This window comes from Pseudoalteromonas neustonica (genome assembly GCF_001653135.1).
Taxonomy (GTDB): domain Bacteria; phylum Pseudomonadota; class Gammaproteobacteria; order Enterobacterales; family Alteromonadaceae; genus Pseudoalteromonas; species Pseudoalteromonas neustonica.
In genome coordinates, this window is record NZ_BDDS01000007.1 from 57,672 (window position 1) to 115,342 (window position 57,671).

Annotated in this window: 56 protein-coding genes, 1 tRNA gene and 1 pseudogene (2 of these 58 cut by a window edge); 36 read left to right on the forward strand and 22 right to left on the reverse strand. The window is 40.1% G+C overall.

Annotation, left to right across the window (positions count from 1 at the left end):
* The 7 genes from A7967_RS11905 to A7967_RS11935 form a co-directional block, all read left to right on the forward strand.
* Window positions 1–267, forward strand: the final stretch of a protein-coding gene (locus A7967_RS11905; RefSeq protein ID WP_054204543.1) for an aspartate aminotransferase family protein. The gene continues 939 nt to the left of window position 1, outside the view; the window shows 267 of its 1,206 coding nt (coding positions 940–1,206); its start codon lies off the left edge, out of view; its stop codon occupies window positions 265–267.
* Between the two features lie 86 nt (window positions 268–353).
* Window positions 354–1,370 (forward strand): arginine N-succinyltransferase, encoded by a 1,017-nt coding sequence (astA, locus tag A7967_RS11910; protein ID WP_054204542.1) that lies wholly within the window; start codon window positions 354–356, stop codon window positions 1,368–1,370.
* 15 nt (window positions 1,371–1,385) lie between these two features.
* Window positions 1,386–2,855 carry a succinylglutamate-semialdehyde dehydrogenase gene (gene astD / locus A7967_RS11915; RefSeq protein WP_054204541.1) on the forward strand — a complete coding sequence of 490 codons (1,470 nt, stop codon included), beginning with the start codon at window positions 1,386–1,388 and terminating at the stop codon, window positions 2,853–2,855.
* 142 nt (window positions 2,856–2,997) lie between these two features.
* Entirely contained in the window at window positions 2,998–3,345 is a 348-nt protein-coding gene (locus A7967_RS11920; protein ID WP_054204540.1) for a DUF3802 family protein, read from the forward strand.
* Between the two features lie 82 nt (window positions 3,346–3,427).
* Window positions 3,428–3,841, forward strand: a complete 414-nt coding sequence (locus A7967_RS11925; RefSeq protein WP_054204539.1) for an OsmC family protein — start codon at window positions 3,428–3,430, stop codon at window positions 3,839–3,841.
* An 87-nt stretch (window positions 3,842–3,928) separates the two neighbouring features.
* Window positions 3,929–4,741 (forward strand): adenosylmethionine decarboxylase, encoded by an 813-nt coding sequence (speD, locus tag A7967_RS11930; RefSeq protein WP_054204538.1) that lies wholly within the window; start codon window positions 3,929–3,931, stop codon window positions 4,739–4,741.
* 263 nt (window positions 4,742–5,004) lie between these two features.
* Window positions 5,005–6,300 (forward strand): FAD-dependent oxidoreductase, encoded by a 1,296-nt coding sequence (locus A7967_RS11935; protein WP_054204537.1) that lies wholly within the window; start codon window positions 5,005–5,007, stop codon window positions 6,298–6,300.
* A 4-nt stretch (window positions 6,301–6,304) separates the two neighbouring features.
* Here the strand turns inward: A7967_RS11935 and A7967_RS23365 are convergent, their stop codons facing one another.
* Entirely contained in the window at window positions 6,305–7,126 is an 822-nt protein-coding gene (locus tag A7967_RS23365; RefSeq protein WP_064435719.1) for a DUF7674 family protein, read from the reverse strand.
* Window positions 7,127–7,571: 445 nt separating this feature from the next.
* On the opposite strand from A7967_RS23365, the gene A7967_RS11945 reads away from it, so the two are divergent.
* Window positions 7,572–7,994, forward strand: a complete 423-nt coding sequence (locus A7967_RS11945; RefSeq protein ID WP_054204536.1) for a hypothetical protein — start codon at window positions 7,572–7,574, stop codon at window positions 7,992–7,994.
* A gap of 34 nt (window positions 7,995–8,028) precedes the next feature.
* Here A7967_RS11945 and A7967_RS11950 read toward each other — a convergent pair whose 3' ends face one another.
* From A7967_RS11950 to A7967_RS11965, 4 genes are all read right to left on the reverse strand, one after another.
* A complete protein-coding gene (locus tag A7967_RS11950) occupies window positions 8,029–8,430 on the reverse strand; it encodes a VOC family protein (protein WP_054204535.1) in 402 nt (133 codons plus the stop codon).
* 253 nt (window positions 8,431–8,683) lie between these two features.
* A complete protein-coding gene (gene groL / locus A7967_RS11955; protein ID WP_054204534.1) occupies window positions 8,684–10,330 on the reverse strand; it encodes a chaperonin GroEL in 1,647 nt (548 codons plus the stop codon).
* A 47-nt stretch (window positions 10,331–10,377) separates the two neighbouring features.
* Entirely contained in the window at window positions 10,378–10,665 is a 288-nt protein-coding gene (locus A7967_RS11960; protein ID WP_054204533.1) for a co-chaperone GroES, read from the reverse strand.
* 149 nt (window positions 10,666–10,814) lie between these two features.
* Window positions 10,815–11,291, reverse strand: coding sequence for an FxsA family protein (locus A7967_RS11965; RefSeq protein ID WP_054204532.1), 477 nt, complete (start codon window positions 11,289–11,291; stop codon window positions 10,815–10,817).
* A 163-nt stretch (window positions 11,292–11,454) separates the two neighbouring features.
* Here A7967_RS11965 and cutA point away from each other — a divergent pair, with 163 nt between their 5' ends.
* The 15 genes from cutA (at window position 11,455) to A7967_RS12040 (ending at window position 27,071) form a co-directional block, all read left to right on the forward strand.
* The gene (gene cutA, locus A7967_RS11970; protein WP_054204531.1) at window positions 11,455–11,775 is read left to right on the forward strand and encodes a divalent-cation tolerance protein CutA; all 321 of its coding nucleotides are present in this window, start codon (window positions 11,455–11,457) and stop codon (window positions 11,773–11,775) included.
* Entirely contained in the window at window positions 11,775–13,616 is a 1,842-nt protein-coding gene (locus A7967_RS11975) for a protein-disulfide reductase DsbD (protein ID WP_054204530.1), read from the forward strand. Before cutA ends, A7967_RS11975 begins: the two co-directional genes overlap by 1 nt.
* 226 nt (window positions 13,617–13,842) lie before the next feature.
* Window positions 13,843–14,295: a type II 3-dehydroquinate dehydratase gene (gene aroQ, locus A7967_RS11980; protein WP_054204529.1), complete on the forward strand. Its 453-nt coding sequence runs from the start codon at window positions 13,843–13,845 to the stop codon at window positions 14,293–14,295.
* A gap of 33 nt (window positions 14,296–14,328) precedes the next feature.
* Complete coding sequence (accB, locus tag A7967_RS11985; protein WP_054204528.1) at window positions 14,329–14,787, forward strand: acetyl-CoA carboxylase biotin carboxyl carrier protein; 459 nt, start codon at window positions 14,329–14,331, stop codon at window positions 14,785–14,787.
* Window positions 14,788–14,813: 26 nt separating this feature from the next.
* Complete coding sequence (gene accC / locus A7967_RS11990; protein ID WP_054204527.1) at window positions 14,814–16,154, forward strand: acetyl-CoA carboxylase biotin carboxylase subunit; 1,341 nt, start codon at window positions 14,814–14,816, stop codon at window positions 16,152–16,154.
* A gap of 136 nt (window positions 16,155–16,290) precedes the next feature.
* Complete coding sequence (gene tsaE, locus A7967_RS11995; protein ID WP_054204526.1) at window positions 16,291–16,764, forward strand: tRNA (adenosine(37)-N6)-threonylcarbamoyltransferase complex ATPase subunit type 1 TsaE; 474 nt, start codon at window positions 16,291–16,293, stop codon at window positions 16,762–16,764.
* A 38-nt stretch (window positions 16,765–16,802) separates the two neighbouring features.
* Window positions 16,803–18,146, forward strand: a complete 1,344-nt coding sequence (locus tag A7967_RS12000) for an N-acetylmuramoyl-L-alanine amidase (RefSeq protein ID WP_054204525.1) — start codon at window positions 16,803–16,805, stop codon at window positions 18,144–18,146.
* Window positions 18,147–18,185: 39 nt separating this feature from the next.
* Window positions 18,186–20,039 carry a DNA mismatch repair endonuclease MutL gene (mutL, locus tag A7967_RS12005; RefSeq protein ID WP_054204524.1) on the forward strand — a complete coding sequence of 618 codons (1,854 nt, stop codon included), beginning with the start codon at window positions 18,186–18,188 and terminating at the stop codon, window positions 20,037–20,039.
* Between the two features lie 37 nt (window positions 20,040–20,076).
* On the forward strand, window positions 20,077–20,967 hold the full coding sequence (miaA, locus tag A7967_RS12010; protein ID WP_054204560.1) for a tRNA (adenosine(37)-N6)-dimethylallyltransferase MiaA: 891 nt from the start codon (window positions 20,077–20,079) through the stop codon (window positions 20,965–20,967).
* A gap of 80 nt (window positions 20,968–21,047) precedes the next feature.
* Window positions 21,048–21,311 (forward strand): RNA chaperone Hfq, encoded by a 264-nt coding sequence (hfq, locus tag A7967_RS12015; protein WP_054204523.1) that lies wholly within the window; start codon window positions 21,048–21,050, stop codon window positions 21,309–21,311.
* Window positions 21,312–21,327: 16 nt separating this feature from the next.
* Window positions 21,328–22,617, forward strand: coding sequence for a ribosome rescue GTPase HflX (gene hflX, locus A7967_RS12020; protein ID WP_054204522.1), 1,290 nt, complete (start codon window positions 21,328–21,330; stop codon window positions 22,615–22,617).
* Window positions 22,618–22,717: 100 nt separating this feature from the next.
* Window positions 22,718–23,884 (forward strand): FtsH protease activity modulator HflK, encoded by a 1,167-nt coding sequence (gene hflK, locus A7967_RS12025; protein WP_054204521.1) that lies wholly within the window; start codon window positions 22,718–22,720, stop codon window positions 23,882–23,884.
* A 5-nt stretch (window positions 23,885–23,889) separates the two neighbouring features.
* Window positions 23,890–24,768 (forward strand): protease modulator HflC, encoded by an 879-nt coding sequence (gene hflC, locus A7967_RS12030; protein ID WP_054204520.1) that lies wholly within the window; start codon window positions 23,890–23,892, stop codon window positions 24,766–24,768.
* Window positions 24,769–24,986: 218 nt separating this feature from the next.
* A complete protein-coding gene (locus A7967_RS12035; RefSeq protein ID WP_054204519.1) occupies window positions 24,987–26,300 on the forward strand; it encodes an adenylosuccinate synthase in 1,314 nt (437 codons plus the stop codon).
* A 147-nt stretch (window positions 26,301–26,447) separates the two neighbouring features.
* Window positions 26,448–27,071, forward strand: a complete 624-nt coding sequence (locus tag A7967_RS12040; protein WP_054204518.1) for a tetratricopeptide repeat protein — start codon at window positions 26,448–26,450, stop codon at window positions 27,069–27,071.
* A gap of 137 nt (window positions 27,072–27,208) precedes the next feature.
* On the opposite strand, the gene A7967_RS12045 is transcribed toward A7967_RS12040, so the two are convergent.
* Window positions 27,209–29,071 carry a cation:proton antiporter gene (locus A7967_RS12045; protein WP_054204517.1) on the reverse strand — a complete coding sequence of 621 codons (1,863 nt, stop codon included), beginning with the start codon at window positions 29,069–29,071 and terminating at the stop codon, window positions 27,209–27,211.
* 1,165 nt (window positions 29,072–30,236) lie between these two features.
* Between A7967_RS12045 and proB the strand changes: the two genes are divergently transcribed.
* Together proB and A7967_RS12055 are read left to right on the forward strand one after the other, a co-directional pair.
* Complete coding sequence (gene proB / locus A7967_RS12050; protein ID WP_054204516.1) at window positions 30,237–31,343, forward strand: glutamate 5-kinase; 1,107 nt, start codon at window positions 30,237–30,239, stop codon at window positions 31,341–31,343.
* Window positions 31,340–32,587: a glutamate-5-semialdehyde dehydrogenase gene (locus A7967_RS12055; protein WP_054204515.1), complete on the forward strand. Its 1,248-nt coding sequence runs from the start codon at window positions 31,340–31,342 to the stop codon at window positions 32,585–32,587. The genes proB and A7967_RS12055 overlap by 4 nt, the downstream gene beginning before the upstream one ends.
* A 143-nt stretch (window positions 32,588–32,730) precedes the next feature.
* Here A7967_RS12055 and A7967_RS12060 read toward each other — a convergent pair whose 3' ends face one another.
* The 4 genes from A7967_RS12060 to A7967_RS12075 all read right to left on the reverse strand — a co-directional run bounded on the left by A7967_RS12060 (window position 32,731) and on the right by A7967_RS12075 (window position 39,010).
* A complete protein-coding gene (locus tag A7967_RS12060) occupies window positions 32,731–34,917 on the reverse strand; it encodes a two-component system response regulator (RefSeq protein WP_099458987.1) in 2,187 nt (728 codons plus the stop codon).
* Between the two features lie 96 nt (window positions 34,918–35,013).
* Entirely contained in the window at window positions 35,014–37,506 is a 2,493-nt protein-coding gene (locus tag A7967_RS12065; RefSeq protein WP_054204513.1) for a sensor histidine kinase, read from the reverse strand.
* 5 nt (window positions 37,507–37,511) lie between these two features.
* Complete coding sequence (locus tag A7967_RS12070) at window positions 37,512–38,774, reverse strand: ABC transporter substrate-binding protein (protein ID WP_054204512.1); 1,263 nt, start codon at window positions 38,772–38,774, stop codon at window positions 37,512–37,514.
* A 160-nt stretch (window positions 38,775–38,934) separates the two neighbouring features.
* A tRNA-Ala gene (locus A7967_RS12075) sits at window positions 38,935–39,010 on the reverse strand.
* 174 nt (window positions 39,011–39,184) lie between these two features.
* Here A7967_RS12075 and A7967_RS12080 point away from each other — a divergent pair.
* Together A7967_RS12080 and A7967_RS12085 are read left to right on the forward strand one after the other, a co-directional pair.
* On the forward strand, window positions 39,185–39,574 hold the full coding sequence (locus A7967_RS12080; protein WP_054204559.1) for a hypothetical protein: 390 nt from the start codon (window positions 39,185–39,187) through the stop codon (window positions 39,572–39,574).
* Window positions 39,575–39,989, forward strand: a pseudogene (locus A7967_RS12085) (YbaK/EbsC family protein).
* Here A7967_RS12085 and A7967_RS12090 read toward each other — a convergent pair.
* Complete coding sequence (locus A7967_RS12090; protein WP_054204511.1) at window positions 39,956–41,098, reverse strand: MFS transporter; 1,143 nt, start codon at window positions 41,096–41,098, stop codon at window positions 39,956–39,958. The pseudogene A7967_RS12085 and the gene A7967_RS12090 overlap by 34 nt on opposite strands.
* Window positions 41,099–41,305: 207 nt before the next feature.
* On the opposite strand from A7967_RS12090, the gene A7967_RS12095 reads away from it, so the two are divergent.
* The 4 genes from A7967_RS12095 to A7967_RS12110 all read left to right on the forward strand — a co-directional run bounded on the left by A7967_RS12095 (window position 41,306) and on the right by A7967_RS12110 (window position 44,433).
* A complete protein-coding gene (locus tag A7967_RS12095; protein ID WP_054204510.1) occupies window positions 41,306–41,845 on the forward strand; it encodes a DUF2058 domain-containing protein in 540 nt (179 codons plus the stop codon).
* A 137-nt stretch (window positions 41,846–41,982) separates the two neighbouring features.
* Entirely contained in the window at window positions 41,983–42,306 is a 324-nt protein-coding gene (locus A7967_RS12100; protein ID WP_054204509.1) for a c-type cytochrome, read from the forward strand.
* 156 nt (window positions 42,307–42,462) lie between these two features.
* On the forward strand, window positions 42,463–43,230 hold the full coding sequence (locus A7967_RS12105; protein ID WP_054204508.1) for a class II aldolase/adducin family protein: 768 nt from the start codon (window positions 42,463–42,465) through the stop codon (window positions 43,228–43,230).
* A gap of 27 nt (window positions 43,231–43,257) precedes the next feature.
* Entirely contained in the window at window positions 43,258–44,433 is a 1,176-nt protein-coding gene (locus A7967_RS12110; protein WP_054204507.1) for a mandelate racemase/muconate lactonizing enzyme family protein, read from the forward strand.
* Between the two features lie 50 nt (window positions 44,434–44,483).
* Here the strand turns inward: A7967_RS12110 and A7967_RS12115 are convergent, their stop codons facing one another.
* The 9 genes from A7967_RS12115 to zapB all read right to left on the reverse strand — a co-directional run bounded on the left by A7967_RS12115 (window position 44,484) and on the right by zapB (window position 51,878).
* A complete protein-coding gene (locus tag A7967_RS12115; RefSeq protein ID WP_054204506.1) occupies window positions 44,484–44,876 on the reverse strand; it encodes a hypothetical protein in 393 nt (130 codons plus the stop codon).
* A gap of 33 nt (window positions 44,877–44,909) precedes the next feature.
* Window positions 44,910–46,469, reverse strand: a complete 1,560-nt coding sequence (locus A7967_RS12120; protein WP_054204505.1) for a S41 family peptidase — start codon at window positions 46,467–46,469, stop codon at window positions 44,910–44,912.
* Between the two features lie 50 nt (window positions 46,470–46,519).
* On the reverse strand, window positions 46,520–47,362 hold the full coding sequence (locus A7967_RS12125) for an amidohydrolase family protein (protein WP_054204504.1): 843 nt from the start codon (window positions 47,360–47,362) through the stop codon (window positions 46,520–46,522).
* Window positions 47,359–48,087: an SDR family NAD(P)-dependent oxidoreductase gene (locus A7967_RS12130; RefSeq protein WP_054204503.1), complete on the reverse strand. Its 729-nt coding sequence runs from the start codon at window positions 48,085–48,087 to the stop codon at window positions 47,359–47,361. The genes A7967_RS12125 and A7967_RS12130 overlap by 4 nt, the downstream gene beginning before the upstream one ends.
* 9 nt (window positions 48,088–48,096) lie before the next feature.
* On the reverse strand, window positions 48,097–48,585 hold the full coding sequence (locus A7967_RS12135; protein WP_054204502.1) for an FKBP-type peptidyl-prolyl cis-trans isomerase: 489 nt from the start codon (window positions 48,583–48,585) through the stop codon (window positions 48,097–48,099).
* Between the two features lie 71 nt (window positions 48,586–48,656).
* On the reverse strand, window positions 48,657–50,192 hold the full coding sequence (locus A7967_RS12140; protein WP_054204501.1) for a transglycosylase SLT domain-containing protein: 1,536 nt from the start codon (window positions 50,190–50,192) through the stop codon (window positions 48,657–48,659).
* Window positions 50,193–50,246: 54 nt separating this feature from the next.
* Window positions 50,247–51,266 (reverse strand): MBL fold metallo-hydrolase, encoded by a 1,020-nt coding sequence (locus A7967_RS12145; RefSeq protein WP_054204500.1) that lies wholly within the window; start codon window positions 51,264–51,266, stop codon window positions 50,247–50,249.
* 82 nt (window positions 51,267–51,348) lie between these two features.
* On the reverse strand, window positions 51,349–51,648 hold the full coding sequence (locus A7967_RS12150; protein WP_054204499.1) for a cell division protein ZapA: 300 nt from the start codon (window positions 51,646–51,648) through the stop codon (window positions 51,349–51,351).
* The gene (gene zapB, locus A7967_RS12155; protein ID WP_054204498.1) at window positions 51,648–51,878 is read right to left on the reverse strand and encodes a cell division protein ZapB; all 231 of its coding nucleotides are present in this window, start codon (window positions 51,876–51,878) and stop codon (window positions 51,648–51,650) included. The genes A7967_RS12150 and zapB overlap by 1 nt, the downstream gene beginning before the upstream one ends.
* 218 nt (window positions 51,879–52,096) lie before the next feature.
* On the opposite strand from zapB, the gene A7967_RS12160 reads away from it, so the two are divergent.
* Window positions 52,097–52,936, forward strand: coding sequence for a 23S rRNA (adenine(2030)-N(6))-methyltransferase RlmJ (locus tag A7967_RS12160; RefSeq protein ID WP_054204497.1), 840 nt, complete (start codon window positions 52,097–52,099; stop codon window positions 52,934–52,936).
* Window positions 52,937–52,985: 49 nt separating this feature from the next.
* Here A7967_RS12160 and A7967_RS12165 read toward each other — a convergent pair whose 3' ends face one another.
* Window positions 52,986–53,804 (reverse strand): META domain-containing protein, encoded by an 819-nt coding sequence (locus A7967_RS12165; protein ID WP_054204496.1) that lies wholly within the window; start codon window positions 53,802–53,804, stop codon window positions 52,986–52,988.
* A 129-nt stretch (window positions 53,805–53,933) separates the two neighbouring features.
* Window positions 53,934–54,500: a PhnA domain-containing protein gene (locus A7967_RS12170; RefSeq protein ID WP_054204495.1), complete on the reverse strand. Its 567-nt coding sequence runs from the start codon at window positions 54,498–54,500 to the stop codon at window positions 53,934–53,936.
* 264 nt (window positions 54,501–54,764) lie between these two features.
* Here A7967_RS12170 and A7967_RS12175 point away from each other — a divergent pair, with 264 nt between their 5' ends.
* The 4 genes from A7967_RS12175 to A7967_RS12190 all read left to right on the forward strand — a co-directional run.
* Window positions 54,765–56,039: an EAL and HDOD domain-containing protein gene (locus tag A7967_RS12175; protein ID WP_054204558.1), complete on the forward strand. Its 1,275-nt coding sequence runs from the start codon at window positions 54,765–54,767 to the stop codon at window positions 56,037–56,039.
* Between the two features lie 48 nt (window positions 56,040–56,087).
* Entirely contained in the window at window positions 56,088–56,696 is a 609-nt protein-coding gene (locus A7967_RS12180; protein ID WP_054204494.1) for a paraquat-inducible protein A, read from the forward strand.
* Between the two features lie 104 nt (window positions 56,697–56,800).
* Window positions 56,801–57,169 carry a hypothetical protein gene (locus A7967_RS12185; RefSeq protein ID WP_054204493.1) on the forward strand — a complete coding sequence of 123 codons (369 nt, stop codon included), beginning with the start codon at window positions 56,801–56,803 and terminating at the stop codon, window positions 57,167–57,169.
* An 86-nt stretch (window positions 57,170–57,255) separates the two neighbouring features.
* On the forward strand, window positions 57,256–57,671 hold the 5' end (the start) of the coding sequence (locus A7967_RS12190) for a TolC family protein (protein ID WP_054204492.1). It continues 910 nt past the right edge of the window; 416 of the gene's 1,326 nt are visible here — the first part of the coding sequence; it begins with the start codon at window positions 57,256–57,258; its stop codon lies off the right edge, out of view.

Here is a 57,671-nt window from a genome sequence, read left to right on the forward strand (position 1 = left end):
CGTGAATTACTAACGGCAATCAACGATAAATACAACGTATTCTCTGAAATTCGTGGTAAAGGTTTGCTTATTGGTGCTGTTGTTAACGAACAATTTAAAGGTCGCGCTAAAGAATTTTTAGTCGCGGGCACAAGTGAAGGCGTAATGTCGTTAGTTGCGGGTGCTGATGTTGTACGTTTTACCCCATCATTAGTAATTCCTGAAGCGGATATTCGCGAAGGTATGGCACGCTTTGAAAAAGCAGTAGCTAAAGTTGTGAACGGTTAATCTAGCGTTCTCATTATTTAAGGGCAAGTAGCAAGCTTGCCCTGATCTTCTATTTTACCGTTATTTATAAGGGAGCAAGCGGACTCATGATGATTCTTCGCCCAATCCAGCAATGTGATTACCCAGCTTTATTGAAAATTGCCCATGAATCAGGGCATGGTTTTACCTCTTTGCCTAATAACGAAGCGTTATTACAAAAGAAAATTGACCATTCAGTAAGCTCATTTGCAAAAAGTGCATCTCAACCGGGTGACGAAGGTTACTTGTTTGTTCTTGAAGATAGCGAAACAGGTGAAGTGGTCGGTACCTCAGCCATTGAAGCCGCAGTTGGTTTAGATGATGCGTTTTATCATTACCATTTAAGCAAAGCAATTCATTCATCGCGTACGCTTAATGTGTATAAAGCGGTTGATATTTTAACGCTATGTAATGATTACACAGGCGCTACAGAGCTTTGCACTTTATTTTTAAAAGATGGCTACCGTAAAAACAACAACGGCAAGCTACTTTCAAAAGCCCGTTTTATGTTTATTAAACAGCATAGAGAGCGCTTTGCTGAAACCGTGATTGCAGAAATGCGCGGTGTATCAAATGAAAATGGCGACAGCCCTTTTTGGCAATGGTTAGAAGAGCATTTTTTCTCTATGGACTTCCCAACTGCCGATTATCTAACCGGTATAGGCCAAAAAGTATTTATTGCTGAGTTAATGCCAAAATACCCAATTTACGTCAATCTTTTAAGTAAAGATGCACAGGCGGTTATTGGTCAAGTACATGATAATACACGCCCCGCAATTTCATTACTTAAAAGTGAAGGCTTTACCTTTAACGGTTACGTTGACATCTTTGATGCAGGTCCGACCGTTGAAGCAAAAGTAGATAATATAGCGACAGTACGTAACGCCAAAAACTTTACCGTTAAAATTGGTGAAAATAGTGGCGAGACATCGGTAATGCTAGCAAACGAAAAACTCAATGATTTTAGAGCAACCGTAGCAGAGCTAACGTTTGATGCGAAAAACCCAGAGATTATCTTGTCACAAGAAATCGCTGACGCATTGCACCTTCAAGCTGGCGATACTGTCACAGCAACAAGTTTATAATTTAGGAGAAAGTATATGACTCATCCTGCACAATTTATTAATGGTCAATGGTCACAAGGCCAAGGCGAAGCATTTAGTTCAGTAAACCCAGCAAATAACACCGTTATTTGGCAAGCAAATTCAGCAACAGCTGAACAAGTTGATACAGCTGTTAATGCTGCACGCGACGCTTTTTACAGCTGGGCTGATAAGACATTCGCAGAGCGCTTAGCCATTGTAAAAACGTTTGCTGAAACACTTAAAGCACACAGTGAAGAATTAGCTGTCGCAATCGCACAAGAAACGGGTAAACCATTATGGGAAACTCGCACTGAAGCGGGTGCTATGGTTGGTAAAATTGCAATTTCTGAAAAAGCCCTTCTAGAACGCACTGGTGATGTTGAAAACCCAATGCCGCAAGGCCGTGCGATGATCCGTCATAAGCCACATGGCGTTGTTGCTGTATTTGGCCCGTATAACTTTCCAGGTCATTTGCCTAATGGTCACATTGTGCCTGCACTTTTAGCTGGTAATACAGTGGTATTTAAGCCATCAGAGCTAACGCCCGCTGTTGCAGAGCTAACACTTAAGCTTTGGGAAAAAGCAGGTTTACCAGCCGGTGTTATTAACCTTGTTCAAGGTGAAGTAGAAACAGGTAAAGCATTAGCCGCGCACAAAGGCATTGATGGCTTATTCTTTACAGGCTCATCACGCACGGGTCATATTTTACATGAGCAGTTTGCAGGTCAGCCAGGTAAGATCCTAGCATTAGAGATGGGGGGTAATAATCCGCTTATCATTACTGATGTTGCAGATACTAAAGCAGTGATCCACGATATTATTCAATCAGCATTTATTTCAAGTGGTCAACGTTGTACATGTGCACGTAAACTGTTTTTACCTGCAGGTGAGCAAGGCGATATAATTTTAGCCGGTTTAATTACTGCCACTAAAGCGATTAAAGTCGGTAACTACGATGACGCAGACCAGCCATTTATGGGGTCGATGATTTCATCAGTGGCAGCCGCAGGAATGGTTACAGCACAACAGCAGTTAGTTGAACTTGGTGCAAAGATATTAGTTGAGCTTACTCACACTGCCAACACGGGTTTTGTTACTCCAGGCATTATTGAATGTACTGATGTTGCTAACTTCCCAGATGAAGAGCATTTTGGGCCACTGTTAAAAGTATTCCGCTTTACTGACTTTGATCAAGCAATTGATAAAGCTAACGATACAAGCTTTGGTTTATCAGCAGGCTTACTGAGCGATAACGCTGTAGATTACGACCACTTTTTACGTCGTATTCGCGCGGGTATTGTTAACTGGAACCGCCCAATCACAGGTGCATCAAGTGCTGCACCGTTTGGTGGCATTGGCGCATCAGGTAATCACCGCGCAAGTGCATACTATGCGGCAGATTATTGTGCATACCCAGTTGCCTCCGTTGAGCTTGAAAAAGTAGCCATGCCAGCAACATTAAGCCCAGGTTTAAAAATTGACTAATTACTATTAATAAAAATAGCAATAAAGAATTGAAAAAGCAGCCTTGGCTGCTTTTTTTGTATTGCTTCTTGAGCAAAGGTAGCATTTAAATGCGCTTTCTGCTTAAATCAATAGAGTCGTATTTTATTAGGTGAAGAGAATTATGGTTTTAGATAGGCAAGGGTATGATGACCTCATCATGTATCTTACTCAAAACTTAGCTTTATTTGAGAAGCCTGGCGAGATAAAACCAGGTGCACCAACGATTATGGCGTTGATAGAGGATGACATCGCTGAAAATGTGATGCTGATATGCCAACAAAACAAAGCGCTTTCTACAGAGCAACGCAGCCAAATAGTACGTGAAGTCGATGGGATAGTTTACGACCTCCAAGAAGTGCTAAGTAGTGTTACGAGTAATCAAGTTACGATAGAGCAACATGCATTTATTGATGAGTTTGCAGCGTTGGTTAAAAACCTATTCGATAGCGCGGTTGCTGAAAAAATTTAACGACCTCAGATTATCGCTTTTAATTTGCAACTGCCTGTGACTTCCTTACAATCAAGAAAATAACTTCTTTGAGAGTAATAAAATGCAAGCGAATGTAAAATGGGTTGAAGGCGATACGTATCTTGGGCGCTCTAATTCTGGGCATAACGTTGTGTTTGACGCAGGCAGTGATAGCGCAGCACCAAGTCCTATGGAAATGGTGCTCATGTCAGTGGGTTGCTGTTCATCAGTAGATGTGGTCAGCATTTTAAAGAAAGCGAAACAAAACTTCTCAGATGTTCAAGTTAAATTGAGCGCAGAACGTGCTGAATCAGCTCCTCGAGTCTTTACTAAGATTAACTTACACTTTGTAGTAACAGGGGATAATGTCTCTGAGAAGCACCTTGCACGCGCAGTTACATTATCAGCTGAAAAGTATTGTTCAGTTGCATTAATGCTTGATAAAACAGTAGAAATTACCCACAGTCACGAAGTTGTGCAAGAACAGGCAAAATAAGGCTTTTTCCTGCGGTGAAATTCGTATAAAATCCGCGAACTTTCATTCTGCTGTGGCAGATTTCATTAGTTTATAGGTTGGTTTATTATGAACAAACCCTTCGATAAAATTAAACTACATGGCTTTAACAACTTAACCAAAAGTTTAAGCTTTAGTATTTACGATATTTGCTACGCAAAGACCGAGCAACAACGTAAAGAATATATTGAATATATCGACGAGCAGTACAACGCGGATCGACTAACCGATATTTTAGGTGAAGTGGTTGATATCATCGGCGCTAATATTTTAAATATCTCGCGTCAAGATTACGAGCCACAAGGTGCCAGTGTTACTATTTTGGTTTCAGAAGAACCAATTGAGCAGCAGCAGACATTTGACGTTGATGAAGCACCAGGGCCGTTACCTGATACCGTAGTTGCACATTTAGATAAAAGTCATATCTGTGTACATACTTACCCTGAAGCGCATCCTGATGATGGTATTTGTACTTTCCGCGCTGATATCGAAGTATCGACCTGTGGTATTATTTCGCCACTTAAAGCGTTGAACTTCCTGATCCACAGTTTGGATTCAGATGTGGTGACAATCGACTACCGCGTACGTGGTTTTACCCGCGACGTAGATGGCGTGAAGCATTATATTGATCATGCGATTAATTCAATTCAGAATTATATGACGGAAGATACCAAAGAAGCGTACCAAATGATGGACGTAAACGTGTATCAAGAAAACTTGTTCCATACAAAGATGATGCTTAAAGAAACAGATCTAAATACATATTTATTTGGTGTGTCTACTGATGACTTATCTGACGATGAAGAAGAAGAAATTCGTTCTAAGTTAACCCGTGAGATGCAAGAAATTTTCTACGGTCGTAACTTACCATATACAGAATAAGCTAACCCAGTTAGGTTGTTTTAAAGCGGCGTGCAATGTAAATTGCGCGCCGTTTTTGTTTGTGGCGCGTAATATGATACTAATCTACATTTTTTTGAAAGTGTTTTACTACCCAACATCTAGGTTTAGTCGTCGTATGGTTAGCTTGTTGTAATTATAATCAACTGTAATGCCCAATAATGCGGTGTAATATCACGTAATATCTTTTTGTAGTTCATTCCTTTATAACACCCCTAGAACTTAATAATAGTAATAGGTTAGACATGTCTACAGCAGTTCAATACGATTTAATCGTTATTGGAGGCGGCCCCGTTGGGTTATCGACCGCTTTTCATGCATCGCAACGAGGCCTTAAAACACTGGTAATCGAAAAACATGGCTATTTTAATGATTTAGGAAGCTCTGCCGGATACTCTAGGCAGTTTCGTTTGCAGTATGATCAACAGCATATGTCTGAGTTATGTTTAGCATCACAGCAGTATTGGCAGCAAATACAGGCATTGTCAGACGAGCCATTAATTGGCGATGAAGGAAGTTTATGGTTTGGTCAAAAAGGCGTTAAAGATGCGCGAGAAGGCGGTATCGACGAGGCTGAAAAAACCATGGATGCGTTAAATATTCCTTATGAGAGACTGGCAGATGCCACCGCAATACAAAGTAAGGCCTGCTTTGAAGGACTCCCTAAAGAGTATTATGGTTTTTTTCAATCAAATGGCGGCACCATTAATATAAAGCAAACAGAGAGAGCATTTTTTAATGCGGGGTTAAACTCTGGGTGTGTGACTTATCGCGAATGGGAAAATGTGCAAACGATTACCTCATTAGCAGATGATATTGTTGAAGTAACGACCCAGCATAGTGCTGCAGAAGGCATCACTACTACATGTTATACATGTAAAAAACTAGCGATTACTACGGGTGCATATATCAACGAAACCGTACGTAGTTTAGGGGTGTCAGTGCCTATTATTATTTGGCAAATGGCATCAGCGTATTTTAAGAAAGTTGACCCTGTAGCAACGACCCCATCTTGGTTTGTATTTCAACAAGCAGAGAATGAATCAGACCCACGAACCGCAACTAATTCTCTTTTGTGTGGTTTTCCTGAACTTGAATGGGCAAACCCAGGCTACATTCGTGTTGCGACTAATTTTCCAGACGATGCAATTATTTATGATCCAAATGATCGACAGTTAGCCCCAAGTAAGCAATCATTAGCGATTGCGTCCTCATGGGTTGAACAGTTTATGCCGGGCTTGGAGCCAACCCCGTATTTTACTACAACATGCTTAATAGCATTGTGTGATTCACCATTGAAAAAAGGGCAAAAAAAAGCAGAGTTTTTTCTTGATTACATGCCGGATTATATACCTAATAATAAAAATATAGTGACGTATACCGCAGGTTGGGCGGGTAAATTTATACCTATTTTAGGTGATATGATTTGCCAGATGCTAGAGAACGATGCGCTGACTGAGTTTAATTTTTCCGTTAGCTACAGTACTTTTAGCATCCCAAAAAATCATTTTGCTATAGCGTGGCAAACAGCTAACATTTGATCGGTTAAATAGGTGTTTGCTGGTGAAAATTTACGTAAAGAGTTTTGAGATCATTAGGTAATACTTGCCAATATGGCGCAGCATTAATAGGTGTTACCTGCCAAAAAAGATTCTCAATGATCCCAACATCAATATATTCGCGTATCTCTTTACCTGCAAATTGGAATTGACTGCTGAGATACTCAAATAGGCCAGTATATACGGCTGCATCGGATTTATTATACATCTCATTATTGACGACACTTGCAACGCATTCGAACCATGTGTAAATAAATTCAGGCTCTAACTCTCCCCATTGTTTAATGTAATGTTGATCTGTTTTAAGGGCTATGTCTGGAAACTTCTCTCTAAACTCATTGTAAAAAGACAGTACAATCATTTTGGTTTTATACTCTTTGTGGGTGGATTTGTATTGTTTAGCACCAATGAAAAAACACAGCCCTGTATAAAACCAGACTGAGCTTGCCACAATTTGCCAGGTATCAGCCCCTTGCTCTGTTATAAACATAGGTATCGCGATTAACCCTCGCACTATACCCACTGTAGCAATGACAAATAAAGCCACTGTCGTAAAAGGCAGTTTAGGTAGTATTTTTAAAGCAGACAAGGCAAATGCCGAACATGTAAACATCAACCCCGCAACAACAATCGCCCCCAATGGCGCAAGAAGTGTTCCTTGCTTTGATGACGCAATTAATTGCTCAGGCGCACGGGCAAAAGCAAACCAACTTGGCCCACCCCAAATGCACAATAAGTGCCATACAGCTGCCGCAAAGGCGATAACCGCAGCACTCATTAATAATCTTGATTCAATGCTACGTGACATATGCATCCTATACTTAAGAACAGGAACGGTAAAAAGTGAAGCCATAATATTTAAATAGGATCGGTAAGTATATATGCTAAATATTTTTTAATTCAAAGAGTCAGTACTTAATTATGGCGTTTGCTTTGACCTTTTAGTTAAGTGATAAGTGTTTTTTCTGGGGGGGCGTGTTTAATTGCCAAAGTTATAATGATAATAGGTTGTTAATTTTGTTTGTTTAATGTACCTTTATTTGAGTGTTTGTTTCTAAGAAAATAATCTAATTTTTAAAGTGGCGATTTATTTAGTTTAGTTTTTATATGTTTACAGCATTTAGAGTTTAATAGGGTCTAATTTACATTTTAAACAGCATTTTTTAAATTTGACCCTCGTTAGGCTTTTAACCGTTTATGTAGTTGAGGTTTTAAAAAGGAACGGTTTTATAATCATAAAAAGGATATTCTCAATGAAAAAAATATATTTGGCTTTACTCGGTGCTTCTATGTTTAGTGGTGTGGCAATGGCTGATACAGTATCTTGTTATGTTGATACTCAAGCCTATGATGAATATAGGGAAAATCAGTGTTTTGGTGGTGGACCTTTATCTAGCTATAGACAAGGTGCAATTGTATTTAAGGTCAATGCAAGCAAACCTATACAGAGTGTGACATGGAATATTGCATCGTACGGCGCAACCCCTCGACCTAATAGTTGTAATGGTAATGTTTGTATTGTTGATGTTGGCCGTGGAGAGCATGAAGTCGAAGGCTGTGTAGATAAAATTTACTATAAAGATTACACATGGGCAGATGTTAATTGGTGTGCAACTGCGACTGCAAATTATTGGGCGGGCGGTCATTCTCCTTTAGCTGAATCAGAAGGGCAATAAGCATTCAAGGCTGTATTTTTAATGCAGCCTTGTACTATTTATTCAACTGCAACAAATCCCATTTATTACCGTACAAATCTTCAAATACCACCACAGTACCGTAGGCTTCTTCGCGCGGCTGCTCGTTGAATCTAATGCCATTTTTTTGCATCGTTTTATAATCACGCCAAAAATCATTAGTGTGTAAAAATAAAAACACACGGCCACCCGTTTGGTTACCAATAGCTTCTAATTGCTCTGGTGTACTTGCTTTAGCGAGTAATAGGTTAGTGCCATTGGAGTTGGGTGGTGACACTAATACCCAACGCTTACCATTGCCAAGATCAGTATCTTCAACCAAATAAAAACTCAGTTTTTGTGTGTAAAATGCAATCGCGTCATCATAATTTTTTACAACTAAAGCCATACTACCAATGTGCTGTTTTATATTTGTCATCGCGTTACTTTGAAATAATAAAATGCTTAAAAGTGTTTTAACATATAAGGAGACATAACCCGAGGACAAAAGGCTGGTAAGTTAAATGCCATGTGTGATTCACGTGTAGGTCTGACTTTAGTTAGAAGAATTTTCGGGATAAATCCTGACTTACAGAAGGGGGAATTATTTTATTTGCTACTTTATTGTTGCTCTTAAAGCTAAAAACCCAGCCGAAGCTGGGTTTTTATAAGCGAGGTGCTTAGGGACTGATTTACATCATGCCGCCCATGCCACCCATTCCGCCCATGCCACCCATATCAGGTGCGCCAGCTTCATCCTTAGGGATTTCAGCTACCATGGCTTCAGTAGTGATCATAAGACCCGCAATCGAGCCTGCAAATTGTAGTGCAGAGCGCGTTACTTTAGTTGGATCTAAGATACCCATTTCAATCATGTCGTTGTATTCGCCAGTGGCTGCGTTGTAACCAAAGTTACCTTCGCCGCCTTTAACTGCGTTAATAACAACAGACGCTTCGTCACCTGCGTTAGTTACGATTTGACGAAGTGGGGCTTCCATAGCACGAAGTGCTACTTTAATACCGTGCGTTTGATCTTCGTTGTCGCCAACTAAATCAATAAGCTTATTTGCTGCACGTACTAGTGCAACACCGCCACCAGGTACTACACCTTCTTCAACCGCAGCGCGAGTTGCATGTAATGCATCTTCAACGCGGTCTTTTTTCTCTTTCATTTCGATTTCAGTCGCTGCGCCTACTTTGATTACTGCAACACCGCCGGCAAGTTTTGCCATGCGCTCTTGTAGCTTCTCTTTGTCGTAGTCAGACGTTGCTTCTTCGATTTGTGCTTTGATTTGTGCAACACGACCTGTAATGCCATCTTCTTCGCCAGCACCATCGATGATTGTTGTGTCATCTTTAGTGATCACAACGCGTTTAGCAGTACCTAGGTCTTCAACCGTGGCTTTTTCAAGCTCTAAGCCGATTTCTTCAGAGATAACTGTTGCGCCAGTTAATACAGCGATGTCTTGTAGCATTGCTTTACGACGGTCGCCAAAGCCTGGTGCTTTAACTGCTGATACTTTAACGATACCACGCATGTTGTTAACAACTAATGTAGCTAGCGCTTCACCTTCAAGGTCTTCAGCAATGATTAGTAGTGGTTTGCTTGCTTTAGCAACCGCTTCTAATGTAGGAAGTAACTCACGGATGTTAGATACTTTTTTGTCTACAAGTAGAATAAACGGATTGTCTAATTCAACAGCGCCTTTTTCTGCGTTGTTGATGAAGTATGGAGAAAGGTAACCACGGTCAAACTGCATGCCTTCAACAACATCTAGTTCGTTTTCAAGTGATTGGCCTTCTTCAACAGTGATTACACCACTGTTACGGCCTACTTTTTCCATTGCTTCTGCAATGATGTCGCCAATTTCTTTATCAGAGTTAGCTGAAATAGTACCTACTTGTGCGATTGCTTTTGCATCAGCACATGGAACTGAAAGTTCTTTAAGCTCAGCAACTGCAGCGATGATTGCTTTATCGATACCGCGCTTAAGATCCATTGGGTTCATGCCCGCAGCAACTGCTTTTAAGCCTTCATTTACAATAGACTGTGCAAGCACTGTAGCTGTAGTTGTACCGTCACCGGCTGCATCGTTTGCTTTTGATGCAACTTCTTTAACCATTTGTGCGCCCATGTTTTCAAACTTGTCTTCAAGTTCGATTTCTTTCGCCACTGATACACCATCTTTAGTGATCACTGGTGAGCCAAATGATTTGTCTAGGATTACGTTACGGCCTTTAGGACCTAATGTTACGCGAACTGCGTTTGCTAAGATGTTTACGCCAGCTAGCATTTTAGCGCGTGCGTCACCTGCAAAAAGTACTTCTTTTGCTGCCATGATTAATTTCCTTTAAATTCTAAATGTATGTTAAACGAAAAGTAGGTTTAGCCTACAATGCCTAAAATATTGTCTTCACGCATGATCAGGTACTCTTGACCTTCGATCTTTTCTGCTTTTTCAACATATGAGCCGAATAACACAGTGTCACCGACTTTAACTTCTAATGCTCTCACATCACCGTTATCTAGAGTACGGCCATTACCAACAGCGACAACTTTACCGCGGGTTGATTTCTCAGCCGCAGAACCAGTTAATACAATACCGCCAGCTGATTTAGTTTCTTCTTCTAGGCGCTCAACGATCACGCGATCATGTAAAGGACGAATGTTCATTTTTTAGTTCTCCTAACAGTTTCTGAACAGGACAGAAAAAAGTTGTGTGTGTACCAATTGGCTGGAACCTTATGGTTTAGCGCAATTGGTTTAGTTGTACTCAGTAATGGGGGTGGTGAGTCAAAATCCAAGTGAAAAAATTAAAAAATTTAATCTTTTCTCTCGTATTCACCATCAATCGTGGTTGGCTCACTCATTTTACGCGGTTCTGGCTCTTGTTGAGTCTGTTGTGTAAATGGTGAAGGACCTTGTTGCATGCCTGCACTCATGCGTACAGTTGCTTGACTGGCAAGGCCTGCAGCTAGTTTATTACGAATGACAGGCGTTAGTAATAAAAAGCCAAATACATCGGTCATAATGCCGGGAGTAAGGAGTAAAACGCCAGCGATAATCACACATAAACCGGTAAATAGTTCTTTAGCAGGCATTTGCCCTTGTGCCATTTGCAGTTGTACGTTTTGTAATGCACCCATACCTTGTGTTTTAACTAATTTGGCACCCACAATGGCAGTTATAACAACCAGCGCGATTGTGGCAAAGCCGCCAATCACATCAGCGACTTGAATTAATAATGCGATTTCAATAATCGGCACGAGAATAAATAACAAGAATAAAAATCTAAACATAAAACTCTCTAAATAATGGTCACTCAAGTGAGTGTATGAAATATAAATATGGGTAGTAAGGTCTTTTTTCAAGAGCAGTGATATTGGGTTATGCGCTTGGCTACACTTTGCCTTAGCTATCAGCTACTATGGGTTGGGCAAAGCAATCAATTAAAGGTTCAATATGACGACTCATTTTCGGCTTGTTTTTACCACTTGCGCTAATGCAAGTGAAGCGCGCGCTATGGCAGAGCAACTTGTTCAGCAGAAATTAGCAGCCTGCGTGAGTATTCTTCCAAATGTAGAATCAGTTTACATGTGGGAAGGTGAAGTTACACATGCAACTGAGTGTAAGTTATTAATTAAAACTAAGTCAGAAAAAATGAACCAAGTGATCCAAACTATAAAAAAATTGCATAGTTATGAGATCCCTGAGATTCAGGTAGTGGACGTATCAACAGGCAATTTGGCCTACTTTAATTGGATGGATGAGGTACTTAATTAATGCGTTGTTTTATTTTATTGCTTTGTGCGCTCTCGCTGATGCCAGCGCAGGCTACAACTAATAATTTATTAAGTGATTTACTGCAACCCGCAGAGCAAACGTTTTTACCTGTTGATCAAGCATTCTCGTTTGATTTTGATCAGCAAGGCAATACACTTTTTATTGGTTGGGATATTGCTCCTGGTTATTATTTGTATAAAAAGAAGCTCGAAATTATTGGCAAAGGCGCAAACATTCAAGTGCCAGAGCTTGGCAAGGGCGTCGTTATTGAAGATGAATTCTTTGGTAAGACTGAAGTATTTTTTGATTCATTAAGTGTAATCAGCAAACTAAGCAATGTTGCTCAAGATGGTATTGTTAAGGTGCGCTATCAAGGCTGCGCAGAAGCAGGGCTATGCTACCCGCCAGAAATTATCTCTATTCCTTTAAGTGTTATTGCAGGGGAAACAGTTGCGATTAAGAATGCGCCGGATTCGGCAACTGCAGGCAATGCACTTACAGCACTTGGTATTGAATCGCCTCATTCTCCAGAAGATGCTGTAGTTCAAGAGGATGATCCTGAAAAAGAATTAAACTTTACTGAAAAACTCGCATCACAAGGTTTGTTGGCTAATTTAGCGATCTTCTTTTTAGTGGGTATTGGCCTTGCCTTCACACCGTGTGTGTTTCCGATGTTTCCGATTCTATCGAGCTTAATTGCCGGGCAAAAAAATCTCTCAACTAAAAAAGCATTTGCGTTGTCTTTTATATATATCCAAGGGATGGCAGTCACGTATGCAGCATTAGGATTGGTGGTTGCATCTTTAGGCGGTCAAGTACAAGGCTATTTGCAACACCCGACAGTATTAATTAGTTTTAGCTTATTGTTTGTTTTACTCGCTATGTCGATGTTTGGCTGGTACGAAATAAAGCTCCCCAGCGGTATGATGAACAAGCTCACGCAGGTTAGTAACAATCAAAAAGGCGGCAATTATATTGGTGTGTTTTTGATGGGCGTATTATCAGGCTTAATTGCATCACCTTGCACAACAGCACCGTTGTCAGCCGCGTTATTATTTGTGGCACAAAGCGGCGACTACCTGGTGGGTGGTTTGACTTTATATGTTTTAAGCTTAGGCATGGGGATTCCATTATTACTACTTGGAACATCTGGTGGTAAGTTGTTACCTAAAGCGGGTGGATGGATGGAGCAAGTTAAAACCCTGTTTGGTTTTATCATGTTAGTAGTGCCACTAATATTGCTAGAGCGCATTGTGGATGCTGACATTATATTACTAATGGCGGGTTTATTAGCGCTAGCAACAGCTTTGTACTTGCATCATTGGCAGAGTGCTCAAACACAAGGTAAATTAAAAACAGCTCTGTGGTTTGCTGCAACGCTATTAGTTGTAGGTGGTGCGAGCTTAACTAAAAATTATATATGGCCAACAGCCCAAGTTGTTAGTACCACAAATGACGAGCAGCAAGAGCGTGGCTTTAAGTTAGTTGCGAACTTAGCTGAACTTAAACAAGCAATTGGTGATGCTAATAACGAGGGCCGATTAGTGATGGTCGACTTATATGCTGAATGGTGTGTTGCGTGTAAAGAATTCGAAAAATACACCTTTCCAGACGCTAAAGTGCAAGCTGAATTTGCTAACTTCGAGTTACTTAAAATTGATTTAACCGAAAGTGACGACATTACAATTGAAGTAATGGAAGAGTTTACGGTATTTGGTTTACCAAGCATTTTATTTTTTGATATGCAAGGCGAAGAGCTTGGCGCACAGCGTGTGACGGGCTTCTTAAACGCAAATGACTTTGCTGAGCATTTGGCAAAGGTAAGTAATAACGTTAAATAAGTACTTTTTTAACGTTATTTTAAACGCCACTTATTATAAGTGGCGTTTTTATTTTTGTTCCTAGCCTTAGTCATTAGACCAGTATTTTGCTGCTATTTACATCGAACTGACTATAATAGGTGGTTAACGTGAGAAATGGTTGCTATTTTAGTTTTCACCCCTTACATTTTATGGGGATTTCTAATCAAAATGGCTTAACTCATTATTTATAGGATTATCGCGTATTATGGCTGCAAAATTTAAACTTTTAGTTGTAAATGGCCCTAACTTAAATATGCTTGGTAAGCGTGAACCAGAAAAGTACGGTTCACAAACACTTAGCGATATCATGAGCGAACTAACAGTGGTTGCTGATGGTCTAGATGTTGAGTTAACGCATTATCAAAGTAATAGTGAGCAAGCTTTAATAGAGCACATACACAGTGCGTGGCAAACTATCGATTACATTATTATCAACCCAGCGGCATTTACGCATACAAGCGTGGCTTTACGTGATGCTCTACTGAGTGTTGATATTCCGTTTTATGAAGTGCACATAACTAATGTGCACGCGCGGGAAGCGTTTCGTCATCATTCGTATTTTTCTGATGTGGCGCAAGGCGTAATATGTGGATTAGGCGCAATGGGTTATCGTTCAGCACTTGAGGCTGCGGTACATCGGTTGCAAAACTCGAATTAATTTTAAACTAACAAACTAACAGGCGGGTCGTTCATGGATATTCGCAAGATCAAAAAGCTAATTGAACTAGTAGAAGAATCAGGTATTGCTGAATTAGAAATCACCGAAGGTGAAGAGTCAGTACGTATCAATCGTAATAACATGAGCGCAGGTCCTGCTTACGCTCCACAATATGCACCACAGTATGCACCCGCTCCGGCTCCAGTAGCTGCGGCACCAGTTGCAAGCGCAGAAGCGCCAGCACCAGCAGGTCCAACAGGTCATCAAGTATTATCGCCAATGGTTGGTTCATTCTACTCAGCAGCTTCTCCAGAAGCGCCTTTATATGTTGAAGTTGGTTCGCAAGTTAAAGTAGGTGACACGCTTTGTATCATCGAAGCGATGAAAATGATGAACCAAATTGAATCAGATAAAGCGGGTACCGTTAAAGCTATTTTAGTTGAAAATGGCGAGCCAGTAGAATTTGATCAACCTTTATTCATTATTGAATAATAGCGTAACCTAAAAGGCCAACTCTAATGTTAGATAAAGTAGTCATTGCAAACCGAGGTGAAATTGCACTTCGTATATTGCGCGCCTGCAAAGAGCTTGGGATCAAAACGGTTGCTGTTCATTCAACGGCAGATCGCGATCTTAAGCACGTATTGCTTGCAGATGAAACAATTTGTATTGGTAGACCTGCTGCTACTGAAAGTTACTTAGATATTCCGCGCATTATTGCTGCGGCAGAAGTAACAGATGCAGTCGCTATTCACCCAGGTTATGGTTTCCTTGCAGAAAACGCTGATTTTGCTGATCAAGTTGAACAAAGTGGTTTTGTATTTATTGGCCCAACAGGCGATACAATTCGTTTAATGGGCGATAAAGTATCAGCAATCAACGCAATGCGTAAAGCGGGTGTACCGTGTGTTCCTGGTTCTGATGGCCCGGTATCGGATGATAAAGACCGTAATATGCAAATAGCTAAGCGCATTGGTTACCCTGTAATCATCAAAGCGGCTGGTGGCGGTGGTGGTCGTGGTATGCGTGTTGTTCGTAGCGAAGCAGAGTTAATTGACTCAATTGCTTTAACGCAGCAAGAAGCTAAGCAGTTTTTTGGTAATAGTATGGTTTACATGGAGAAATTCCTTGAAAACCCACGTCATATCGAAATTCAAGTTTTAGCTGACGGCCAAGGCAATGCAGTTCACCTAGGTGAACGTGATTGTTCTATGCAACGTCGTCATCAAAAAGTAGTTGAAGAAGCGCCAGCACCAGGTATTACTGCTGAAGTGCGTAAGTTTATCGGTGAGCGTTGTACACGTGCATGTATCGAAATCGGTTATCGTGGTGCGGGTACATTTGAGTTCTTATACGAAAATGGTGAGTTCTACTTCATTGAAATGAACACCCGTATTCAGGTTGAGCACCCAGTAACAGAAATGGTTACTGGCGTTGATTTAATCAAAGAACAATTAAAAATTGCTGCTGGTCAACCGTTATCATTCACGCAAGATGACGTGGTTATTCGTGGTCATGCTATTGAATGTCGTATTAACGCAGAAGACCCTGAAACGTTTATCCCATCACCGGGTAAGATCACGCGTTTCCATCCAGCGGGTGGTTTAGGTATTCGTTGGGACAGCCATATTTATGCTGACTACACAGTACCACCACACTATGATTCAATGATTGGCAAATTGATCACTTACGGTGAAAACCGTGATGTAGCCATTGCCCGTGCACGTAACGCATTGAATGAGCTTGTGATTGACGGTATCAAAACCAATACACCACTGCATAAACGCATTTTAGCCGATGAAAATTTCCAAAATGGTGGTACTAACATCCATTATCTTGAGAAAAAATTAGGTTTGTAATAACGTTTACAGTCGTTATTTAAAAAGTCGGCAACTTTGCCGACTTTTTTGTGTCTGATGATCGCTGATTCGCCTTAAGAAAATAATCTGGTATGATTAATTAAGTAATGATTTATTTGTTTTTCATGGGGTACGGATGACGCACAGTGTTGGTTTTCAACTCGCTGATGAAGCTGCAACGGTAAAAATGGGCAATAAGCTTGCCGAGTTTATAGACCAAGGCGCAGTAATTTATTTACACGGTGATTTAGGAGCGGGTAAAACGACTTTAACGCGTGGTGTGGTGCAAGGTTTTGGCCATCAGGGTAAGGTTAAAAGCCCAACTTACACTTTAGTTGAACCGTATGAACTGGCTGAAGCAAATGTGTATCACTTTGATTTATATCGCCTTGGCGATCCTGAAGAGTTAGAGTATATGGGAATTCGCGACTATTTTTCGCCTACAGCTATTTGTGTGGTGGAATGGCCTGAAAAAGGCGGGGAGTTTATTCCGACTCCTGATTTAGATATTACTTTGCGATATGTAGGCGATGCGCGAGAAATTGAGATTCAAAGCATTAGTACTCGTGGTGCTAATATTATAGATAAGCTCAAAAACCAGATCGAGTAGTTACATTCTTAAACAATAATAAAGGTGTATTGGGTCAAATGAGTCAAACTATCATTAAGTGGATGTGTACTTTACTGTTGCTTGTTGTCAGCAGTCATTTGTATGCGAAAAATACTATCAATAGCGTACGAGTTTGGCCATCACCGGATAGTACTCGGGTAGTATTCGACTTAACGGATAAACCAGAATTTAGTTATTTTATGCTGAAAAATCCATTACGTTTAGTGGTTGATTTAGAAGACACTAATAAAATAAAATATTTGCCCAGCATTCCAAAAAAACACCAAATTGTTAGTAAATTAAGATATTCAAAGGCAAAAAATAAGCACGGTGTTAGGCTTGTATTTGAGCTAACTGGCGCTGTTAAGCCAGTGATATTTGCTTTAGCCCCGACGGGTCCATATAAAAATCGCTTGGTGGTGGATTTATATGATAAAGAGCAAGCACAGCCAAATACATCAAACGGAAATTCTACGGTTAAAAAGCGTGAGCTTAAGCAGCAACGTGATATTGTCATTGCAATTGATGCTGGACATGGCGGAGAAGATCCCGGCTCAATTGGGCCGTCAGGTACTTACGAAAAAACCATTACACTGCAAATTGCTAAACGTTTAGAGCGCATGATTGACGGCGAACGCGGGATGATTTCACGCATGGTACGCAGCGGTGATTACTTTGTAAAACTTAATACGCGAACTAGCCGAGCTCGTGCGAAAAAAGCAGATTTTTTTGTTTCTATTCATGCAGATGCATTTACTAGCCCACAGCCAAGCGGTGCCTCTGTTTGGGTGTTATCGTTGCGCAGAGCGAACTCCGAAACGGCTAAATGGATAGAAGATAAAGAAAAACACTCCGAATTGCTCGGTGGTGCTGCTGATGTAATTAAAGACACTGCAAGTGAAAAATATTTAGCGCAAGCGTTGCTTGATATGTCAATGGATCACTCGATGAAGACGGGCTTTAACGTTGCTGAAGAAATGGTGCAAGAGCTAAAAAAAGTGGCCAAGCTACACAAAAAAGAGCCACAAGCTGCCAGTTTGGGAGTGCTTAAGTCGCCAGATATACCGTCAATTTTGGTCGAAACAGGTTTTATATCCAATCCACGCGAAGAAAAACTATTAAAAAGTGCTAACCACCAAGAGCGTTTAGCAAAAGCGATATTTACAGCAATTAAAAGTTATTATTTAAAAAATCCACCGGATGACTCGCTGTTCGCGTCATTAAAATCAAAATACCCTACCAAGCATAAAGTACGCCCTGGTGAGTCCTTGAGTTTGCTAGCGAGCCGTTATGGGGTCTCTATAGGTAAGCTTAAGCAGGTGAATAAACTTAAATCAAACACCTTATTTATTGGTCAAGAGCTCGATATTCCACAAAGCTAATAATGATCAGTACAACGTATATAATTAGGTTAAAACACCATGAGTATTGAAATACTTCCAGCGCGGTTAGCTAACCAAATTGCAGCAGGTGAAGTGGTCGAACGGCCAGCATCCGTTGTTAAAGAGCTTGTTGAAAATAGCTTAGATGCAGGTGCGACACGCATTCAAATAGATATTGAACGTGGCGGTCATAAGCTTATTCGTATTCGTGATAATGGTTCGGGTATTAATAAAGACGAGCTAACGCTTGCGCTTTCTCGCCATGCGACCAGTAAATTAAAGTCCCTCGATGATTTAGAGAATATTTGCTCATTGGGTTTTCGTGGTGAAGCATTGGCTTCGATAAGCTCGGTATCGCGGTTAACTTTGAGCTCAAAAACCAAAGAGCAAGAGGCTGCGTGGCAGGCATTTGCTGAAGGTCGTGATATGGCGGTGCAAATAAAACCAACAGCGCACCCTGACGGCACGACAATTGAAGTGAAAGACTTATTTTTTAATACGCCCGCACGGCGCAAATTTTTACGAACTGAAAAAACCGAATTCAACCATATTGATGAGCTAATTAAACGTATTGCGTTAAGTCGCTTTGATGTATCAATTACGCTTACGCATAACGATAAAGTTGTACGACAATACCGTGCTAAAACTGACCCTGCTCAAGCAATAGCCCGTGTAGCTCAAGTTGCAGGTAAAGCCTTTGCAGAGCAAAGTTTATATATTGAGTCGGGTGATACCGGTTTGCAGTTATATGGCTGGGTGTTGCCTGTGGGCTCCAACAATACGACGCAATATACCTATGTAAACAACCGTATGATGCGCGATAAACTTATTTTACACGCGATACGTCAAGCATTCGAAGAAGTCGCAGGGCAAGAAGAGCTACCCGGTTTTGTAATTTATATTGATATTGACCCGCGTCAGGTTGATGTAAATGTACACCCTGCGAAACACGAAGTGCGTTTTCATCAAGGTCGTTTAGTCCATGACTTTATTTTACAGGCAATCAAACAAGTTGTAGTCCCATTACAAGATGAATTCACAGGTGTTACTCACTCCGTTAACCATCAAGATAATAATCAGCCTCTTCAAACTGAAGAAGCTTCAACTTCACGACTGCACGCTGAAAGTAGTTTATTTGATTATCCTAAGTCAAGCCTTCAGCCTACAGATAGTGTGAGTTACAACGCTAATTCGGCAGCAAAAGGTGGTTCAGGATATAGCACCACAGATAGTAGCCGTGACAGTAAAGCTAGCAGAGCAAATCATCAGGATGTTAGTGCGTTTTACCAAGGTGTAAATGAGCAACATGCAACGCATTTTGATCGAGCTGCAGAAATCACGCCTGCAATTGCAGCTCATTCGCAAGTGCTCAGCGCTCAGCCGTTATTAATTCAAGATGACGGTAGTTGTGTGTTTAGTCAGCAGCAACAGCTGTATTGTTCGCATTTTAAATACTTATTAGTAGATGATTGGCTTGAGGTGATTACAGAGCAAGGCCACTTAGAGGGTAAGGCGTTATTATTACCGGTACGGGTTAATATAAGCAAAGAAGACAATGTGAGTTTAACGCAGCAGCAATCATGGTTTACGCTTTTGGGTTTTGACGTGCTCTTGGAAAAACACTTTGTAATGGTTAAAAAGCTCCCTGTATGTTTGTACTTACTCGATGTTAGTAATGCGATTAATATATTACTAGCGGCAGCTAAAGCTAACTTTGAGACTATTGAACAATGGCTTAGTTGGTTGCAGAGCCAAGTACCAGAACGTTTTTTTGCAAGTCAGGCTTTTGCATTGGATATGAAGCGAATGCAAAATAATCCGCAAACAATTCAGCGCTTATCGGCAAAAGCGGTTAAAATAGATTTAAATCATTTTTTAGCACAATTAGATTAAGGTCACCGAGTTGAGTAATTTACCTGTCATTTTTTTAATGGGCCCAACAGCTGCAGGTAAAACTGCGTTAGCAATCGCCTTATGTCAGCATTTAAAAACTGAGATAATCAGCGTCGATTCAGCCTTAGTGTATAAAAATATGAACATTGGTACAGCCAAACCGAACTCGGACGAGCTTGCATTAGCACCACATCATTTAATTGATCTGATAGATCCGAGTGAAAGTTACTCTGTGGCTGATTTTCGCCGTGATGCGATTGAAAAAATTGATCAATTTCATCAGCAAGGTAAAGTACCTGTATTAGTTGGTGGTACAATGATGTACTTTAAAGCCTTAATTGACGGTTTATCACCTTTGCCAGAAGCGTGTCCTATTATACGTGCTGAGCTTGAATCGCAAGCAAATGAGCATGGCTGGCCAACATTATATAAAGAGCTTGAGGCAATTGATCCTCAGGCGGCTCAAAAAATGAGCGAGAATGATTCGCAGCGCATTAACCGTGCGCTTGAAGTGTATCGTTTAACAGGCAAAACTATGACTGAATTGCAAAAATGCAAGCAGCCAAGTTTACCGTATACTTTTCATCAATTTGCTATTGCACCGGATGACCGTGCTGATTTACATCTGCGAATTGAACAAAGGTTTAAAATAATGCTTGATCAGGGGTTTGAAAATGAAGTTTCATCCCTATATCAACGTAAGGATTTACACCCTAATTTGCCTTCTATTCGTTGCGTAGGTTATAGACAAATGTGGGATTACATTGCTGGCGAAACTGACTATGATGAGATGGTATTTCGCGGTATTGCAGCAACACGGCAACTTGCAAAGCGTCAATTGACGTGGTTGAGGAGCTGGCCCGAAGTAACTTGGCTCACTACGGGTGATGAAGAAAACTTGCAACGTGTTGTAAGTTCGCTAAGCTAGTAGTAGTTGAATGTTTTTTAGCTTTGTTAAATGAGTTCAGCCACTTAATTATAATAACACCTAGAACGAAGGAAAATAACATGGCAAAAGGCCAATCGTTACAAGACCCATTTTTGAATGCGTTACGTCGTGAACGTATTCCAGTATCAATATTTTTGGTTAATGGTATCAAGCTGCAAGGTAAGATCCAGTCATTTGATCAATTTGTTATTTTGCTTGAGAATACTGTAAATCAAATGGTGTATAAACACGCCATTTCTACCGTAGTTCCTGCTCGCGCTGTTAACTTCCAAGGTGTACAAGGAAGTGAAGAGGGCGAAGAGCCAGAAGCTGGAAACTTTTAAATTAGGAGCGTAATGTTTGTTTGACCGTTATAAAGCCGGCGAACAGGCAGTTTTAGTTCATATCGACTTTCCTAAAGAGGGAGATCGTGAAGATCTTCATGAATTAGAAATGTTGGTATCTTCTGCTGGTGTTAGCAGTTTGGCGGTTGTGCAAGGCAGCCGTCAATCACCACATCCGAAACTATTCGTCGGTACCGGTAAGGCAGAAGAGATCGCTGAGATTGTCAAAATCCACAATGCAGATGTCGTCATTTTCAATCATCAACTTAGACCATCGCAAGAACGTAATTTAGAACGCGTTTGCCAATGCCGTGTGCTTGATAGAACGACACTTATACTTGATATTTTTGCCCAACGTGCACGTACCCATGAGGGTAAATTGCAGGTTGAGTTAGCACAGCTTCGCCATATGTCCACTCGTTTAATTCGAGGTTGGACTCACCTTGAGCGTCAAAAAGGCGGAATTGGTTTACGTGGCCCGGGTGAAACTCAGCTTGAAACAGATCGTCGCTTGTTAAGAGTGCGAATTCAAAGTATCCGTGCACGCCTAGAGAAAGTCGCAGTACAGCGTGAGCAGGGTAGACGAGCGCGTAATCGCAATGAAATACCTACGGTATCGCTTGTAGGCTATACTAATGCGGGTAAGTCGACCTTATTTAACCGTATCACTAATTCTAATGTATACGCAGCAGATCAATTATTTGCAACGTTAGACCCAACATTACGTAAACTTGAAATAGACGATGTTGGCTCGATAATTTTAGCGGATACAGTCGGATTTATTCGTCACTTACCGCATGATTTAGTCGCCGCATTTAAAGCGACGTTAACGGAAACCCGTGAAGCCGATTTACAATTACATGTTGTAGATGTTGCTGATGAGCGTCGTAAAGAGAATATAGAACAGGTACAATCGGTACTTAAAGAAATTGAAGCTGATGAAGTACCACAATTATTAGTTTATAACAAAATTGATGCGCTAGAAGATGTTTCACCGCGTATTGACCGTGATGACGAAGGTGTGCCGATTCGTGTGTGGTTATCTGCGCACAGTGGTGCAGGCTGTGAGCTGTTATCTGAGGCCATAAGTGAGTTGTTAGCAAAGAAAATGTTTGCTAAAACACTAAAACTAGCACCACAATATGGCCGTTTACGCGCTGCACTGTTTAATTTAAATGCGGTGCATGAAGAGACGTTTGACGAACAAGGGCAATGGCTACTGACCACTCGTTTACCTGTGGTAGAGTGGAATAAACTCAAAAAAGAGTTTGGTCCTGAAATTGACTCATTTATTTTGTTAAACTAGAAATCTACCGCACACTGTCGTTTTTAGTATGAGAAGTGCGTTATTTTTGTTAGATTTAACGTAATTACCAAGATTATTTTGATAACAATGGAGTATAGCTATGGCCTGGAATGAACCGGGTAATAATGGCAATGACAAAGATCCGTGGAACAAAAAAGGCGGACGTGATCAAGGCCCACCTGATTTAGACGAGGTGTTTCGTAAGTTCAGCAACAAGTTTGGCGGCTTATTTGGCGGTAATAAACCCGGCAAAGAAGGTGGTGGACTTGGCGGTGCAGGGCTTTCATTCATACTAATTATTGCTGTGATTGTTTGGGCTTTGAGCGGTATTTATACTGTCAAAGAAGCTGAACGCGGAATCGTTTTACAATTTGGTAAATTTGAACGCATTGCCGATCCAGGTTTACGCTGGAAAATGACCTTTATTGAAACCGTACTTCCAGTAGATATTGAAGCAGTTCGTTCATTATCGACGTCTGGTTTTATGCTCACTGAAGACGAAAACGTAGTAAGCGTTGAGTTCCAAGTGCAATATCGTGTTATTGACCCATACCTTTATAAATTTAGTGTAACTAATGCTGATTCAAGTTTAGAGGAAGCATTAGAAAGTGCACTACGTTATGTAGTTGGTCATTCAAAAATGGACCAAGTGCTAACGAATGGTCGTGAAATTGTGCGTCAACGTACATGGGATGAATTGAACAAAATTGTTGAACCTTACAATCTTGGTTTAATCGTCACTGACGTAAACTTTAAAGATTCTCGCCCACCGGCAGAGGTTAAAGACGCCTTTGATGATGCTATTGCTGCGCAAGAAGATGAACAGCGCTTTATACGTGAAGCTGAAGCGTATGCCCGTGAAATTGAACCGCGTGCTCGTGGTCAAGTTACGCGTATGACGCAAGAAGCGGAAGGTTATGGCGAGCGTATTATTCTAGAGTCGCAAGGTGAAGTTGCTCGATTTGAGAAATTGTTACCACAATATCAAGCTGCAAAACGTGTAACACGTGAGCGTTTATATATTGATGCGATGGAAGAAGTACTTGGTAGTAGCTCAAAAGTGCTAGTTGATGTAAAAGGCGGCAATAATATGATGTATTTACCGCTTGATAAAATCATGGAAAAGCAAGGAACTGCAACACGTGTTGCGCTGCCTAGCTCAAGTGATATCAACGATTTACGCAATAAAGTTAACACATCACGCAATAGCACTGTGAACTCAAGTTCAGACCGCTTTGGTGCTGATCGCTTTAATGATGGGAGATAAGCGCAATGAAAAACTTTAGTTTAGTTATATTATTAGCGGCCATTGTGTTGTCTTTTTCGTCTGTTTTTGTAGTACCTGAAGGGCAAAAAGCAATTGTAATGCTATTCAGTAAAGTTCAAAAAGACAGTGATGATCAAGCAATCGTTTACAGCCCAGGTTTACAATTCAAAGTGCCTTTCTTTAGTCAAGTACGCCGTATTGATGCGCGTATTCAGACTTTAGATGGTGCGCCGGATCGTTTTGTTACTAGCGAAAAGAAAGACTTAATCGTTGATTCGTTTGTTAAGTGGCGTGTAGATGACTTTAGCGCTTTTTACTTACGTGCTCGTGGCGACAAGCAATACGCTGAAACGCTACTTAAGCAAAAAGTAAATAACGGCCTTCGTACAAACTTTGGTTCGCGTACAATCCGAGAGATTGTCTCAGGTGAACGTAGCGAGTTAATGGCAGAAGCACTAGTTCAAGCATCAGAAAGTGCAAAAGAGCTAGGTATTGAAGTGCTTGATGTACGTGTTAAGCAAATTAACCTGCCACAAGAAGTCAGTAGCTCTATTTACCAACGTATGCGCGCAGAGCGTACTGCAGTGGCAAAAGAGCACCGTTCTGAAGGTCAAGAAAAAGCCGAAACTATTCGTGCTGAAATTGACCGTCGTGTAACGGTAATGCTAGCAGATGCTGAGCGAAATGCGCGAAGTGTTCGTGGTCAAGGTGATGCCCAAGCAGCTGAAATTTATGCTAATGCGTATAATAAAGATCCTGAGTTCTTTAGTTTTGTACGTTCATTAGAGGCTTATAAAAAGACCTTTAAAGATAAGCAAGATGTAATGGTGTTATCACCTGATAGTGACTTCTTTAAATACATGAAAGGCGCGACTGCGCAGTAATTATTTCCTTACATGTAGAATAAATCCAAACCCTGTGTATGCAGGGTTTTTCTTTTAGTGAGACGAATTTTTGTGAGTAACTTAATGTTATTCAACCAGTTAATTTTTGTTGTTGCGGTCAATTAACGATCAAGCAGAAAAAATAACCTAAACGGGGGTGATCTTTACCCTCATTTTCTGGTAAAATCTCGTCCTAATTTTTTCTAAGTGAATTTACAATGGGTAAAAACGTTGTTGTATTAGGCACCCAATGGGGTGACGAAGGTAAGGGTAAGGTAGTTGACCTCCTTACAGACAAAGCATCTTTAGTAGTTCGTTACCAAGGTGGCCACAACGCAGGTCACACTTTGGTTATCGAAGGTGAAAAGACAGTTTTACACCTTATTCCATCGGGTGTATTACGTGACAATGTTAAGTGTGTGATTGGTAATGGTGTAGTTGTATCACCTGAAGCGCTTATGAAAGAGATTGGCATGCTTGAAGAGCGTGGCGTACCAGTACGCGAGCGTTTATTGATCAGCGAAGCATGTCCGCTTATTCTGCCTTTCCACATCGCATTAGATGTAGCCCGTGAAAAAGCACGCGGTAATAAAGCTATTGGTACTACAGGTCGTGGTATTGGTCCAGCTTACGAAGATAAAGTAGCTCGTCGTGGTTTACGTATCGGTGATTTATTTAATCCTGAACTATTTGCAGCGAAGCTTAAAGAAGTATTGGAATACCATAACTTTACTTTAGTAAATTACTACAAAGTAGATGCAGTAGATTTCCAAAAGACATTTGATGATGCAATGGCTGTTGCAGATATCCTAAAAGCAATGGTTGTTGATGTAACAGAGTTACTTGATCAAACGCGTATAGCGGGTGACAACATCTTGTTTGAAGGTGCACAAGGTACATTACTAGATATCGATCACGGTACTTACCCGTACGTTACGTCGTCTAATACTACTGCCGGTGGTGTTGCTACAGGTGCTGGTTTTGGTCCACTAAATCTTGATTACGTGTTAGGTATTATCAAAGCGTATACAACACGTGTAGGTTCAGGTCCTTTCCCGACAGAACTTTACGATGGTGTTGATAAGCAAGATCCAGTTGGTAAACACTTGGGTACTGTTGGTCATGAGTTTGGTGCTACAACTGGTCGACTTCGTCGTACTGGTTGGTTGGATGCTGTGGCAATGCGCCGTGCAGTACAAATCAACTCTATTTCAGGTTTTTGTTTAACTAAACTTGACGTTTTAGATGGTTTAGAAACACTTAAAATCTGTACTGGTTATCGGTTAGAAGATGGCACAATCACGAACGTGACGCCACTTGCAGCTGAAGGTTACGAAAAAGTAACACCAGTATACGAAGAGATGCCAGGTTGGAGCGAAAACACAGTAGGCGCAACTACTGTTGAACAGCTTCCAAAAGCAGCGCTTGATTACATCAAACGTATTGAAGAAATCACAGGTGTACCTGTTGATATTATTTCTACCGGTCCTGATCGTGTAGAAACTATGGTATTACGCAACCCATTTGCATAATTACTAATAGAACTAAAAAAGCTGCCTTGTGCAGCTTTTTTTGTGTCTGTTAATTACGATTGTGATAAATAATCGTGATTAACTTTTATTCTGGAACGATCTTTGTATAAACTTTAATAAGATGGTTTTAAATTTAAAGTGACCTAAATGCGTTTGTTAACTTGTTTATCATTAGTGCCGCTATCGTTATTGCTAGCAAGCCACACCCAAGCCCAAGAACAGCTGGCTGCAGTTCCACTGTACACAGAAACAGAGCTGTTAGCGTTAATTAATAAGAATACACATTTAGCACGCGTTAAGGCAGATGATTGCCAGTTAGTACAGGATATTGAGGCACGAGCCAATAAAATGGCACTGCCATCGTATCAATTTTTATATGGCGATATGCTGGCTTATGCCGTGTGTGTTGATCGCAATGTGGAGTTAGGTGTGTACTACATGCGCCAAGCTGCAGGACAAGGCTTAGCGGCGGCATTAGAGCAATTAGGGCGCTACTACGACATTGGCCGATTGGTACAAAAAGATAAAGCGATGGCGGTGACCTATTTACGAGAAGCATCAGCACAAGGGAATCTAAAAGCGCAATTAAGATTAGTTAAATTATTTAATGATGGGTTCGGCAGCCCGCGTGACTATGAAGATGCTTATCGCTGGTTATTTCATGCCATGGTTGCAGATAAAGCGACTCATCAAAAGATAGAAACAGCGTTAGCCCAACTTGCGCAAAAAATGCCAGACAGTGTTATTGCGCGTGCCCGTTTGCCTATGTAGGAATGAAGTTAGCAAGGCTGAGGTGTTAATTTTAGCGCAGCAAGCTTGGGTTAGGTAGTTTGAAATCCAAAGAAAAAAGTTTAACAATAAAATTTATTAAAAACAAAAGGGCTAGGTTTTTCACCTAGCCCTTTTGTTTATTCTCTAATTTCTTTTGGTTCTTTGTTTTTACCGTTGTTAGGATCTTTTAACACCGACATTTTAGGTGGTAGCATAGCTACAACGCGCTCACCTTCTTGTGGGGGTTTATCCATATTAATAGTAAACGGACGCAGCTTGATTGGTGTATCGTCATCGCTATCTTTATCGCCATTTAGAATGAACAATGGGATAGCTTCGCTGTTCATCTCTAGGTATTGCTCCCAGCTAAACTCTTCAGAAATACGCGTCGCACTGACCTTGCCCCCTTTGGCAATTAGGCTACTTAAACGTGCATATGAACCGCTATCACCAAATAAAATTTGGCGTGATAAGAATGTTGCGCTGTCTTTATTTGCCTTGGCATGAGTGTTCGAAGAGCGTAGAGAAAATACATTCTTCTCATTGAGTAAATGCGAAAAGTACTGCACACCGAGCGCGTTATGATGGCGATTAGGCGACAATGCAATAACACTACGAATAGTTGTTAAGGGTAAATAGCGTTCAGCATGCTCAGACTGCGGGTTACCATAATAACATGCTAGGCCGTCCATGCGCGCCATACGACAGTTTTCCCAAGCAGGATCAGATAAATGCACTGGAATATTTTGCTCTTTCAATCCGCACGCAATCGCTCTTGCGACATGGTTTGCACCAATAATCAAAATTGTATTTGGCGACGGTTGGCGTACACCAAGTAGTTTAGCTACAGGGATTGCTGTTAAGCTTTGCAGTACCACGGTGATAATAATCACGGTGAAGATCAATGGGACTATTTTTTCAGCATCGGCAACACCCGCCTCCATCATACTTAATGCAAACACAGAGCCTACAGCCGCAGCGACGATACCGCGAGGCGCAATCCACGCTAGCACCAATCGTGATTTAACCGGAAGATCTGTACCATATGTAGATATTGCGATACACAATGGGCGCGCAATAAACAATACAATAGCGAGAAAGATAAACACATCACTATCAAGCATCATCAAATCAGATAGTTCTAAACGGGCAGCGAGTAAAATAAACAGTGTAGAAATTAAGATCATAGATAAATCTTCTTTAAACTCTAACACTGAATCTATTTCTAAGTCGTCTTGATTAGCTAACCAAATACCAAATACAGTAACCGCCAATAAGCCTGACTCATGGCTAAGGTAATTTGAGATGCTAAAGCTAATTAACACTAAAGCAAGTATACCAAACTTATGTAATTCAAAAGGTAACCACTCTCTACGAATAAGCTGTGTGGTTAACCATCCAGCAAATACACCAATAGATAAGCCCACGCCTAGAGTCTTAAATAAAGCGACTACAGTATGCAAAAAGACCTCACCTTGACCCACGAGCATAACGGCTTCAAACACTAATACGGCAAATAAAGCACCGATAGGATCAATTACAATGCCTTCCCAGCGTAGGATACGGTCAATATCTTGAGTCGGTCGCATTGAGTTTAATAATGGCGCAATTACCGTTGGGCCAGTAACTACTAATACAGCGCCGAGCACTGCCGCAACGCGCCAGTTGAGCTCTAAAATCCAATAAGCACTTAAACTGATAACGATACAGGTAGCAATCATACCAATAGAGCATAAATTTCGGACCACCTTACCGATACCTTTGAGCTCTCTAAAGTGCAATGTTAATGAGCCTTCAAATAAAATGACTGCAACACTCAGAGAAACCACAGGAAAGAGTAAATCGCCAAGCAGTGCGTCAGGGTCTAATAAACCAGTCGCAGGGCCTAACAGCAACCCTGTAAGTAACAAGAATAAAATAGCAGGGACACGGAAACCCCAGGCTACCCACTGGGCCAAAACCGAGCAAAGGGCGATTCCTGCGATATAAATAGCTGACATAGATGAAGTATTCCTTATTTATAATTAGGGGATATATCCAAACCACCTCAAGATTCGAGCTTCAGTTGGAATTAAAAGCGATTTAGGCAAGGCATTGATTGCAGAGAATGGTTATTCCCTTATTAAAATCGATAACGCAGCATAAATCGCTTTTAAACCAACCATTAGGGCGTTGCACAGGCACTTATTCCCTGCGTTGCTACTTCTTAAAAGGGATTACCATTCTTACAAAGTAACGCCTTGATACTAAGCTCCTGTGAAACGCTGAATTCTGTATCGTGAGGTGGTTTGGGTATAAGCTTACAAAACGAATAATACAGGGGTATACACGTGTATGTGAACTTTTCCTAATAGAATTTTAGCTGTTTATAAATTTATTTGTGGAAGAAATGATAATTTAGTCGTTTTGAATAAATCTAACGTAATTAACATCAGCTTAACCTATTGAATATGAAGAGTATTTAACCTTTGCTGTGCAGTTAATAAACTATGTGGGCGAAATGTAGCCTTGATCTCTAGGTCGATATTAGCGTATTATAGTTAGTGTTCAAACAATTAGTTATCTAATTAATATTAAGCTTAATATAAGCGAATACATATAGTTATTTTTTACTACTGATTTATTTAGTAGTTTTAATTGAGGTTACTATATTTATATACTTAAAAATCAAGCTTTTAATTCTTTGAACGATGTTTTGTATGTTTAAATTCACTTTTTAATAATAGTTAACCGTAAAGGCTGTTCCATTATTCGGAGACGAAATACCTTTCGTGTTGAATTGTTATTTCCAATATTTGACACCCATCGTGGTGAGCAAATCTCGGTCCTTGAGTCATCACCCTATCTGTTGGTGTACCAGACTCTAGAGGCTCTATGTATGTTGTTAATAAAAAGGCCTCACACAGTCTTTTACAGCGATGCATAAACAACACTTTTTATTTATTTTATAACAGTTCAGTCTAATGATTGAGCAAAGTTATGCTATACCTGCAATCCACTTTGTTGTAAAACTTAGTGATCGGCTTTTTGCCGAGCGCAGAAAAGTGATAAGTGAAAAATGGAATATACAAAATGCTAACTCGTAACCTAATAAGAAAATTAGGTGATTGTTTTCAGACTGACCCCAAGAGGGTCGTCATAGTTAAAATGGAAAGTTGAACACTTATGCAAAAGTTAAATTGGCGACGTATCGTACTTAAAGTGGGTAGTGCACTAATTGCACCAGACCAAGATGGTTGCCGTTCACGTTATTTATTAACCATCGCACAGTTTATTGTTCGTTGTCGTAGTCAGGGAATCGAAGTGATTTTAGTGTCGTCAGGCTCAGTAGCCGCTGGTGCACACTTATTCCCAGCGACACAAGAGCGTACGGTGAAGATGAAAAAGGCGATGGCCGCAGCAGGCCAAACAGAAATGATGGCGATGTGGGACCGTTTTTTTGATTTTCCATCGGCCCAGATTTTATTAACACATGGTGATTTACGTGACCGTGAGCGCTATCAAAGTATTCGTGAAACAGTATTCACTTTATTAGAGCATGGTGTGCTGCCCATCATGAATGAAAATGACACGGTAACAACAGATGATTTAAAAGTGGGTGATAATGACAATTTATCAGCCATGGTTGCGGCGGCGGCTGATGCCGATGCGCTAATGATTTTTTCAGATGTTGATGGGCTTTATGATAAAAACCCAAATTTACATGATGATGCGGTGTTATTACCTGAAATTAAGTCAATAGATGAGTCAATCTATGCAATGGCAGGATGTGCAACAAGCGCGGTTGGCACAGGTGGGATGAAAACCAAGATTGAAGCGGCTGAAAAGGCGACGTCACACGGCATCGTTACTTATATTATTAATGGGTTTAAAGAGCAGACTTTTACGCAGTTACTTGAAGGTAAAAACCCTGGGACAATTTTCCTACCTTACGAGAAACCAATGCAAGAAGCCGTGCATTGGATGACCCACACCGCAAATGAGCAGGGTGAAGTGGTTGTTGAAGGTTCATATGATGAATCTTTAGAGGGTGAAACTGGTTGCATCCGCGGTGATGAAATCGTTGCCGTTCATGGTGAATTTGCTGTTGGTGATACTATTTTAGTACGTAGTAATGATGGCACTCGCTTAGCTAAAGCGACGGCCAACTACAGTAGTTGTTTATTGAATTTTATAGCGGATAACGAGCAAAGTGAATTTAGCGACAAAATGCAAGATTCAATTGGGCCTGTTATTTCAGAAAAAGATATCGCATTATTGGAGAAGTCATGAGTTTAATTACGGATATTTCACGTCAAGCAGCTAAAGCTGCACATCAGTTAGCTTTACTCGATACCGAGACAAAAAACCATGTTTTATTAGATATGGCAACTGCATTACGTGAACAAAAAGTATTTATCATCAAAGAAAACGAAAGTGACTTGGCTGCGGCGCGTGATAATAATTTAGCAGCGTCGATGATCGACCGTTTAACACTCAACGATGAGCGCATTGAAGCGATGGCTGAGGGGATTGAGGTTATCGTAAGTCTTGATGATCCAGTTGGACAGTTACGTGATATTACTGAGCGACCAAATGGTATCAAAATTCGCAAAATGCGTGTGCCACTGGGTGTGGTATGCATGATTTATGAAGCACGTCCTAATGTCACTGCAGATGCAGGCGCTTTGTGTTTTAAATCAGGTAATAGCGTTATATTGCGTGGCGGTAAAGAAGCATTGAAAAGCTCACAAGCAATAGCAAGTGTTATGCATCAAGTGCTTGAACAGCATAATTTGCCTGCAGCGTTAATTTCAGTTATTCCTGATCCAGACCGTGGTTTACTCATGGAACTTATGCAGCAACGCGACAGCATTGATTTAATAATCCCACGCGGTGGTGAGGGGTTGATCAATTTTGTGACTGACAATAGCACTATTCCCGTGATCCAACATTTTAAAGGTGTGTGTCATTTGTATGTGGATAAGGATGCCGATTTAGAAGTGGCAGTTAACTTATTACTTAATGGTAAAACACAGCGTACAGGTGTATGTAATGCGCTTGAAGGCTTGGTTGTACACCAAGATATTGCTGATGAATTTTTAAACTTATGTGCAGTTGTGTTGCGCCAAGAAGGTGTGAAGATAAATGCCGATAGCCAAGCTGCAAAGTATTTTGATGATGCAACAGTACTTGAAGCAGACCAGTTTGGTGAAGAGTACCTCGATTTAGAAATTGCAATTCGCATTGTATCGGATTTTGCTGGTGCGATTGACCATATTTCACAATTTGGCTCACATCACACAGAAGTTATTTGTACAAAAAATCAAGCTACTGCAGAGTTATTTCAACGTAGCGTTGATGCCTCAGTTGTGATGGTGAATGCATCGTCACGTTTTTCTGATGGTTCGCAGCTAGGCTTAGGCGCTGAAATTGGTATAGCAACTTCAAAGCTGCATGCTTATGGGCCTATGGGCCTAGAATCATTAACAACAGAGAAATACCTTGTTAATGGTGAAGGGCAAGTCCGCGAATAATAGCTGGTGAATAAAACATGCCCTAGTTCAGGGCATGTTTACTAAGTTTTGGTTAAAATATTTACTTTGAATTAAAGTACTAAGCCGATTGTAATTAAATTCAACGCAGTAAGCGTTGAATTTAGCCGGTTAAGATTACTTTATTATTCAGCGTTCGGGTTCGTTAAGCTATAAAACCATGAATCGGCAGGTTCAGGCTTGTGGAGATGATAGCCTTGTAAGATCATATTAGGGTAAGCTTGCAGCATGGTGAAATGTTCCTCGCCTTCAACACCTTCAGCGACAACTTTTAGATCAAATAAATTACCTAAACTGACGATCATATCAATAATCAGTTTGTCATTTTTGTTTGTTGGGGCTTCAAAAACGAATGACTTATCTATTTTAAGCTCGTGGATCGGCAGCTGTTTTAAGTAGGTTAAGCTTGAATAACCAGTACCAAAATCATCAATTGATACCCTAACGCCTAGCTTTTTTAAATGATGAACAGCTGCAATCGCTGCTTCCATATGGTTTAGTAAAGTCCCTTCAATAATCTCAATTGTAAGCGTACTCGGGTTTATTTTACTGCTTTGTATTTGCTTGGTTACAAAGTTCAAAAAACGATTTTCGTGAAAGTGACGACCACTAATGTTAATTGATAACCCGAGTTTTGAATTGAATTGGTTAAGCTTTACAAGTAGCTCTAATGCTCTACATGTTACCCAGCAATCTAAGTCAAAAATTATATCCGACTCTTCAGCGATCGGGATAAACTCAACGGGACTAATAAAGCCTTTTCTAGAATGCTCCCAGCGCAGTAACACTTCAGCGCCTTTGAGTTTATGCTGGCTATCGTATTGTGACTGCAGATAAAGCATTAACTCATTTTGACTAATTGCTTTTCGTAAATCTTGTTCTATTTCAAAACGGCGTTTAGCTTGCTCACCAAAGGAAGTATCAAAAAATGTGATTCGGTTACCGCCCTTTTCTTTGGCTTTATAGCATGCAGCCTCACAATTACGAATTGTCTCAATTGCATTTTCGCGCACATCCATACGCGGAAATATATAGCAGCCAATACTAACGGTTAAAGTGACTTTTTCTTCATCAACAGTAAAAGGTTCGCTTGCAGCGATAAGTAAATTTTGTGCCTTTGTATTAGCGAGCGCTTGGGCTCTATTTCTACCTGTGCCTTTGTTTGTTGCGCACAGAACGGCGAATTCATCACTCCCTAAACGTGCAACGATGTCTTTGCTATCGAGTGTACTATCAATTCGAGCAGCTAACTCTTGGAGAACTTGATCGCCCGCTAATAAACCGAGGCCATCGTTAATGGAATGAAAGCTGTCTATATCAACAATAAAAATATAAGCATAATTCAAATCGATATAAGATTGATTGAGCTGTTGATCTAATAACTTTAAAAAGTTATTTCTATTTGGAAAGCCGGTTAGTTCATCATGCCAGGTTAAATAATCAATACGTTCTTGAGTCACCTTAACACTAGATATATCGCTAAATACACCTATAAAGTTAACGTTCGTATCAATGTCATTTTTCACCATACTCAACGTTAAAAGCTCTGGGTATAGTTCACCATTTTTACGTCGTGTTATTAACTCTCCACTCCAATATCCCGCAGTGCTCGCATGCTGCCAAATGGCATCAAAGTTCATTTCAGGCAGATTATTTTGTTTAATTTTTTTTAGCTGTGTATCAAGTGCTTCATTCTCACTAAAACCGGTGATCCTGCAAAAAGAGGGGTTAACAGCAATAATAATTCCTTTATTATTGGTAATTACAACGCCATCAGCTGTACTTGTAAGCGCTTGATAGAATAATTCTTGTTTAGCGGTTAATTTTTTTAGCTCGGTGTCACGTTTACTAAGCTCAGAGGCGAGGATCTCAATTTCTAGCAGCTTATCGTGTAGATCAAAGTTCTTTTCAATCAATCTATCTAACATGCCTTGTACGGTCATGTGGGTGCGAATGCGGGCTCTTACTAGCGAAAGTTTATAAGGCTTATGAATATAGTCTATTGCGCCTAATTCAAATCCGTGTTCTTCAGATTCTTCCTCCGTCATTGCTGTAACGAAAATGATAGGGATCCCTTTGGTATTTTGATTACTTTTAAGAATCTTACAGACTTCGTAGCCATCCATTTCAGGCATCATAATATCGAGTAAAATTAAATCAGGGCGTGTAATTTCAATAAACTCTAAGGCTTGCGCGCCGCCCGTTGCAATGCGTACATCATAATCAGAAAGCAAGCCTTCTACCAAAATATGTAAATTATTTGGTTCATCATCGACGATGAGTACCAAAGGTTTTTGCTGCCTATTTTTCATCATAACTTTTGATGTAACTTGATTATTTGAGTGCACTAGCAATCCATGTGTAGCTACTTAACTAATTAAAAAATAGTTCATTGTTCTGAGTCTTGTCTAGTTTTTTGGTGGATTTAAATAATTATTAATAGTCCCTATAACTGTTTGATAATTGAATTGATCAATGGCTTCTTTAAGTTGTAGTAATTGAGGGTCATTACCCGAGGCTACAAGGTGTTCATTTAATTGTTGATTAAGGTTTGCCGTTATTGGGCGAGCTTCTTGAGCGAGTACTTTTATCTCGTTCAAATAAAGTTTTTTATCATCGGAGAAAAGTGTAATTTCTTTGGTCGCTTTCAATTGATTCGTAAGTATGTATTGATCGATAGCGCAACACGCCATCGTTAATTGCTGCTCAAATACAGTTAAGTTGATGAGTTGCTGTTGCTTGATTTCCTCTTTGACCTTAAGTGCTGTTGCTCTTAGCTGTTCGAGTCCTAGCGTGCCTGTAAGACCTATAAATGTGTGGAGTGAGCGCCTTAATTCGAGAATATGTTGCTTTGCGTACAGCTCCTTGATTTGGATATTGTAATCATTGTAATCATTTTTAAAGCGTCGATATAAATCAGTAAGCAGTCGATCATTAAAGTCTAGATTCTCAAGTGCGGTGGGTAAGTCTAATAATTGAGGTTGTTCAAGGTTCTGCATAGTAGCGCCTTCGGGGTCGACTAAAGTAAATGAGAGATTAAATGAAAATTTAGTACCTTCATCAAGTTGGCTGTCAGCTTGAATTTCTCCTCCAAGCAACTTGACTAATTTTTGACTGATTGTTAATCCTAAGCCCGTTCCTCCATGCACTCTACTTGCACTGTTATTACCTTGTGCAAATGAACTGAAAATTTGTTTTATCTCATCAGGTTTTATTCCCGCGCCGGTATCTTGAACTGTAAAGCGTAATGTAATGAGTTGTTGCTGTTGGGAGCAGACCTCAATCAAAACGATCACCTCACCTTGCTTTGTGAATTTAATAGCATTATCAACAAGTGCACCGAGTACTTGTTCGAGTCTTACAGGATCCCCTATGAGCATGGCATCTTTTTTTAAATGGTTAGTCAGTATTAAGTTTAGGCCTTTTTGCTTAGCATTGATTGAAAACCTTTTTTCAATATTTTTAATAATATCGTGCAGTATAAATTGGCTGCTTTCTAATTTTAATCTATTGGTATCAAGCTTGGCAAAATCGAGTAAGTCATTCAATATCTTTAATAATTTACTAGCGCTGGAAAGGGTTTTATTAACATTGCTTTTTTGTTGGTCAGTTAACGGGCTTTCTAACAGCAGCTGTTGCATGCCTAAGATAGCATTCATTGGAGTACGTAACTCATGACTTATATTAGCAACAAAATAGCTCTTAGCTCTATTGGCTTGCTCAGCTTGATCTTTCGCTAACGATAATGCGGCGTTTATGCTTTGCATTTGGGTATTGAGTGTTTGTGTTTCATGTAATAGGTTTACAGTTTCGTTATTTTTTCTGTAAAGTGAATTTGCTGCAGTTATCACACTACTAAGTTCATTCTTTTTATTCGGCTCAGCCAGTTCTTCATTTTGTGTGCCGTTGTTTAAATTATTCAGAAGCACAATTATCTTGTTCATTGGTAAAATGATTGCAACCACGATAAATACACTAACAATAATACTTAAAATAAACATAGCCAGAGAGAGAAATTGAGATTCTTTAGCGCTATCAGCCAAATGTAGATTGAGTGTTTCTTGTGACTTAATAAACGTACTTTTCTCGCTGTTATTTATTTGTTTTGTTAGATATAACAGTTCGTTAGCAATGCCGGTTAAAACAACATTAATAGAGTATGTATAGCCTCTAGTTAGTAGTGTTAATTGGTTGTAAGCTCTGCGAATGTTGAGCAACTGAGTTTTAAAGTCTACATTAGGAAGTGCATTATTTAGTAATCCATCCTGCTCAATATGGTTTAGCTGTTGCTGTAAAGTCTGAATGCTTAGTTGCGCTTTTTGAGATGAGTCATATTGTGTGTCGTTTAAGTAAGTCAGTGTGGCATGTTCGATACTTGTTACTGAGCGTAATACCTCAAAGTAGCGGTACTTGTGTTCGTTGCTTGCTTTATCTTTTAAAGCATTAAGGCTTGTTTGTAGTGACGCAATGGCTGGCTTGAACTTCTCTTCAACTAATTTTTGACGATGCTTTTTATTGTCAATAACTTGCTCGAATGTATGGCGATAATTATTTAAATGCTCATTTAAGCGCAATAATAAATCATCATACTGGTGCGGGGTTTTATTTGCATTATGTGTAAAGGAAACTAAATCAGCATTTGCCGCGAGAAAAAAACGCTTAAAATTATCTAAAGCAATGGGTCTGCTTTCTTTTCCAACATAGTCAACAACTTGACCTTGTAATGAGATCACATTATTTTCTAGACTGGTTGCAACTTCACTTTGCGCAAGGGCGTGATATTGCAGCGCAAGTAATGCCCTTAAGTCATGCTGAGATTTGTCAAATAGGTAGCTTTGCAGTAAAAGCAGGCTAATTAATATGCTCAACGTAATGGATATTTTTGATTTGATTGAAAGCATAATAGTTATCGGCTTATTAACTCATACCATTTTTGAAGGCTATAGTCGTAAGTTGGCATTACAGTGTTCCACACCGCAACATTACTTAGACGTTTTAAATAGCTTCCCCCACTGCGCATAGCGCCCGTTTTTACGGATATTTTTCCTTGTGGATTAAGTAACGGCTCTATAGCTTGTTGGCCTTGATACCAATATTGCCATTCAGCATCAGATAAAAAAGGTTTTGAGCGTTCAGGGTTACTAATGTAATAACCTTGCCTGGCGATAAATGCACCTGGCCACCCAGATAACCACCAATTCATATACTCATAGGCGGCACTTTTCGTGTTTTCGTTCACTTGGGATGATAGGCACATTACGCCATGCCAGCCTCGATAACCTTCCTTAGGAGCAGCAAAGCGCACATTGATACCTTGGCTGTTTAAGCTCTCGACAGCGGGTGAAAACATACTTTCAATGATGGCTCTGTCATTACGCATAAAATCAACTGATTCAGGCACAGAATTCCAATAACCGCTAAAGTGACCTTGTTTTTTGTAATTGAGCAAAATACTAAATAGCTTATCGATCTCTTGGCGAGTCATTGCACCAATATTATTAAATTTAATTAATCCCTTACTTTGCGCGGCAAGCGCTAAATCAAAAATACCAATTGATGGGGCGTTAACTATAGCGACTTTACCGCGGTGTTTTTCATCTAATAACCATGCCCAGCTTTCACTTTCATACGCGGTGCCAAGTGGTATGTGAGCTGTATTGTACCCAAATGAATCGACATTATGGACATAGGGTAAGTAGCTAATAAAATCGGTTTCATTGCTATTTAAAGTACCGTCATCTTGGATGTTTAAAAGTTTATATGGGGCATCGCCAGCACCGATTGATGCATCTGGAGTGAGCTTGCCTGTTTTAGTGAGTGCGTTAATTTCACTAAAGTTATGAATGCGTTTTTTATCAATAGCTTGGATACTGCCAGCGTTCCATAACACATTGATACTATTGGACCACTGTTCGTAAAGGTCAAAAGAGCCGGGAGCCATCGATGCTTTTTGTAGTACCGCAGCACTGCCAGCTGGTTGAAATACAATATCTATACCCAAGTCAGCCATAGCTTGCTTACGAATAGCCTCTTGTAATGTTACGTGGGTTCCTAACACTCTCAGAGTTGTTTTTTTGCGGGCAAAAACATAGGGAGCGTGGGTGATGATACCGGCGCTTATTCCAAGCGCTGCAATTTTTTTTAGCGTAGCCCTTTTAGGCTCATCCATAATTTAGCCAAAATAACGATAGTTAATGTTTAGGTATAGCTAATGACGGACAAAGGCTCAAGCATTGACGATGAATTATTGAGAATAAAGTAGTATAAAGTTTTAGAGGGATTACTTGAAAAAGTAGATGTTATGAACTTAAAAAGAAAAGGTAGGAAAGTGGTGGAGCTAAGCAGGATCGAACTGCTGACCTCCTGCGTGCAAGGCAGGCGCTCTCCCAGCTGAGCTATAGCCCCACATTCCTAAAATTACGAATTTCGTAACCTACTTGATGTTCCCTTTCAAGCGGGACGAACTTTAATGAGATTTATCAATTTGGTCAAGTTTTTTTTATATATTTGGTGAATTTTCACGTAAAGAGTGATTTTTTGATAGACTACCTGCAACTAGGTAATAAAAATGATTTCGTTATGAAGATATGCATATGGATATTAGTTGTTTTATTAAGTGGTTGTGCGAATCAAAGTGATGACCAACTTTTTGAGATTATTAGCAAGCAGTTATATACCAAATTAGATGAGCAAGAGAGTAAAGTCTTTGCTTATATAGTAACCGTTGAAGCAAAAACGCGTAAAAATGTGAAATTAGATAGGCCGCTTACACGCCGTGAGTTTAAAGATTTTGCTAATCAAGAATACTTTGAAGAATCCAATAGTTTAAAACTCAAGCTAGAAGATCAAGCAGTGCAATTATTAAAACAAGAATTAAATAAAAAAGAATATTGCGAGAATAATAAATATGAAATAGAAAAGGTGTCATGGCGAGATCTCAGCGTACGACTAACAGGACGTTGTTTATAAATGTTGGCTGATAAAACTAAATTAGCGGCGTTTTTAGCGCATTTAGATATTCATTATGATGCGATTGAACATCCAGCGTTACATGGCAGCCTCATCGCAGATGAGTTAATGATTGAGCGTCCTGGAACACACCCTAGCTAAGTATCAGGGCTTATCGAGATTAGGGTTTGCTTCTGATGAGCGTTTAGCACGTTATTTAAAAGTCGCACCTGGCTGTGTCTCAATGTTAGCGTTAATGAACGACAAGCAAAATAATGTAACGTTATGGCTTGATCAAGATATTTGGTTTGGTGATCTATTTCATTGTCATCCCTTTAATAATACGCAAACGTGGCTATTAAAAAAAATGGATCTAGATACTTTTTTTACAGCGACAGGGCATCAGCCTAAAGTGGTTTTTTTGCCAGCGAGATAACCTGAACTCACTAACGCTAATCCACATAGGCAGACGAACAGTAGTGATACTATAAACGCGATATGACCAAACTGTTGATAAACCATGCCTGGTACAAAAGAGCCAAGGGCCCCTCCACTGTAATAAAACGATACATATGCGCCGTTAGTAACACTTGCTGGCGCACTGCTTATTTTATTAACCAACGGCGCAGCAGTTGAATGAATAATAAACATTGCACCGCAAAACCCAGTAAAAGCCAATAAAAATACAGCCAGTTGAGAACTCATTAATGCCACTAATGTCACGCTATACAAGGTGAATATTGCGCATAGTAAATACCACGGAGAATGACTTTTTCTTAATAACCACGGCGTAGCTATAGAAGCTAGCGCACCAATTAAATATCCGCTATAAACTAAGCCAATATCACGCGTGTTGGTGATTAAAAAGGTATCTTGCAGAATAAACGGCAAGTAATTAAGCAGTGCGGCAAAGCAAAAAAACATACAAAATACTGCACCATACAATTTTAATACCGCAGCATCTGCTAGCTGTTTTATATAACTTAATGGCGAAAGTGGATTGCTAACTAATTGCGCTTGATTGCGCGGAATGCATAATGCTAAACCCGTCAGACCCGCAGCGATGATAAAATAGAAACTTTGCCATGCCCATAGATCTGCAAAAACTGCTGCTAATACACGGCCAAAGTAACCGCCGGCAATAGTGCTACCTATATAAAGAGTCATATTTCTTTGTAGGTTATCGGCTTGATAGCGACTGCCTATGTAAGTGGTCATTGCCGTTAATGCGGCCGGTAAGGTCAAACCTTGCAAAAAACGTAACAGCAGTAATAATTCAAAGCTGGGAGCGTATGCAAAAGCGATGCAGGTAAGCGCTAGCACTAACATTGCATAGCGCAAAATTGTTAGAGGGTTACGTTTAGCAAGGAGTAGGCCGTATATTAGCGGCGCAATGGCCAGTGGGATCATAGTGGCAGTCATTAAGCTGCCTGCAATTGCGGGGCTAACAGCAAATTGATCCGCGAATAGACTCAATAATGGCTGCGGGGCATAGAGCACAAAAAAGATAAGCAGTGAGCAAATTAATAAATGACTTAAACGCATTTGTTGCTCCGACTATAAAAATTGTAGCTTAACCTGATTGATATTAAATTCAATTAAGTTAAGTGTTTTTTCTTTAAAATCATCATTCATTGCGCTAAGTCAGGTTATCAATTACTACACTTTGCTAGATTAATGGTCATAACACTATGATTTATGCGCATTGAAGATTAAAATAATCTTAATATCAGTTTTTAATGGAACAAAGCTATGGGTTCATTACAAGACCAATTGCTACAAGCAGGATTAACTACATCACATAAAGCGAAAGTTGCAAAAAGTGAAAAACGTAAGCAACAGAAAAAGCCAAAAAAAGGGGCGACTAGTAACCCTAGTGATCTGCAAAAGCATATTCAGCAAACAAAATTAGAACAGCAAAAAAAAGCAGAAGAGCTAAATCAAGCTCGTCAAGGTGAGTTAAAGCAGCGCGGAGAAGTTGCTCGCGTTAAGCAAATATTAGAGCACCATAATCAAGATACGATTCGTGGCGAACGTACTTTTAATTTTACTTACGAAAATAAAGTAAAAGAGCTGGACGTAAACGAAAAGACTCAAAAAGCACTATCCGGTGGGCGTCTAGCTATTTGTGTTTTAGAAGGGCAATTTTTTGTATTGGAAGATGAGCCTGCTCGTAAAGTCGCTGAAGTCGATGAAAAGTATATTGTTTTCCATGTTGAACCTGAAGATAAAGGGAAAGATGTAGATGATCCATATGCTGACTTTGAAGTCCCAGATGACCTTGTTTGGTAATTAAAAGACTTGTTATTTTTGACAATGTTATGTGATCTTTTGCGTGTATAAATTACGTACAAAGTTAGCATGACATTGAGCATAGTCTACAATTAAGTGAATAGATTTATAAACCGTCATAAAGAAGAGAAAATACAATGAGCAAGATAAAAAAATTACTCTTAGGAGCTGGCCTTGCAATGGCAGCAAGTGTTTCATTTTCATCAATGGCTGCTGATGGTGCAGCGCTTTATACAGCTAAAAACTGTCAAACATGTCACGGCGCTGAAGGTAAATCACCGATCATGGCAATGTACCCTAAGCTAAATGGTCAAAATAAAGAGTATCTACTCGCGCAAATGAAAGATATTAAATCTGGTGCTCGTGCAAATGGTATGAGCATAGCAATGAAAGCAATGGTTGCAACTGTAACTGATGAAGAGCTAGCGGCGATTGCTGACTATTTATCAAAAGTAAAATAATACTTTCTAAGCTAACTACTTTTTAAGTTATTTTATAAATAGCCACGCCATTTTGGTGTGGCTGTTTTGTTTTAAAAGAGATTGATCATCCTCCCGCACTACTTTAGACTTCTATCCATCTACTTCGTGTTTTTCACGTTTGAATAAGGTATTAAAATGTTTGAATTACCTCAACTTGATTTAAAGAATAAAGTTTCTGCCCAAGAGTGGCAGTTACGTGTTGATTTAGCTGCCTGCTATAGGTTAGTTGAACACTTTCGTTGGGGTGATTTGATTTACACGCATTTATCAGCGCGCTTGCCGGGGACGGACTATTATTTAGTAAATGCGTTTGGTTTAACGTTTGATGAAGTGACGGCGTCTAACTTAGTAAAAGTAGATTTAGACGGCAATATTTTGGATGATACGCCGTTTGCAATCAATCCTGCAGGTTTTACTATCCATAGCGCTATTCATGAAGTTCGCGATGATGCGCATTGTGTTATTCACTTACACACAAAAGAAACGATTGCAGTCGCAACTCAAAAAAATGGTTTATTGCCTTTGAGCCAGTATTCAATGTTTTCATTACCATCGTTGTCCTATCATGGTTATGAAGGCTTAGCGGTCAATAATGACGAGAAAAAGCGCTTACAAGATGATTTAGGCGATACCAACCATATGTTATTGGTTAATCATGGTGGCTTAACTGTTGGTCCAACAGTCGGTGATGCTTTTATGCGTTTTTACGATTTACAGCGTGCGTGTGAAATACAGCTTGCATTACAAGCGAGCGGCCAAGCAGTTACACCTGTGCCACAAGTCATAATCGATAATATTTATAATCAAGCGAATGTTGTACACAGTGGTAGCACTGGTGGGCAACTTGCTTGGCCTGCGATGTTACGCAAGGCCTATCGTCTTGATCCTAGTTTTGCAAAATAACCTAAGTTTGGTTAATAAGGAATTTTCATGAAAGTTAATCGCGTTGAAGTATTCGATATCCATTGCCCAGATAGACCTGCATGGACGCCAGTATTCGTTCGTATTCATACTGATGAAGGTATTAGTGGTGTTGGAGAGGCTGGCCTTGCTTATGACTTAGGTCACAGTGCGGCGGCGGCCATGATCAAAGAGATGGCAGATGCCTTCTTAATTGGTCATGACCCATTTCAAACCGAAAAGTTATGGTCGCGTATGCTGCGTGAAAGCTTTTGGGGTTTAGGTGGTGGGCCAGTGGTGTATGCAGCGATGAGCGCGATTGATACAGCCTTATGGGACATTAAAGGAAAAGCGTTAGGTTTACCTGTGTACCAGTTATTAGGCGGCAAAGTAAACGATAAGCTGCGTACTTATGCATCGCAGTTACAGTTCGATTGGGATACAGAATTTAAAGCGTTAGTACATCCACAAGAGTACGCAGAAGCGGCATTAAAAGCCGTGGCACAAGGGTATGACGCAGTAAAAGTTGACCCTATCCAATATGATAAAGATGGTAATACGTATTACGACCGTACCAATATCATTTCACGCGCTGAAATGAAGCTGTACCGTGCGCGTATGCAAGCAATTCGTGAAGCGGTAGGCGATGAAGTCGACATCATTTTTGAATGCCACAGCTTACCGGGTGTAACCTCGGCAATTCAAATTGGTGAAATTGCCAAAGAATTTGATTGTATGTTTTATGAAGAGCCGGTTAACTACTTAAATCATTCTTTACACGCAAAAGTAGCTGATAAAGTGGCAGTACCTATTGCTGGTGGCGAGCGTTTATATAACCGTTGGGGTGTGCGTCCATATTTAGAAGATCAGAGCATTAATGTACTTCAGCCGGATATTGGTTTATGTGGTGGTTTTACTGAAACTAAAAAAGTATGTGACTATGCTGATATCTTTGATGTGCGCATTCAAGCTCACGTATGTGGTGGCCCTGTGGCAACTGCTGCGTCGTTACATTTAGAAACGGCGATTCCAAATTTCTTGATTCATGAGCATCATACGTATGCAATTAAAAAGTGGAATCGTGAATTATGCTTACAAGATCCACAGCCTAAAAATGGTTTCTTTGAAGTATCTGAAGAGCCTGGTATTGGTATTGAGCTAAATGATGAGATTGTAATGCGTTCACAGCGTGTTGAAATTAAATAAGCTGTTCTTTACATGATTTGAAGAAAAAGCCCGTTCGGGCTTTTTTATGTTTAACCTGAGTGAAAACCATTCACTTTGCATTGTACTTTGGGTAAAGGTTCAGTTGCTTTGCTATCAAGGTGGCGCAAAAAGCATGTGTTATTTTTGATCAGCAACTCAAATCGATCGGGCATGTTAAGTTGCTTCCCCATAATTGGGTTACCCATCCCATCGCTTTTATTTACATTATCAACAACCATTACACTTTGCTGCATAAATACATCATCCGCCACGGCGATAGGATTACTGCGCATTAGCCTTGCCATACCTTGCGCTATTAGCTCACTTTGTGGCTTTATTAATAGTGCGTGCTGTAGTTTGGGCGTGGGTTTATCTGCATAAAAAGCACAACCGGCAAGTAGAAATATAGATAAAGCTGGTAATAGTCGTTTATTAAATAGCATTACTTAACCTCTTTAATACCCTCAATTAGCGACCTAATTTGAGGGTAAAACCTTATTGGTTTCAATTAATGTGGTAGCACGATTATCAAATACGTCAGGTGTATCGCTAACGCTTGATGGTGCAAAGCCTTGTATACTGGCAGTTGAGGTAGCGACAGGGCAGCTACCATTACTTCGATAGCTTAAAGCTGTTTTAAGTAAGGCTTCATTTGGATCGCCTAGTTGGTAACTAAAGTCATCAGCCACTGCACAGCCCGCTATGCGCACAGGTAAGCGCTCATTATCTACTGTATTTTGCGGAGCAAAACCATCTGAATATTCACCAAACCCTTTATTATTTTCTCCTGTAAATTGAATACTGAAATAGGTTGTATCGCAGTTATCGGTAGGATAAAAACCGTAAGGTTTACCGCAAGTACCTGAACCAATTTGAATTACTTCTATATCAGCTCCTTGTAAGCCATTAATAATCGCTTCACTGGCTGAGCAAGTGCTACTGGTAGTTAATACATAAACCCGTTTTAAATTAAGACTCGGTAAAGGCGTGCCGGGACTTACCGCTGGATTCTCAGCAAAGCCGATAAACTCGTCAATAAACATAACGGGTGCTAAAGGCTTAGCAGTAACAGGGTTTATAGTTGGGTGTTTGTCGTTAAAAATAGTGCGTTCAAATATTTTGTTATTTGTATTGGCGGCTCCAGCGATCATGTAGCCTATTTGGCTCGCCATTTGTAGAAAGCCCCCCCCGTTGTAACGCATATCAATGATGAGATCAGTTACGTTACTTGCTTTTAGAGAATTAAAAGCATCAAAAAGTGGCTTTTCTGCAATCGCGTTGTGGCTATTAAATTGAAAATAACCCACCGAGTCATTTTCAAAGGTTTTTACATTAGTGACTGGTTGCGATGCAATGCTTTGTGAGATTAGCGTTACTTCACGCGTTTGTTGATTATTGATATCTTTGAACAAAAAAGTGGTGCTCACACCAGTTTGTTTTGGATATAAACCAGCATTAAGAGTATCTACGTCAGCTTGGCTGGTCGCGTTAATAAAATCGACACCATTGACTTCTAAAATTTCAAACCCTCGGCGAAGATTTTGATTACTGGCGGGAGAGTTCGCTTCAGTATAGCTGATCAGGCCTTTTCGAGGGGCACTTGAGCTAAATAGCTTCACTTTAAAGCCATAACCAAACGTGATACCTGATTGACTTTGTGCTTCCCACTCGGCGGTAGAAAGGCTGGAATGAAAGTTATCTTTGTTGGCACCAGAGTCAGTTTTTTGTTCTGTTTTTAATAAGGAGAAATAGTCACTCACACTTGCTGTTAGTGCAGGATCTCGGTCTATTATTTCGTCATACCATAGGTAAGTTTCGTTACTCCATGAGCGAAGAAAATGCTTTTGATTCAATGCTTGGCATTGTTTATCAAAATTACCTGATGGCTGAAAGACACCTTGAGTCCAGCTAATTGTGTTACCAGTACTGCCGTCACTATCGGTCATGGTACTGCCACCACCGCAACCAGTCAGTACGGCCAAAAAAGTAACGTTAAAAAGGCCTAGTATAAGTTTGTTTTTAGATGAAGTAGTCATAAAAGCGTTCTGTTTTTATACAACAATAAGCTGAATATAGCGGTTTTTAATTAAAGTTGATAGCAGTGACGCGCGTTTTTATAGCTTAATTGTTGCCATAAGCTGTGGGTTTTGCAAAGCGTAAAATGACTTAACCAGCGCTGTTGATAGCTTGAATTGATTTGGCATACGGGAAAATTACTAGCAAACATCACGCGCTGTTGACCAAAGCATTGAAGAATAAAGTCAAAACACGCTTGTTGCTGAGCTTGCAGTATAGCTGTAAATAGCTCAAAGCCTGAGAATTTAATCGTGCAGTTGGGTATGTGAGCGAGTCGACGAATTCCCTCTTGCCATAGAGAGAGGTTATTCGGCAAACCAGCATGGTTTATGACTACGTGCAAGTTTGGGAGTTGTTGGCAGTACTTAATTAATTGCTCGGTGATAGCTAAGTTTTCAACATTAAACTGTGCTTCAAACATTAGTTGGCAATCATTCAAAAGCGTTAAATTATCAAGGCAATTAGGGTGAGTTAACCGAGTTGCATCCGCACCTTCGGTTATGTCTCTAATCCCCACCAAACTTGAATGTGATAAAGCGTTTATCGCATTATTAAAGTCCTCAGGTGGACTATCAATGCAAGCAAAACCTACTGCTTTATAGTTTTCCCCGTGCAGATGCTGCGCCAGCCAGTTTAGCTCATTAATTGGGTTTTTATTATCAAACCCTGCTTCAATATGCACCAGCCCTATGATTTCAAATGGACTCGTTTGTTGTAGTTGTGCAGCATTAATAGGGCGTTTAATAGTCTCTAAATTTGGCCAAGAGGGCGGATTACTTCCTTGTAGCCACTCATATTGCCCATCTAGCAAATTAAAAAAATGCACGTGAGGGTCAATAATACGTTCGCTCATTGTGCGGTATAACCGCCATCGATAGTTTGTAAGCTGCCAGTAATAAAACAGGCCTCATCGCTGGCTAAAAAATTGACTAACGCGGCGACTTCATCTGCTCGACCCAGCCTACCTAGCGGTTGCAAAGCACCTTCTTCGGCAACTATGCTGGCTTTATCTGCGCCACTGCGAGCACAGTAAGCATCAATCGCATTATGAAATAAGGGGGTTTCAATGGTGCCGGGGCATACAGCATTAGCACGAATATTAAACTGGGCGTAATCAAGCGCGGTTGTTTTTGCCATTGACGCTAACGCATGTTTGGTGAGGTTATACGCAAACGAGTTTGTTTTAGCTATGATGGCTTGATCTGAGGCAATTAAAATAATCGCCCCATTTTTTTGCGTTTTCATACTTGGTAATACGCTTTGAATTGCTGCGTACGCACCTTTTACATTAAGCGCAAACAAACTGTCGAAGGTTGCTTCATCCGTGTTTTCAATGGTTGCACTTAAATGGCGGCCAGCATTAGATACCAATATATCAATGTGCTTAGTTGTGCTAGCAATGTCAGTAATAACGCTTTTAACCGTATTTACATTACTGACATCACAGCGGTGCCAAGTACCTAAATCTGAATGTTCGAGATCAAGGTTGTGAACCTGATAACCATTTTTTATAAAACGTGCAACAATAGCTTGGCCTATGCCTTTACTACCGCCTGTAACGATTGCAACCTTTGACATAGAATTTCCCTAGTGGTTGTGACCACAACCGCCTTCGCTGTGAACGTGACCGTGTGATACTTCTTCACTTGTAGCTTCACGTACGCTTAATACTTGCACATCAAAAGTCAGTGTTTTACCAGCAAAAGGGTGGTTTAAATCACAGTCAGCATTAAAACGACCTACTTTAACAATCGTTACTTGATGACGACCTTGGTTAGAGCTAACCATTGCAGTCATGCCAGCTTTCCACACTTTGGTGTCACCTTGGAGGTGCTTAAGTGGAATACGTTGGATTAGATCATCAACACGCTCACCATAAGATTCGCTTGGCTCAAGAGTAACACTGAAGCTATCACCAGCGGCTTTGCCTTCAAGGGCTGTTTCTAAACCTGGAAGCATGCCTTCAAGGCCATGAATGTATGTTAATGGTTCATTGCCAGTGCTTGTTTCTATTTGTTCACCGGCTTCACTTAATGTGTAGTGAAACTCAACCGCTGAGTTTTTGCTGATTTGCATGCCAATCTCTTTAATATTTACTGAATGAAACGCTAATTTTACGCTAAATACGGATGATGTGAAACTGCTGGTTAGTGTGGTTGTTTTAAGGTTTTCTCTAATCCTAACAATAAGCCATCATTTTGTAATTGGGAGATCGGCTTTATTGCTTGTGGCAAGTGTAATACGAGCGTTATACCCGGTTTTAAGATGCTAGAGGCACTGAGTTTATTCCACTGTGCGAGGTCTTTATGCGAGACATCATAAAGTTGACTGATATCCCAAATTGTATCCCCAGGCTTGACTTGGTAATTAACAGTAATGGTTGCAGTGGCTACTTGGGTATCATCTAAATAAGGACTGATTTTATAGTCAATTGTCAGTGAGCCTGGCATTGTTTTTGGCTGTCCTGTGAGTAGGCGTTCGCCAATACCAATGAGGTTGGTCTTTTTATTATTTAACATTTTTAGCTTTTTAACGGGCATATCAAACTTTTTAGCGATGCCGTATAAGGTATCGTTTTTCTTAACAAAGTACTCCCCAGTAAAGTTACTCTTGAAGAACTGACTGCTTAGCAATGCTTGCTGTTGCAAGGGAAGGAGTAATGTATGAGGCCCATTTGGTGAACTTTGATTTTTTAAATAACCAGGGTTGAGTTTATGCAATTGGCTGCGCCCTACACCTGATAGATTAGCAATAACAGAAAAATCAAACTGTTGACCTACATTAAACTCAGTAGTTTGGGCTTTATTCTTAAGCTTAGGGCGTATTAAGCCTAGCTTAGGGTTTTGCACTAAATAGCTTAATGCTAAGAGCTTAGGTACGTAATCTGACGTTTCTTTAGGGAGTTTGAGAGACCAATAGTCGGTGCTTTTACCACGTTTTTTATTATTAGCAATTGCGCGTTGTACTCGACCTTCGCCACTATTATAAGCCGCGAGTGCATGCATCCAGTTACCATCAAAACGTTTATATAAATATTCTAAATACGCCAGAGCAGCATCTGTTGAAGCCAGTACATCTTGACGGCCGTCATACCATTGATCTGACTTAATACCAAAATGATGCGCAGTGGCTGCGACTAACTGCCATACCCCAACAGCTTGAGCAGAGGAACTGATCGTTGGGCGAAAGTCACTCTCAACAAAAGGTAATAATGCCAGTTCCATCGGCAGCTTACGTTGTTCTACTTTATTGACGATATGGTACAAGTAAGGAGCAGCTCGCTCGTTCACTATTTGTAGATATTTAGGTTGGCGGGTATACCATTTAATCCGTTTATTGAGTGCCCTATTTAGATAGATTTTAATATGTAAGTTGTCAGCAATATGCTGCCATAAATCAGGGCTTGCGGATCGTGAGTGTGACTTTTCAATTGTAGGTTTATACGGACTCGGTACTGTGTGATTTTTTTTATTGGGTTGCAGTAGTTCAGTCGATATAGTGGTCGTAGGCGGTGTTGCTTGTGCGTTCGTGCTTACCGCAATAGCGTTTTTTGTTGACGGCTTAAAGTGGTTAAAAATAACGGGGGCTTGTTCTATATCAGGCGCTGCAGGTTGCAGCTTTGTAGACTGACAGCCGCTGAGTAATATTGCTATTACGAAAATGAAAAAATAATTCCTGCGCATAAACACCACCGAATCAATATCCCTTTATAAGCTTAGCACAACCTTGTGTAGGGTCTATTTTGACTGTTTCGCGCGCTTAAGTCCAGCTTGTAGAAATAAAGGGTAAGCTTTATAGGCAGTTGTATCAATTTGATAATCTTTAGCAAATTCAGCAGGGAAGCTTTGCTGTAATGTTGTAAGTTCCACATTGGGATTGGTTGATACATGCATAATAATTTGTTGTAAAAACCTGTATGGCTGACTTAAATCAGTTGCTTTTAAGGGCGCTCCATGGCCCGGTAAAATTATTTTTATCTGTTTGTTATTGCTAAATTGTTTAAGTAGTTCTGCCCATTCAACTAAGTTGCCGTGTCCAGGGTAAGGCAGCCAATCTACAATGTCTCCCCCTAGTAAGATGGTTCCTTGTTCTGCTAGTAATGTCAGATCTCCATTTGTATGTGCTTGATGGGCGTGCAGCGTTATAGGGTAGTCACCTAAATTGAGTGTGAGAGAATCAGAGACTTGCATTGCATTTGGCTGCAAATTAAATTTTCGCCAGCGAAGTAGACGCTGTTTGGCTAATTCTAATTTCTTTCTCCATTGTGGCTGTAAAAAAGCTGGTTGTTCAGCTAATCGTTGATAACTAAGCTCAATACTTTGCTCGTAACTATCAAGTTTATCTTCAAAGGCACGTTGAAAATTTGCAAACTCGCGGGCAATCTGTTTATGAACAATGAGTTTGGCGTTTGGGTAACTGTGTTGCAAAATGGCCATACCTAATAAGTGATCATCATGAAAATGGCTCGCAACTAAATAGCAAAGAGGGGTCGTCAAAGTTGACTTTAGTTTTACAATTGTAGCTTCAACGGCTGCAAAATTGCCGCTGGCATCAAACATTAAAGCGCACTCTTTACCTTGGATTAATACTTGGTTGGAATCATAAAAGCGTAGCTTTGGTTGCTGTTGTAAAAATTGAATGTTTGGGCTGATTGTTTGCCACGTTACGGCACTATAGGCGAAAGGTGCTAAGCTGATTAGTAACCCAACAATTAGCAGTTTAAATGTAGTTATTAGTTTGAAAGGACTACTTAGCATGGGTCATATCGATCAATAAAATAGGTCGCTTACAGTAGCTTATTTTATTGGTAATAACAAAAAAAGCGCTAAGTAGCGCTTTTTATTTGGCTGATGAGCTACCTAAGTATGCACTTAGTTTATCAACAAGCTGATCGTGCTGTTGTAGTTCTGCACTTTGCTGTGCTTTTGCTTCAAGCAGTTCGTGACTAATGTTCAAAGCAGCCATTAATAAAGCTTTTTGATCATTGCGAACCGTTGAGCGTTGCTTCATTTGCTCGACTAAATCATTAAGATGTTTAGCGGCAGCAATTAGAGCGTCTTCTTGTCCTACAGGGCAAGCAAATTGCTGCTCTTTACCAAGCAACTCAACGGTGACTCGCTGGTTTTGCAGCTCAGACATTAGTTTGCCTGTTGAGCGCTTTGTAGTTTCTCAAGTAGGCCTGTTAACGTTGTGCTGGTATCTTTTTGTTTTTCTTCGCTTTCAAGTGCTTCAAGTTGAAGAATTTCATTTTCATCAATCAGCTGACTGTTTTTATCTTTAAGTTCATTCACTTCTGTTTGAAGTTGTGAATTTTGGCTAATTAATTGGTCGATCAGTTGTTCTAATTGAGAAAGGGTCTCGTTATTCATAAATGCGCTCATAAAACTGTGATTATTGTCATGCAAATGTAAAGCAAAATTGCTTTATATGCCAGTATTTACGTGTGTTTTAGCTGATTTTTATTCGTCGTTAAGGGATAATTCAGCTAACGGGCTATTTCATTCAGAATTGGTTCACGCTCAGTTGCCAAATGCATAATGTTTATGGTTCACTGGTTTTATAAATAAGCTTATAGCGAAATTAAATTATGCTCAGTTACAGACACTCATTTCATGCGGGTAATCCGGCCGATGTTGTTAAACATTTGGTACTTGCTCAGGTATTAAGTTACCAAACTCTTAAAGATAAACCGTTGGATTATATTGATACGCATTCTGGCGCCGGTTTTTTTGAATTGGCTGGGGCAGATGCCCAAAAGACCCAAGAATACCTCGATGGTATCGCCAAGCTCTATCAACATACGAGTGAACATCAAGAGTTAAATGATTATATTGATCTGATTAAGTCGTTTAATGAAAGTGAGGCGTTAGCGTTTTATCCAGGGTCACCAAAAATTGCAGAGCACTTTTTACGTCGCCAAGACAAAGGTTGGTTCTTTGAGTTGCATCCACGAGACTTGGCATTATTACAAGAAAATATGAGCGGCAAGCGCTCTATACGTGTCCGTGGTGAAAACGGCTTTACAGGCCTAGTCGGGTTATTGCCGCCAGCATCTCGTAGGGCATGTGTATTAATTGATCCACCTTATGAAATTAAAGATGATTACGACACCGTTGTAAAAACATTAACGAAGGCTTATCAGCGTTTTTCTACTGGCACTTATATGATTTGGTATCCAGTTGTAGATAGAGAGCGTATTGAGCGCATGGAAGAGGGCTTAATTGCATCAGGTATGCGTAATATTCAATTATTTGAATTAGCCACAGAAGAAGATACCGAGGTTCATGGCATGACAGCCTCAGGTATGATCGTAATTAACCCACCGTGGAAGTTAAAACAAACAATGGATAATGTATTACCTGAGCTAGTTAGCTTATTGAGTGATTCATCAGGTTTTTATCGCAGCGAACAATTAGTCGAAGAATAAAAGTAAACGCCCAGCATAACTGGGCGTTTAATACTCAGAGAAATCAAAATTAATTAAAATACATGGCTTTAAACGTTGCAAGTTGTTTGCCTTGCAGATCTTTTAAAATCAGTGATTCGCCATTAATATCCCATAGAGCTGTGTTCTCTAGTACTGCCGACATTGCACTTTCTTGTTCCATGCTTTTAAAGCACATCATTTTAGTGCTGGCTTGCGGGCCAAATGTGAGTGATTGCTGGTTGACTTGATAACTGCCAGTAAAGTTATTACATCCTAAAAAGCCATGGCTTTTGTTATCTTTACTAAATTGTATAAACGGCTCTCTGGTTTCAACAGTTACAGGCTTACCATTTAAGGTAATGGCTTTAAAGTAGGTGTTAACTAAACTTACATCGGGTTGTTGTGCGGCAACTTTAGAAACTGTAATGGTAAGAGGTTCACTCTGTTGCGAGTGTGAAAACGGGTTATTATGTGTTGTGCTTACATAAAGTAAATTATCTTGATTAACGATACGTGCGCTAACACTGTAGCGGCTGCGTTCGTTTAATATGCTTGCGTCGTAGGGGAGTGTCACTGTGTATGGCGGCGCACCAGCAATATCAATAGTTTGTTGACTGATAATATCGGCAGCTACATCCATTTTCGACACATCGGCTAAAGTTACCGTTAATTGTGAGCCGGGACGCAGCATGCTGCGATCAAGATAGGTTACTTGTGTTGTTAGCATTGCGACAGTTTCATTTTTAATTGCATGGCTTGCGTTTGTAGCCTGCTGATTTACACAACCAGACAGAATTAACGTGCTGCAAGCTAATATACTAATGTTGGTAATTGATTTTAAAACAGATCGAGGTTTATGTAACAGCATGACTTATTCCTTGAAATAAATTAAGTCAGTAGATAGTGGTTACAGTGTAGTTATTTGCTACTTAATCGCAGCTTAATTTTAAGTATAAAAAGCGCTATTTAGCGCTTTTACTGGATATATGAATAATACTTACTTTTTAACAAATTTAGTTAAAATAACAATTCGTTGACCGTCAACGCGACCTTCAATGTGCTCAGGGTTGCTGGTTAAACCGATATTACGAACTGCTGTTCCACGCTTTGCAGTTAAGCTGCTGCCTTTCACGTCTAAGTCTTTAATTAGCGTGACAGTATCGCCCGCTTGTAATATTACGCCATTACTATCTACATGTTTGATGTCATCGTCTTCAGCAAGTGCTACTTTGGCCCATGCTAACGTATCTTCTTCAAGATAAATCATATCTAACGCATCTTGTGCCCAGCCATTATCAGCAGCTAAACGAGATAGCATTCTATAAGCCACTACTTGGACTGCTGGCACTTGGCTCCACATACTATCGTTTAGACAATGCCAATGTGTTGGAGTGATATCGATATTACTTTCAACTTGGTCTTTACATGTCTGGCAGGTATAAATGCACTTGTCTGAATGGGTTTCTGTAACAGGTGGCACTTCGTATACAGATAAGTTGTCAGTTGCAGAGCACAACTCACATTGGTTACTGCTACGTTCTACTAAGGCTTGTTCAATGCTCATGTCATTAGCTCTTGTGATTTTTTACAAAAAAGTATGGCGCTATTATACCCAACCTCAGCCCTGATGAGAACATATCCATGATAAATGTATGGTTATAGTGCACGGTGTTTTTGTTGTGGGTACGAAAGTTGAGGAATCTGAAATTTCGTACCCACAGCATTGTGTTTAGTTAATGCAAGCTTGCAAAAGTTCACTATACTAAGTCAATACAAAAAGAACAATTTAGCTGGCATGAGTCGCTATAAATTATTAGCAGGAAATAATATGCCGAATACACAAATTACAGCGAACGTACCAAATATGGTCACTCAATATATAGCACGACAGCCAATATTTAATACTGATAAGAGTATTTTTGCTTATGAGTTATTGTACCGAGATTCAAGCGATAATTTTTTCCCTGTAGGGACGACCGACGGACAAGCAACAGGTCGCTTATTTTTTAATGCATTGATGTTGATTGGTATAGATAAATTAACAGCTAACCAGTGTGCATTTATCAATCTTTCAACGGATGCTTTGTTAGATGATTTTCCTAAACTATTACAGCCAAAAAGCGCTGTAATAGAAATTGTTGAAAGAGCTGGCAATATAGAGCAAGTTACTAAAAGGGTACGTTCACTGAAGCAAGATGGTTATGTGTTTGCATTAGATGATTATGACGGTGATGCAAAATGGGAGCCCTTATTAGAGCTGGTAGATTTTATAAAGCTAGAAGTTGAAAACCCAATAATTAAAACGAATATTCAACTTAAAAAGCTTAAAAGACGCTTTCCCGATGTAAAAATTATTGTGGAAAGAATCGAAACTCACGAAGAGTTTACGACTTTAAAAGATGCAGGCTGTGACTACTTTCAAGGCTTCTTTTTTGCGCGACCAGAGATGCTCACTTACCACAATGTTGAGCCTTCAAAACTAGCGGTGTTTGATCTTTTACGGTGTACATCGCGACCGGATATTGATTTTGATGAAGTACATCAAAGAGTTGCCAAAGATGTTGGTTTAACTGCACGTATTCTTAAGCTAGTTAATGCGCGCTCGGGTAACCAAAATTTAGAGATTACTTCTATCTCTCAAGCGGTTATTTATTTAGGCGAAGATTCAATCCGCCAATTCGTAAGGGTGTTAGCACTTAGCGAATTAGGGGTAGATAAACCCAGCGAGCTAACTAAGCTTGGTTTAACACGAGCCCATTTTATGCTGCTGATGCTTGAGCCTGGCGGTAAGGAAATGTCAGAGCGAGGTTACTTAGTTGGCCTGATGTCTGTACTTGACGCTATTTTAAACATGGAATTAGGCGCAATAGCAAAAGAGTTTTGTCTAGGTGATGATTTGTCTAGTGCGTTATTGTGTTTTAACGGCATGTTAGGTGTGACTTTACAATTAACTCGCGCTGTAGAAGAAGATAACTGGCTATTGGCAACCAAGTTATTAGAAACCATTAGACCAGCTTCAGAAATTGACATTGTATACAAGGCTATGTTTGTAGCCCGTGAATACGGTGATGAAGTTTTAGCCTCAATTATTGAACAAGCATAATGCCTTGGGTATGATGCGTTATTACAAAGTAATTTTTAAAGACTAGCTATGCGTTTATTATTGCCAATTGCCACTATTTTAATTGCGTTAGCATTGCTTGTACCGGGTGTCACTCAGCCAGTGCTGACGCTAGAAGGTAAAATTGATAAGTCAAAACTAGCTAAAACAGGTATTGAAATGCTTGCTGATGAAGGCGACAGAAATACCAGAAGGATGCTCACAATGGCATCAAGCATGTTTGGTCTTGATAAGCTTGAAGGTGAAGTTAGCGCTTACAAAAAAACGCGGAGCATCTGGGGAACAGTTAACGAACTTGCGAATAACAAAAATTATTTAGTTGCAGGGCTAGTGGCGTTATTTTCAATTGTAGTGCCTACTTTAAAACTGTTAATGCAATTAGTGTATTGTTTAATACCGATGAATAAATTCAAGCATAAACTCGGTCAAGTGATACAAAGCCTGAGTAAATGGAGCATGGTAGATGTATTCGTGATTGCCTTAATTGTTGCGTATCTTGCAGGAAATGCTGATGGCCAAATGGGCGAGCTTATCAACATGCACGCAGAATTTGGCGCAGGTTTTTGGTATTTTACTGGTTATTGTTTATTTGCCATCGCTGCAAGTAACTTAATAAAAATTGCACCAAGAAACAGTTAAACGTTTGTGTTAACTAACAAGTTACCATAAACTTACAGCTTACAGCTTACAGCTTACAGCTTACAGCTTACAGCTTACAGCTTACATTTATTAAAGGCACTTTTTTGCAACGTATTTACCTTAGTATATTGACCGTCGTTTTGTTACTCACTTTAGTGGGTCAAGCGGTTGCGTCAGTAACTATGAGTTGCGAAATGCCACATATGAACCAAACCCATTCACAAGTCACCGATACCAGCGATATGCACCATGACATACCAGCAGGTATGATGAACATGGATTGCTGTGACGATGACGCAACGGCTAATCAAGAATGTGGCTGCCCGATGAGTGCGTGTAGTACTCATTCAATGTTAAGTATGAGCGCGCTATTTAGCGTTACGCTAACTCCCCCCGAAAAAGTACAGCTTTACACACCGCAAAATCAACATCGTATAGCCAGTTCGTTATACCGTCCTCCTATGTCTGCTTAATAGCAGGATAGGTGCGTCTAAAATTTACATAAATCACCTTTTCTGCCTCTAAATTTAATCATTTTTTAATTTTAGTGGAGTAAGTGATGAATCACTTCAGAATATTTAAAGTCAGTTTTTTAGCGTTTTTGCTAACAGTTACAATCTCAGCGCATAGCAATGAGCTTAGCCTCGATGACGCGCTTAGCTATGCGCTTAATAACGAGCCATGGCTAACAGCCAGTAAATATCAACAAGCCGCAGTACAAGCGCAAAGTTTAGTCGCGGGCACCTTGCCAGATCCAGTATTAACTATCGGGCTAATGAATTTACCTACCGATGGCTTTGCGTTTGACCAAGAAGGGATGACCCAGTTAAAGGTTGGTGTAAGTCAGATGTTTAGTCGCGGCGATAGCCTTGCACTTAAAAAACAGGCATTAGCGCAATCGGCGCAGCAATATCCATGGTTACGATCTGACCGACTCGCACAGGTTAAAACCATCGTGATCGAGTCTTGGCTCAA

Bases quoted from the DNA above. Each gene is read 5' to 3' on its own strand.
- astA (WP_054204542.1), top strand. From the start codon at position 354: ATGATGATTCTTCGCCCAATCCAGCAATGTGATTACCCAGCTTTATTG.
- astD (WP_054204541.1), top strand. From the start codon at position 1,386: ATGACTCATCCTGCACAATTTATTAATGGTCAATGGTCACAAGGCCAA.
- A7967_RS11920 (WP_054204540.1), top strand. From the start codon at position 2,998: ATGGTTTTAGATAGGCAAGGGTATGATGACCTCATCATGTATCTTACT.
- A7967_RS11925 (WP_054204539.1), top strand. From the start codon at position 3,428: ATGCAAGCGAATGTAAAATGGGTTGAAGGCGATACGTATCTTGGGCGC.
- speD (WP_054204538.1), top strand. From the start codon at position 3,929: ATGAACAAACCCTTCGATAAAATTAAACTACATGGCTTTAACAACTTA.
- A7967_RS11935 (WP_054204537.1), top strand. From the start codon at position 5,005: ATGTCTACAGCAGTTCAATACGATTTAATCGTTATTGGAGGCGGCCCC.
- A7967_RS23365 (WP_064435719.1), bottom strand. From the start codon at position 7,126: ATGTCACGTAGCATTGAATCAAGATTATTAATGAGTGCTGCGGTTATC.
- A7967_RS11945 (WP_054204536.1), top strand. From the start codon at position 7,572: ATGAAAAAAATATATTTGGCTTTACTCGGTGCTTCTATGTTTAGTGGT.
- A7967_RS11950 (WP_054204535.1), bottom strand. From the start codon at position 8,430: ATGACAAATATAAAACAGCACATTGGTAGTATGGCTTTAGTTGTAAAA.
- groL (WP_054204534.1), bottom strand. From the start codon at position 10,330: ATGGCAGCAAAAGAAGTACTTTTTGCAGGTGACGCACGCGCTAAAATG.
- A7967_RS11960 (WP_054204533.1), bottom strand. From the start codon at position 10,665: ATGAACATTCGTCCTTTACATGATCGCGTGATCGTTGAGCGCCTAGAA.
- A7967_RS11965 (WP_054204532.1), bottom strand. From the start codon at position 11,291: ATGTTTAGATTTTTATTCTTGTTATTTATTCTCGTGCCGATTATTGAA.
- cutA (WP_054204531.1), top strand. From the start codon at position 11,455: ATGACGACTCATTTTCGGCTTGTTTTTACCACTTGCGCTAATGCAAGT.
- A7967_RS11975 (WP_054204530.1), top strand. From the start codon at position 11,775: ATGCGTTGTTTTATTTTATTGCTTTGTGCGCTCTCGCTGATGCCAGCG.
- aroQ (WP_054204529.1), top strand. From the start codon at position 13,843: ATGGCTGCAAAATTTAAACTTTTAGTTGTAAATGGCCCTAACTTAAAT.
- accB (WP_054204528.1), top strand. From the start codon at position 14,329: ATGGATATTCGCAAGATCAAAAAGCTAATTGAACTAGTAGAAGAATCA.
- accC (WP_054204527.1), top strand. From the start codon at position 14,814: ATGTTAGATAAAGTAGTCATTGCAAACCGAGGTGAAATTGCACTTCGT.
- tsaE (WP_054204526.1), top strand. From the start codon at position 16,291: ATGACGCACAGTGTTGGTTTTCAACTCGCTGATGAAGCTGCAACGGTA.
- A7967_RS12000 (WP_054204525.1), top strand. From the start codon at position 16,803: ATGAGTCAAACTATCATTAAGTGGATGTGTACTTTACTGTTGCTTGTT.
- mutL (WP_054204524.1), top strand. From the start codon at position 18,186: ATGAGTATTGAAATACTTCCAGCGCGGTTAGCTAACCAAATTGCAGCA.
- miaA (WP_054204560.1), top strand. From the start codon at position 20,077: ATGGGCCCAACAGCTGCAGGTAAAACTGCGTTAGCAATCGCCTTATGT.
- hfq (WP_054204523.1), top strand. From the start codon at position 21,048: ATGGCAAAAGGCCAATCGTTACAAGACCCATTTTTGAATGCGTTACGT.
- hflK (WP_054204521.1), top strand. From the start codon at position 22,718: ATGGCCTGGAATGAACCGGGTAATAATGGCAATGACAAAGATCCGTGG.
- hflC (WP_054204520.1), top strand. From the start codon at position 23,890: ATGAAAAACTTTAGTTTAGTTATATTATTAGCGGCCATTGTGTTGTCT.
- A7967_RS12035 (WP_054204519.1), top strand. From the start codon at position 24,987: ATGGGTAAAAACGTTGTTGTATTAGGCACCCAATGGGGTGACGAAGGT.
- A7967_RS12040 (WP_054204518.1), top strand. From the start codon at position 26,448: ATGCGTTTGTTAACTTGTTTATCATTAGTGCCGCTATCGTTATTGCTA.
- A7967_RS12045 (WP_054204517.1), bottom strand. From the start codon at position 29,071: ATGTCAGCTATTTATATCGCAGGAATCGCCCTTTGCTCGGTTTTGGCC.
- proB (WP_054204516.1), top strand. From the start codon at position 30,237: ATGCAAAAGTTAAATTGGCGACGTATCGTACTTAAAGTGGGTAGTGCA.
- A7967_RS12055 (WP_054204515.1), top strand. From the start codon at position 31,340: ATGAGTTTAATTACGGATATTTCACGTCAAGCAGCTAAAGCTGCACAT.
- A7967_RS12060 (WP_099458987.1), bottom strand. From the start codon at position 34,917: ATGAAAAATAGGCAGCAAAAACCTTTGGTACTCATCGTCGATGATGAA.
- A7967_RS12065 (WP_054204513.1), bottom strand. From the start codon at position 37,506: ATGCTTTCAATCAAATCAAAAATATCCATTACGTTGAGCATATTAATT.
- A7967_RS12070 (WP_054204512.1), bottom strand. From the start codon at position 38,774: ATGGATGAGCCTAAAAGGGCTACGCTAAAAAAAATTGCAGCGCTTGGA.
- A7967_RS12080 (WP_054204559.1), top strand. From the start codon at position 39,185: ATGAAGATATGCATATGGATATTAGTTGTTTTATTAAGTGGTTGTGCG.
- A7967_RS12090 (WP_054204511.1), bottom strand. From the start codon at position 41,098: ATGCGTTTAAGTCATTTATTAATTTGCTCACTGCTTATCTTTTTTGTG.
- A7967_RS12095 (WP_054204510.1), top strand. From the start codon at position 41,306: ATGGGTTCATTACAAGACCAATTGCTACAAGCAGGATTAACTACATCA.
- A7967_RS12100 (WP_054204509.1), top strand. From the start codon at position 41,983: ATGAGCAAGATAAAAAAATTACTCTTAGGAGCTGGCCTTGCAATGGCA.
- A7967_RS12105 (WP_054204508.1), top strand. From the start codon at position 42,463: ATGTTTGAATTACCTCAACTTGATTTAAAGAATAAAGTTTCTGCCCAA.
- A7967_RS12110 (WP_054204507.1), top strand. From the start codon at position 43,258: ATGAAAGTTAATCGCGTTGAAGTATTCGATATCCATTGCCCAGATAGA.
- A7967_RS12115 (WP_054204506.1), bottom strand. From the start codon at position 44,876: ATGCTATTTAATAAACGACTATTACCAGCTTTATCTATATTTCTACTT.
- A7967_RS12120 (WP_054204505.1), bottom strand. From the start codon at position 46,469: ATGACTACTTCATCTAAAAACAAACTTATACTAGGCCTTTTTAACGTT.
- A7967_RS12125 (WP_054204504.1), bottom strand. From the start codon at position 47,362: ATGAGCGAACGTATTATTGACCCTCACGTGCATTTTTTTAATTTGCTA.
- A7967_RS12130 (WP_054204503.1), bottom strand. From the start codon at position 48,087: ATGTCAAAGGTTGCAATCGTTACAGGCGGTAGTAAAGGCATAGGCCAA.
- A7967_RS12135 (WP_054204502.1), bottom strand. From the start codon at position 48,585: ATGCAAATCAGCAAAAACTCAGCGGTTGAGTTTCACTACACATTAAGT.
- A7967_RS12140 (WP_054204501.1), bottom strand. From the start codon at position 50,192: ATGCGCAGGAATTATTTTTTCATTTTCGTAATAGCAATATTACTCAGC.
- A7967_RS12145 (WP_054204500.1), bottom strand. From the start codon at position 51,266: ATGCTAAGTAGTCCTTTCAAACTAATAACTACATTTAAACTGCTAATT.
- A7967_RS12150 (WP_054204499.1), bottom strand. From the start codon at position 51,648: ATGTCTGAGCTGCAAAACCAGCGAGTCACCGTTGAGTTGCTTGGTAAA.
- zapB (WP_054204498.1), bottom strand. From the start codon at position 51,878: ATGAATAACGAGACCCTTTCTCAATTAGAACAACTGATCGACCAATTA.
- A7967_RS12160 (WP_054204497.1), top strand. From the start codon at position 52,097: ATGCTCAGTTACAGACACTCATTTCATGCGGGTAATCCGGCCGATGTT.
- A7967_RS12165 (WP_054204496.1), bottom strand. From the start codon at position 53,804: ATGCTGTTACATAAACCTCGATCTGTTTTAAAATCAATTACCAACATT.
- A7967_RS12170 (WP_054204495.1), bottom strand. From the start codon at position 54,500: ATGAGCATTGAACAAGCCTTAGTAGAACGTAGCAGTAACCAATGTGAG.
- A7967_RS12175 (WP_054204558.1), top strand. From the start codon at position 54,765: ATGCCGAATACACAAATTACAGCGAACGTACCAAATATGGTCACTCAA.
- A7967_RS12180 (WP_054204494.1), top strand. From the start codon at position 56,088: ATGCGTTTATTATTGCCAATTGCCACTATTTTAATTGCGTTAGCATTG.